The sequence below is a fragment of the Pseudomonas sp. FSL R10-1339 genome (assembly GCF_009600545.1).
Classification (GTDB): Bacteria; Pseudomonadota; Gammaproteobacteria; order Pseudomonadales; family Pseudomonadaceae; genus Aquipseudomonas; species Aquipseudomonas bubulae.
The window spans coordinates 1-57,671 of record NZ_WIVQ01000020.1 but is presented as its reverse complement, the minus strand read 5'-3'; the positions used below and the strand labels follow the sequence as shown (position 1 = coordinate 57,671).

47 protein-coding genes and 1 pseudogene are annotated in these 57,671 nt (G+C 58.9%); 12 read left to right on the top strand and 36 right to left on the bottom strand.

Going from position 1 to position 57,671, the window contains the following annotated elements; translation table 11 throughout:
* Positions 1 to 176 precede the first annotated feature (176 nt).
* The 5 genes from GHO03_RS09035 to GHO03_RS09015 all read right to left on the bottom strand — a co-directional run bounded on the left by GHO03_RS09035 (position 177) and on the right by GHO03_RS09015 (position 5,480).
* Positions 177 to 473 carry a hypothetical protein gene (locus tag GHO03_RS09035; RefSeq protein ID WP_095003040.1) on the bottom strand — a complete coding sequence of 99 codons (297 nt, stop codon included), beginning with the start codon at positions 471 to 473 and terminating at the stop codon, positions 177 to 179.
* A gap of 629 nt (positions 474 to 1,102) precedes the next feature.
* Positions 1,103 to 2,425, bottom strand: coding sequence for an MFS transporter (locus GHO03_RS09030; RefSeq protein WP_095019406.1), 1,323 nt, complete (start codon positions 2,423 to 2,425; stop codon positions 1,103 to 1,105).
* A 259-nt stretch (positions 2,426 to 2,684) separates the two neighbouring features.
* Complete coding sequence (locus GHO03_RS09025) at positions 2,685 to 3,506, bottom strand: ATPase (RefSeq protein ID WP_153399659.1); 822 nt, start codon at positions 3,504 to 3,506, stop codon at positions 2,685 to 2,687.
* A 29-nt stretch (positions 3,507 to 3,535) separates the two neighbouring features.
* Positions 3,536 to 4,534, bottom strand: coding sequence for an NAD(P)-dependent oxidoreductase (locus tag GHO03_RS09020; RefSeq protein WP_095003037.1), 999 nt, complete (start codon positions 4,532 to 4,534; stop codon positions 3,536 to 3,538).
* Positions 4,535 to 4,586: 52 nt separating this feature from the next.
* Positions 4,587 to 5,480 carry a LysR family transcriptional regulator ArgP gene (locus GHO03_RS09015; RefSeq protein ID WP_095019404.1) on the bottom strand — a complete coding sequence of 298 codons (894 nt, stop codon included), beginning with the start codon at positions 5,478 to 5,480 and terminating at the stop codon, positions 4,587 to 4,589.
* Positions 5,481 to 5,583: 103 nt separating this feature from the next.
* Here GHO03_RS09015 and GHO03_RS09010 point away from each other — a divergent pair, with 103 nt between their 5' ends.
* The 4 genes from GHO03_RS09010 to GHO03_RS08995 all read left to right on the top strand — a co-directional run bounded on the left by GHO03_RS09010 (position 5,584) and on the right by GHO03_RS08995 (position 10,791).
* Positions 5,584 to 6,186, top strand: coding sequence for a LysE/ArgO family amino acid transporter (locus GHO03_RS09010; protein WP_095003035.1), 603 nt, complete (start codon positions 5,584 to 5,586; stop codon positions 6,184 to 6,186).
* Positions 6,187 to 6,391: 205 nt separating this feature from the next.
* Positions 6,392 to 6,988, top strand: a complete 597-nt coding sequence (locus GHO03_RS09005) for a superoxide dismutase (RefSeq protein WP_095003034.1) — start codon at positions 6,392 to 6,394, stop codon at positions 6,986 to 6,988.
* A gap of 219 nt (positions 6,989 to 7,207) precedes the next feature.
* Entirely contained in the window at positions 7,208 to 9,283 is a 2,076-nt protein-coding gene (locus GHO03_RS09000) for a putative bifunctional diguanylate cyclase/phosphodiesterase (RefSeq protein ID WP_372239747.1), read from the top strand.
* A 161-nt stretch (positions 9,284 to 9,444) separates the two neighbouring features.
* Positions 9,445 to 10,791, top strand: a complete 1,347-nt coding sequence (locus tag GHO03_RS08995; protein WP_153399658.1) for an imelysin family protein — start codon at positions 9,445 to 9,447, stop codon at positions 10,789 to 10,791.
* Between the two features lie 630 nt (positions 10,792 to 11,421).
* On the opposite strand, the gene nuoN is transcribed toward GHO03_RS08995, so the two are convergent.
* From nuoN to GHO03_RS08880, 23 genes are all read right to left on the bottom strand, one after another.
* Entirely contained in the window at positions 11,422 to 12,891 is a 1,470-nt protein-coding gene (gene nuoN, locus GHO03_RS08990; protein WP_095003304.1) for an NADH-quinone oxidoreductase subunit NuoN, read from the bottom strand.
* A gap of 7 nt (positions 12,892 to 12,898) precedes the next feature.
* On the bottom strand, positions 12,899 to 14,431 hold the full coding sequence (gene nuoM, locus GHO03_RS08985; RefSeq protein ID WP_095003303.1) for an NADH-quinone oxidoreductase subunit M: 1,533 nt from the start codon (positions 14,429 to 14,431) through the stop codon (positions 12,899 to 12,901).
* Between the two features lie 38 nt (positions 14,432 to 14,469).
* A complete protein-coding gene (nuoL, locus tag GHO03_RS08980) occupies positions 14,470 to 16,323 on the bottom strand; it encodes an NADH-quinone oxidoreductase subunit L (protein WP_095003302.1) in 1,854 nt (617 codons plus the stop codon).
* Positions 16,320 to 16,628, bottom strand: coding sequence for an NADH-quinone oxidoreductase subunit NuoK (gene nuoK, locus GHO03_RS08975; protein WP_019412103.1), 309 nt, complete (start codon positions 16,626 to 16,628; stop codon positions 16,320 to 16,322). The genes nuoL and nuoK overlap by 4 nt, the downstream gene beginning before the upstream one ends.
* Position 16,629: 1 nt before the next feature.
* Positions 16,630 to 17,133 (bottom strand): NADH-quinone oxidoreductase subunit J, encoded by a 504-nt coding sequence (nuoJ, locus tag GHO03_RS08970; protein WP_019412102.1) that lies wholly within the window; start codon positions 17,131 to 17,133, stop codon positions 16,630 to 16,632.
* 9 nt (positions 17,134 to 17,142) lie between these two features.
* Positions 17,143 to 17,691 (bottom strand): NADH-quinone oxidoreductase subunit NuoI, encoded by a 549-nt coding sequence (gene nuoI, locus GHO03_RS08965; RefSeq protein ID WP_016780194.1) that lies wholly within the window; start codon positions 17,689 to 17,691, stop codon positions 17,143 to 17,145.
* 12 nt (positions 17,692 to 17,703) lie between these two features.
* On the bottom strand, positions 17,704 to 18,711 hold the full coding sequence (gene nuoH / locus GHO03_RS08960; protein WP_016780195.1) for an NADH-quinone oxidoreductase subunit NuoH: 1,008 nt from the start codon (positions 18,709 to 18,711) through the stop codon (positions 17,704 to 17,706).
* The gene (gene nuoG / locus GHO03_RS08955) at positions 18,708 to 21,422 is read right to left on the bottom strand and encodes an NADH-quinone oxidoreductase subunit NuoG (RefSeq protein ID WP_153399657.1); all 2,715 of its coding nucleotides are present in this window, start codon (positions 21,420 to 21,422) and stop codon (positions 18,708 to 18,710) included. Before nuoG ends, nuoH begins: the two co-directional genes overlap by 4 nt.
* 132 nt (positions 21,423 to 21,554) lie before the next feature.
* The gene (gene nuoF / locus GHO03_RS08950; protein WP_086796175.1) at positions 21,555 to 22,910 is read right to left on the bottom strand and encodes an NADH-quinone oxidoreductase subunit NuoF; all 1,356 of its coding nucleotides are present in this window, start codon (positions 22,908 to 22,910) and stop codon (positions 21,555 to 21,557) included.
* Positions 22,907 to 23,404, bottom strand: a complete 498-nt coding sequence (gene nuoE / locus GHO03_RS08945) for an NADH-quinone oxidoreductase subunit NuoE (protein ID WP_088379405.1) — start codon at positions 23,402 to 23,404, stop codon at positions 22,907 to 22,909. The genes nuoF and nuoE overlap by 4 nt, the downstream gene beginning before the upstream one ends.
* Positions 23,405 to 23,406: 2 nt before the next feature.
* Positions 23,407 to 25,191 (bottom strand): NADH-quinone oxidoreductase subunit C/D, encoded by a 1,785-nt coding sequence (gene nuoC, locus GHO03_RS08940; RefSeq protein ID WP_095003300.1) that lies wholly within the window; start codon positions 25,189 to 25,191, stop codon positions 23,407 to 23,409.
* A 74-nt stretch (positions 25,192 to 25,265) separates the two neighbouring features.
* Entirely contained in the window at positions 25,266 to 25,940 is a 675-nt protein-coding gene (locus GHO03_RS08935) for an NADH-quinone oxidoreductase subunit B family protein (RefSeq protein WP_016780200.1), read from the bottom strand.
* A 10-nt stretch (positions 25,941 to 25,950) separates the two neighbouring features.
* Positions 25,951 to 26,364 (bottom strand): NADH-quinone oxidoreductase subunit A, encoded by a 414-nt coding sequence (locus GHO03_RS08930; protein WP_003446990.1) that lies wholly within the window; start codon positions 26,362 to 26,364, stop codon positions 25,951 to 25,953.
* Between the two features lie 636 nt (positions 26,365 to 27,000).
* Positions 27,001 to 28,326, bottom strand: a complete 1,326-nt coding sequence (gene aceA, locus GHO03_RS08925) for an isocitrate lyase (protein ID WP_048365296.1) — start codon at positions 28,324 to 28,326, stop codon at positions 27,001 to 27,003.
* 241 nt (positions 28,327 to 28,567) lie between these two features.
* Complete coding sequence (locus GHO03_RS08920; RefSeq protein WP_153399655.1) at positions 28,568 to 29,311, bottom strand: secretin N-terminal domain-containing protein; 744 nt, start codon at positions 29,309 to 29,311, stop codon at positions 28,568 to 28,570.
* Between the two features lie 190 nt (positions 29,312 to 29,501).
* The gene (locus tag GHO03_RS08915; RefSeq protein ID WP_095003299.1) at positions 29,502 to 29,924 is read right to left on the bottom strand and encodes a GNAT family N-acetyltransferase; all 423 of its coding nucleotides are present in this window, start codon (positions 29,922 to 29,924) and stop codon (positions 29,502 to 29,504) included.
* A complete protein-coding gene (locus GHO03_RS08910) occupies positions 29,917 to 31,083 on the bottom strand; it encodes a cupin domain-containing protein (protein ID WP_095003298.1) in 1,167 nt (388 codons plus the stop codon). The genes GHO03_RS08915 and GHO03_RS08910 overlap by 8 nt, the downstream gene beginning before the upstream one ends.
* An 83-nt stretch (positions 31,084 to 31,166) precedes the next feature.
* Entirely contained in the window at positions 31,167 to 32,537 is a 1,371-nt protein-coding gene (gene purB / locus GHO03_RS08905) for an adenylosuccinate lyase (protein WP_016780205.1), read from the bottom strand.
* Between the two features lie 127 nt (positions 32,538 to 32,664).
* Complete coding sequence (gene hflD / locus GHO03_RS08900) at positions 32,665 to 33,288, bottom strand: high frequency lysogenization protein HflD (RefSeq protein ID WP_095003297.1); 624 nt, start codon at positions 33,286 to 33,288, stop codon at positions 32,665 to 32,667.
* Positions 33,285 to 34,418, bottom strand: a complete 1,134-nt coding sequence (mnmA, locus tag GHO03_RS08895) for a tRNA 2-thiouridine(34) synthase MnmA (RefSeq protein WP_095003296.1) — start codon at positions 34,416 to 34,418, stop codon at positions 33,285 to 33,287. Before mnmA ends, hflD begins: the two co-directional genes overlap by 4 nt.
* A gap of 59 nt (positions 34,419 to 34,477) precedes the next feature.
* Positions 34,478 to 34,924 carry an NUDIX hydrolase gene (locus tag GHO03_RS08890; RefSeq protein WP_095003295.1) on the bottom strand — a complete coding sequence of 149 codons (447 nt, stop codon included), beginning with the start codon at positions 34,922 to 34,924 and terminating at the stop codon, positions 34,478 to 34,480.
* A gap of 194 nt (positions 34,925 to 35,118) precedes the next feature.
* Positions 35,119 to 37,341: an NADP-dependent isocitrate dehydrogenase gene (locus GHO03_RS08885; RefSeq protein WP_095003294.1), complete on the bottom strand. Its 2,223-nt coding sequence runs from the start codon at positions 37,339 to 37,341 to the stop codon at positions 35,119 to 35,121.
* Positions 37,342 to 37,781: 440 nt separating this feature from the next.
* Complete coding sequence (locus tag GHO03_RS08880; protein ID WP_095003305.1) at positions 37,782 to 38,060, bottom strand: cold shock domain-containing protein; 279 nt, start codon at positions 38,058 to 38,060, stop codon at positions 37,782 to 37,784.
* A 230-nt stretch (positions 38,061 to 38,290) separates the two neighbouring features.
* Between GHO03_RS08880 and clpS the strand changes: the two genes are divergently transcribed.
* A complete protein-coding gene (gene clpS, locus GHO03_RS08875) occupies positions 38,291 to 38,653 on the top strand; it encodes an ATP-dependent Clp protease adapter ClpS (RefSeq protein ID WP_016780211.1) in 363 nt (120 codons plus the stop codon).
* A 29-nt stretch (positions 38,654 to 38,682) separates the two neighbouring features.
* On the top strand, positions 38,683 to 40,953 hold the full coding sequence (gene clpA / locus GHO03_RS08870) for an ATP-dependent Clp protease ATP-binding subunit ClpA (RefSeq protein ID WP_095003293.1): 2,271 nt from the start codon (positions 38,683 to 38,685) through the stop codon (positions 40,951 to 40,953).
* A gap of 207 nt (positions 40,954 to 41,160) precedes the next feature.
* Here the strand turns inward: clpA and GHO03_RS08865 are convergent, their stop codons facing one another.
* The 6 genes from GHO03_RS08865 to aat all read right to left on the bottom strand — a co-directional run bounded on the left by GHO03_RS08865 (position 41,161) and on the right by aat (position 48,325).
* Positions 41,161 to 42,789, bottom strand: a complete 1,629-nt coding sequence (locus GHO03_RS08865) for a Na/Pi cotransporter family protein (RefSeq protein ID WP_153399654.1) — start codon at positions 42,787 to 42,789, stop codon at positions 41,161 to 41,163.
* A gap of 78 nt (positions 42,790 to 42,867) precedes the next feature.
* Positions 42,868 to 45,582 (bottom strand): magnesium-translocating P-type ATPase, encoded by a 2,715-nt coding sequence (mgtA, locus tag GHO03_RS08860; protein ID WP_133144936.1) that lies wholly within the window; start codon positions 45,580 to 45,582, stop codon positions 42,868 to 42,870.
* Positions 45,583 to 45,809: 227 nt separating this feature from the next.
* A complete protein-coding gene (locus GHO03_RS08855; protein ID WP_095003290.1) occupies positions 45,810 to 46,049 on the bottom strand; it encodes a hypothetical protein in 240 nt (79 codons plus the stop codon).
* 516 nt (positions 46,050 to 46,565) lie between these two features.
* On the bottom strand, positions 46,566 to 46,784 hold the full coding sequence (infA, locus tag GHO03_RS08850; protein WP_002553999.1) for a translation initiation factor IF-1: 219 nt from the start codon (positions 46,782 to 46,784) through the stop codon (positions 46,566 to 46,568).
* A gap of 98 nt (positions 46,785 to 46,882) precedes the next feature.
* Positions 46,883 to 47,590, bottom strand: a complete 708-nt coding sequence (locus tag GHO03_RS08845) for an arginyltransferase (protein ID WP_095003289.1) — start codon at positions 47,588 to 47,590, stop codon at positions 46,883 to 46,885.
* 57 nt (positions 47,591 to 47,647) lie between these two features.
* Positions 47,648 to 48,325 carry a leucyl/phenylalanyl-tRNA--protein transferase gene (gene aat / locus GHO03_RS08840; RefSeq protein WP_095003288.1) on the bottom strand — a complete coding sequence of 226 codons (678 nt, stop codon included), beginning with the start codon at positions 48,323 to 48,325 and terminating at the stop codon, positions 47,648 to 47,650.
* Positions 48,326 to 48,693: 368 nt separating this feature from the next.
* Here aat and ftsK point away from each other — a divergent pair, with 368 nt between their 5' ends.
* Genes ftsK through cysG form a run of 6 tightly spaced genes read left to right on the top strand, consistent with a single transcriptional unit; the run spans position 48,694 to position 56,172 of the window.
* Positions 48,694 to 51,096 carry a DNA translocase FtsK gene (gene ftsK / locus GHO03_RS08835; protein ID WP_095003287.1) on the top strand — a complete coding sequence of 801 codons (2,403 nt, stop codon included), beginning with the start codon at positions 48,694 to 48,696 and terminating at the stop codon, positions 51,094 to 51,096.
* Positions 51,097 to 51,134: 38 nt separating this feature from the next.
* Complete coding sequence (lolA, locus tag GHO03_RS08830; RefSeq protein ID WP_046809214.1) at positions 51,135 to 51,755, top strand: outer membrane lipoprotein chaperone LolA; 621 nt, start codon at positions 51,135 to 51,137, stop codon at positions 51,753 to 51,755.
* Positions 51,756 to 51,783: 28 nt separating this feature from the next.
* The gene (locus GHO03_RS08825) at positions 51,784 to 53,109 is read left to right on the top strand and encodes a replication-associated recombination protein A (RefSeq protein WP_095019126.1); all 1,326 of its coding nucleotides are present in this window, start codon (positions 51,784 to 51,786) and stop codon (positions 53,107 to 53,109) included.
* On the top strand, positions 53,106 to 53,480 hold the full coding sequence (gene crcB, locus GHO03_RS08820) for a fluoride efflux transporter CrcB (protein ID WP_095003285.1): 375 nt from the start codon (positions 53,106 to 53,108) through the stop codon (positions 53,478 to 53,480). The genes GHO03_RS08825 and crcB overlap by 4 nt, the downstream gene beginning before the upstream one ends.
* A 16-nt stretch (positions 53,481 to 53,496) precedes the next feature.
* Positions 53,497 to 54,777, top strand: coding sequence for a serine--tRNA ligase (gene serS / locus GHO03_RS08815; protein ID WP_095025109.1), 1,281 nt, complete (start codon positions 53,497 to 53,499; stop codon positions 54,775 to 54,777).
* Positions 54,778 to 56,172: a siroheme synthase CysG gene (gene cysG, locus GHO03_RS08810; protein WP_133144938.1), complete on the top strand. Its 1,395-nt coding sequence runs from the start codon at positions 54,778 to 54,780 to the stop codon at positions 56,170 to 56,172.
* Between the two features lie 52 nt (positions 56,173 to 56,224).
* Here the strand turns inward: cysG and GHO03_RS08805 are convergent, their stop codons facing one another.
* Entirely contained in the window at positions 56,225 to 57,412 is a 1,188-nt protein-coding gene (locus tag GHO03_RS08805; RefSeq protein WP_095003282.1) for an osmoprotectant NAGGN system M42 family peptidase, read from the bottom strand.
* A gap of 23 nt (positions 57,413 to 57,435) precedes the next feature.
* Positions 57,436 to 57,671: pseudogene (locus GHO03_RS08800) on the bottom strand (N-acetylglutaminylglutamine synthetase); the annotation flags it as partial.

Here is a 57,671-nt window from a genome sequence, read left to right as displayed (position 1 = left end):
CAAACGGCTGAGATAGAGGGCCTATAGTGCAAGGCATTTGCCGGGATTACAAAAGCTTGCGAGGTTTTGTAGCAACTGCCGTAGGAACGAGGCTGCTAAGGATTGGATCTCCACTGTCTTACCCCCAAAAACGACTAAGCCCGGCCAAGGCCGGGCTGGAGTGCCTGATTCAGGTGTTAGCTGAAGTGGGCGCCGTGAGTGCGATCGTAGCCATCAGCAGCGAAGGTGTCCGATTTGGTACGGCTGAAACCGTCTTCTGCAAAGGTGGCCGAGCCGGTTTTGTCGTAGCCGTCCTCTGCAAACGTAGCCGAACCTGTGCGGTCATAACCGTCAGCAGCAACTGCAGCAGAACCTGTACGGCTGTAGCCATCTTCAGCAAAGCTCGACGAATGGGTTTTATCGAAACCATCGGCGGCAAAAGCGTTGAAGGCCAGGGCAGAAAAAGCAGCAGCGAGGATAAGTTTGGTTTTCATGATAAAGCTCCTTGTTTCGTGTTTGGGGTGTTCAGTGGGTATGGGCTTAAGACTACGCCGATTAATTTGATTAAAAAGCGCAAAAAATAGCGCTAAGGAATCGATTAATTCGATATGTAGGCCCGCGCCGAACCAGGCTCTTGACGACGTCCAGCTCCCGGTGGGGCGGCACACATGTTCTGCCGGCCATAGAGGTGTTGCTGAGATTGATAGTGGGCTAACAGAATTAACTGACTATTAATTCAAATAAATCGCACTCACAGACAGGCTTTCATCAGTCCATTACCCATTTTTTGCTGCGCGAGCACCCGTCTTCGCCGGCAAAAAAGCCGGTACCCAAACGGCTTTGTACCCCTCGAGAACTGGAGCCTGGAATGAACGAACTTCCTCAGTTCACCTTGGCGTTTTGGGTGATAAAAGTTTGCGCCACGGCTTGGGAACTGCCTTGGGTGACTACCTGGCGGATGATTCGGAGCTGGATTTCGGCACCATCGGCCCTTGGCGGGTACTGGCGGGGATATTGGTGGCCATGATCGCCGGGAGGCGGATCTGAAAAGCAAACAGGCCGGCCAATTGGCCAGCCTGTCAAATAGCAGTATCGGCTAACCCCTGTGGGAGCGGGTGGGCTGTCAGTCAGTCTCGATGCGCGAGTGCTTGCGGGTGTCTTTCATGGTGGCGTACACCGCCAGCGAGCAGGCAATACAAGCTGTCACGTACCAGTAGTAACCGGTTTCCATACCTGCACTCTTGAACCACAGAGCGATATATTCAGCTGTACCGCCGAAGATCGACACGGTCAGTGCGTAAGGCAAACCAACACCCAGTGCGCGAATTTCCGTGGGAAACAGTTCCGCTTTCACCACGGCGTTGATCGAGGTGTAGCCACTGACAATAATCAGCGCGGCCATGATCAGGAAGAACGCACCCCACCAGGTGGTAATGGTGTGCAGAGTGGTCAGGATCGGTACGGTAAACAGGGTACCCAGTACACCGAAGGCGATCAGGATCGGACGACGGCCGATCTTGTCGGAAAGCGCGCCCACCAGCGGCTGAATGCACATGAACAGAAACAGCGTGGCGGCCGAGATGGTGGTGGAATCCGAGATGCTCATGCCCACCGTGTTCACCAGGTACTTCTGCATATAGGTGGTGTAGGTGTAGAACGCCAGCGTGCCGCCCATGGTCAGGCCAACTACGGTCATCAGCTCTTTGGGGTGGCGCAGCAGGGTGCGCATGGCGCTTTCTTTAGGCTTGACCCTGGTTTTTTTGAACGACTCGGTTTCTTCCATGCCTCGACGTAGATACAGCGCGACCACGGCACACAGGGCGCCGATCACGAACGGTACGCGCCAGCCCCAGCTGTACAGTTGCTCTTCGGTGAGGGTCTGTTGCAGCACGATCAGCACGCCCAAAGCGATAAGCTGCCCCGAGATCAGGGTTACATACTGGAAGCTCGAGAAGAAACCGCGACGTTCCTTGGTCGCCATTTCACTCAGGTAAGTGGCCGAGGTGCCGTATTCGCCACCCACCGACAGGCCCTGCAGCAAGCGGGCGAAGACCAGCAGGATAGGCGCCCACACGCCGATGGTTTCGTAACCCGGCGACAGGGCAATTACCAGCGAACCGAAGCACATCAACAGGACCGAAGCCATCAGCGCGGCCTTGCGGCCTTTGCGATCCGCGTACAGGCCCATTAGCCAGCCGCCGATCGGGCGCATCAAAAAGCCCACGGCGAAGATCGCGGCGGTGTTGAGCAGTTGTGCGGTGGTGTCGCCCTTGGGGAAGAAGGCCTTGGCGAAGTACAGCGAAAACGCGGCGTAAACGTACCAGTCGTACCACTCGACCATATTGCCGACGGAACCGCTGAAAATCGATTTGATACGGCTGGAGGTGGTCTTTTCTTTAGGCGCCGCAGACACGGCCCCGGCAGGCAGGGTGCTGGAGTTATCCATTGAATGGATCCTTCTTTCATTGTTTTTTTATAGCGCGTCAAAACGCGAGCTTGCTGGGCTATAGCAGAACTTGTGCCAACGCTTGAGACCACGGTTTACATGGCTTGCGGGAGATGGGTAGGCGGGAATCCGCTGATTTTCAGCGTTGCAATAAGCGGAAATCCGCCGACAGGCACATGCAGGTATGACTGACGCCACACATCAGCCCCCTCTCCCTGCGGGAGAGGGCCGGGGTGAGGGGCAAACCCTCAGCACAGGCTCAAGGTCGAGCGCTGATCTGCTTCTGCAGGTTCTGCATCTGGCTTTGCAGGGTGTTGATGTTGCGCGTCATCTGGGCACGGAACACATCGAACTCGGCAGCATTGGCACCTTGAGCTGGTGCGGGGCGGTTCTCAAGTTCGCTTTTGAGCACGATCATATCCTGCTCCAGGCGCTCCACCGCCGCGCCCGGGTTGCCCTGTTTCTTCAAGGCCGCCACATCCGTGGCCTGTTGGGCGACACCTGCCTTGAGCGTGGCCAGTTCAGTACCCAGACTCTTGATATCGGCTTCGAGCCTGGCCTGGCTTTCTTTCTGGGCAGTCACTTGCATCAACATCGCGGCATTGATTTGCTCAAAGCGCTGATCCAGATCCCCCTGCTGCCCCGCCACCAGCCCTTGCTGACGCTTGCTCTGCTCAAGCAGCTGTTCTTCTAGCTGCTTGATCTGCAACTTCAAGACTTCGCTGCCATTGTTGATTGTCGATTCACTGGCAACCACCTTGCCGGATATGGCCTGCAGGCGCCCGGCTGCCTCTTCGCTGATACGGGCAAAGCTCTCCTGGGTGGCCACCAACTGCTGCTCCATCAGCGAAATCTGCTGGAAGCTCCACCAGCCCAGCCCGCCAACGGCCACCAGCAAGGCGCAGATCATGGCCCACAAAGGCCCGGTACTCGGACCCTTGACCTTGATCACCGGGGTATTGCGCGAATACACCGTAGTGCGCTCACGGGCACCAAAGCTGGACGCCGGTTCGTCATGGTCATCGGTATCGGCGCGAAGGGTCGGCACATTGTCAAAGTCGTCGCGGGCATCGTTACGCATCGTAAACCTTTAAAAATGGCGGCAAGCGGTCAGCGGTAAGGGGATTCCTGAGCTTTCCACCAACCACAGAATTCATCAAGCGCGGACCACAGACTCACCTTGGGATCGTAGTCGAGGTAGTGCCGGGCGCGGCTGATGTCGAGGGTAAAGTCTTTATCCATGATCTGCACCCCCAAACGCGAGAGTGACGGTTCGGGCTGCCCCGGCCATAACTTGCAGGCAGCTTCGTTAAGCGCGCCACGGCTGTAGGCCGTGGCGTAACCACGATAACGGGTCACTTGCGGCACGTTCATCTGGCGCATCACATAATTGACCACATCCCAATACGGTATCGGCGTGCCATTACTGATGTTGTAGGCCCTGCCCAACGCCGCTGCACTGCTCAACAGGCTGCTCATCAGCGCTTCGTTGAGGTTTTGCATACTGGTGAAATCGACCTTGTTCAAACCGTTGCCAACAATGGCCAGACGACCTTTGCGCTGCTGTTTGATCAATCGCGGGAAGAGGCTCATGTCCCCTGCCCCCGTCACAAAACGCGGGCGCAGGGCAATCACTTCAAGGCCAAACTCCTGGGCACCGAACACCTTCTGCTCCGCCAGGTTTTTAGTGGCGGCAAAAGGGTGCCTGAAGCGCTTGGGCAACTGTTCTTCGGTCAGGTCGGTGTGGTTGCGACCATCGAAGTACAACGCTGCCGATGACAAATGCACCAGACGCCGCACCCGCTGTTTCAGACAGGCTTCAACTACGTTTTCAGTCACCAGCACGTTGTCGCGGTGGAAGTCCTGGTAGCGCCCCCAGGCACCCACATGCCCCGCACAATGCACCACCGCATCGACATCCACGCACAAGTCGCGCACCAGCAGGCCATCGGTCAAATCACCCGGGATAAATTCAGCGCCGCGTCGTACCAGGTGTTCGACACCTTCGGCCCGACGCCCGCTGACCCGTACGTCAAAGCCCTGCTCCAGGGCAAAACGCGCAAAGCGTCCGCCAATGAAGCCGCTTGCGCCGGTGACCAGAATCTTCATCAATCACTCCAAATGCTGTAATTCGTGCTGCTTGCTCTTTAAACGCCGGTTATCAGGCCAAAGGCACTAACCAACGGGCTGCCGAACGAGATAAATGTTCGGTCAGTTGCCCCAGCAGTTGTCCGCCATTGCGCCAATGATGCCAGTACAATGGCACGTCGATGGGTTTATCTGGCAAAAGCTCCACCAGGCGGCCATTTTCCAGTTGTTCGCGCACTTGCAGCTCAGGCACCAGCCCCCACCCCAGGCCGGCCTCAGCCAAACGGATAAAGCCTTCGGAAGATGGGCATAAATGGTGCTCAAAACCGCCATCCACACCCAGCGAAGCCAGGTAGCGATGTTGCAGAAAATCATCCGGGCCGAACACCAGCGCAGGGGTCTTGGGCAACTGCGCAGCGCTGACGCCATCCGGAAAATGCCGTGCAATAAACTCTGGGCTGGCCAGCGCCCGGTAACGCATGGCGCCCAGCAGCACACTGCGGGCCCCGGCGACCGGCCGTTCACTGGCACACAGGCAGGCAGCCACTTCACCGGCGCGCATGCGTTTGAGGCCAACGGTCTGATCCTCAACCACAAGGTCTAGCAACAGGTGCTGCTCGGCGCAAAAATCCCCCACGGCCGGCGCCCACCAGGTGGCCAGGCTGTCGGCATTCAAGGCGATGCGCAGGCGCTCGGGCAAACCTTCATCGTCCAGCGCCGGCACCGCACTTTGCAAGTCACGCTCCAGCAAACGCACTTGCTGTACATGGTTGAGCAGGCGCCGGCCGATTTCGGTCGGGCTTGGCGGCGTCGCGCGTACCAGCACCGGCTGGCCGATACGGGCTTCAAGCAATTTGATGCGCTGGGAGATGGCCGATTGGGACAGCCCAAGCACCTGCGCCGCCCGTTCAAAACCGGCCTGTTCCACAACGGCGGCCAGGGCCGAGAGCAACTTATAGTCGAACATCAGTTTTCCTAATGAGCGATCAGCAATATTGGTTTTTCTTATACATCCAAGGGCAGGAGAATAGCCAGCAGCAACCCCGCCTGCAGTACAACGAGTAATCCTTATGTGGCAAAGCTACCTTAATGGCCTGTTGGTCGCGTTCGGCCTGATTATGGCCATCGGCACCCAGAATGCCTTTGTGCTGGCGCAAAGCCTGCGCCGTGAACACCACCTGCCCGTGGCGGCATTTTGCGTAGTGTGCGATGCCCTGCTGGTGGCGGCCGGGGTGTTTGGCCTGGCGACCCTTCTGGCGCAAAACCCGCTATTACTCAGTGTTGCGCGCTGGGGCGGGGCGGTGTTCTTACTCTGGTACGGCACCCAGGCACTGCGCCGGGCGTTTTCCACATCGAGCCTTGAGCATTCTGCCAGCCAGACTGCTCGCTCGCTCAAGGCAGTGATGCTCAGCGCACTGGCCGTCACCCTGCTCAACCCCCACGTTTACCTTGATACAGTGTTGCTGATCGGTTCCCTTGGCGCCCAGCAAAGCGTGCCCGGCGCTTATGTGGTGGGCGCGGCCAGTGCTTCGCTGATGTGGTTTTTCACCCTGGCGCTGGGTGCGGCCTGGCTTGCACCGTGGCTGGCACGGCCAAACACCTGGCGTATCCTGGACTTGCTGGTAGCGGTGATGATGTATGCAGTGGCGCTGCAGTTAATTGTTTCAGGCTGAGCATAACCCTGTTCCCACAGGCAAAAAAAAATAGTCCCACATGTGCTGAAACGTCTATCCCACACAGTTGTCGCGTGGTTATGCCGTCACCCCGGTGCTATGATCCTGACCCTGCGCCGCAAAGAGTAAAAACTCATCGGCGCGTGTTTGGCCGCCCGTGATCGGCCTTGCGCTCATCGCAACTGACCTGATTAGGAGAATCATCATGGCTTTCGAATTGCCGCCGCTGCCGTACGCACACGATGCCCTGCAGCCGCACATCTCCAAAGAAACCCTGGAGTTTCACCACGACAAGCACCACAACACCTACGTCGTGAACCTGAACAACCTGGTGCCAGGCACCGAGTTCGAAGGCAAAACCCTGGAAGAGATCGTCAAAACCTCTTCGGGCGGTATCTTCAACAACGCCGCTCAGGTCTGGAACCACACCTTCTACTGGAACTGCCTGGCGCCAAACGCCGGCGGCCAACCGACTGGCGCGCTGGCTGATGCCATCAACGCTGCCTTCGGTTCGTTCGACAAGTTCAAAGAAGAATTCAGCAAGACTTCCATCGGCACCTTCGGCTCCGGCTGGGGCTGGCTGGTGAAGAAAGCTGACGGTTCCCTGGCCCTGGCCAGCACCATCGGCGCCGGCAACCCGCTGACCAGCGGCGACACCCCGCTGCTGACCTGCGACGTTTGGGAACACGCCTACTACATCGACTACCGCAACGTGCGTCCGAAGTATGTAGAAGCGTTCTGGAACCTCGTTAACTGGAAGTTCGTTGCTGAGCAGTTCGAAGGCAAACCCTTCACTGCCTAAGTCTCGCTCCAGATAAAAAAACCCGGCATTGCCGGGTTTTTTTTGGCTTGCTAAAAAGCCCATCCAATCCGGGCCAGCTAGTATGAAAGCGGCGGGAATTTTTCAGGCTGCGCCTCAAGTTCAAGGTGAAGATACCGACACAGTAGCCGTTACAAGCGCTGCACATTGGTCACTTGCACTCTGGCAAAAAATCGTTCACATACAAGGCCACAGGCATTAATGGCAGGAACAGGGAATAGCGCTTTGAAGCGGCAATTCAAAAACAGCTTGTCACTCAAGTTGCTCCGCATCGTGCTGCTTTCAGCAGTGGTCGTTGGAGGCGTGCTGAGCTGCGCACAGATCGTGTTCGACGCCTACAAAGTCCGACAAGCCGTTACGGCAGATGCCGAACGAATCCTCGACATGTTTCGCGACCCCTCAACCCAGGCGCTTTACAGCCTGGATCGCGATATGGCCATGCAGGTTATCGAAGGTCTGTTCCAGGACCCAGCGGTGCGCAAGGCTTCCATCGGCCATCCCAATGAAGCGCCGCTGGCCGAAAAAAACCGCGAGTTGCAAAGCTCATCGAGCCGCTGGGTGACCGACCTGATACTGGGTCAGGAGCACAGGTTCCGCATTCCGTTAGTTGGCCAAGGCCCATACAGCGAGTACTACGGCGACCTGAGCATCACCCTCGACACCGCAACTTACGGTCAGGGCCTGTTGACCGATTCGGCGGTGATGCTGTTTTCCGGCCTGTTGCGCGCTCTGCTCATGGGGCTGGTGTTGTATCTGGTCTATCACTGGCTGCTGACCAAGCCGCTGTCAAAAATCATCGGGCACCTGACCAGCATCAATCCCGATCGCCCCAGCGAACATGTGATCCCTCTGCTCAAGGGCCACGAGCACAACGAGCTAGGGGTGTGGGTCAATACATCCAACCAGTTGCTGGCCTCGATCGAGCGCAACAACCGTTTGCGTCACGAAGCCGAAAGTTCGTTGCTGCGCATGGCCCAGTACGACTTTTTGACCGGCCTGCCCAACCGCCAGCAATTGCAGGGGCAACTGGGCAAGATCCTCACCGATGCCGGCCGCCTGCAACGCCGTGTCGCCGTGCTGTGCGTGGGCCTGGACGACTTCAAGGGCATCAACGAACAGTTTGGTTATCAAACCGGCGACCAGTTGCTCCAGGCCCTGGCCGACCGTTTGCGCGCCCACAGCGGCAGCCTCGGTGCGCTTGGCCGTCTGGGCGGCGATCAATTTGCCCTGGTGCAGGCCCATATCGAACAGCCCTATGAGGCTGCCGAACTGGCCCAGAGCATTCTCGACGACCTCGAATCGCCGTTCAGCCTTGACCAGCAAAATATCCGCCTGCGCGCCACCATCGGCATCACCCTGTTCCCTGAAGACGGCGATACCACCGAGCAGTTGCTGCAAAAAGCCGAACAGACCATGACCCTGGCCAAAAGCTATTCGCGCAGCCGTTATCAGTTTTATATCGCCAGCGTCGACCGCGAGATGCGACGCATGCGCGAACTGGAAAAAGACCTGCGCGAAGCCCTGCTGTGCAACCAGCTTTACCTGGTCTATCAACCGCAGATCCGCTACAGCGATCACCGCGTGGTCGGCGTAGAAGCCCTGCTGCGCTGGCAGCATCCGGAGCACGGCATGGTGCCGCCCGACCTGTTTATTCCGCTGGCCGAGAAAAACGGCAGCATCATTGCCATTGGCGAATGGGCGCTGGACCAGGCCTGCGGCCAGCTGCGCGAATGGCACGACCTGGGTTTCAGTGAATTGCGCATGGCCGTCAACCTGTCCACCGTGCAGTTGCACCACATAGACCTGCCCCGGGTGGTCAACAACCTGCTGCAACGCCACCGCCTGGCCCCGCGCAGCCTTGAGCTGGAAGTGACTGAAACCAGCCTGATGAAAGACATCAGCACCGCTGCCCAGCACCTGCTGAGCCTGCGACGCTCCGGTGCATTGATTGCGATTGATGATTTCGGTACCGGTTATTCATCCCTGAGTTACCTCAAAAGCCTGCCGCTGGACAAAATCAAGATTGATAAAAGCTTTGTGCAGGACCTCATCGATGACGGTGACGATGCCACCATCGTGCGCGCCATCATCCAGCTCGGTAAAAGCCTTGGCATGCAGGTCATCGCCGAAGGTGTCGAAACGGTCGAACAGGAAGCCTATGTGATCGCCGAGGGCTGCCATGAAGGCCAGGGTTACCTGTACAGCAAACCCCTTGGGGCACGGGAGCTGGTGGCTTATCTCAAGCAGGCCCGACGTAACAAGGCCGTCATTATGTAAGTCCTTATTTCGAGATTCACGAAAGACCCGGGGCAGAGCTGAAGTAAATAAGAAATATTTCCAACAGTAGCCCTTTACAGAAAATGCATATCTTTCGCATCATGTGGCAGTTTCGCGTGCAGCCGCACGCTTGTCCCACCTCTCGAAGCAGGATTTTCGCCATGATTCGTATGCCTCTGGCTACCGCCAGTCTGCTGGCCATTGCTATCTCACTCGCCGGCTGTGGCGACAAGGACAAGGAAAAAACCGCAGCAACCCCTACGCCAGCAGCCGCCACCATTACCGCGACGCCTGCCACTGACATCACGGCGGCAAAAGTCGACGAAGCTGCCGCCAAGGCCGTCGTTGCCCATTACGCCGACATGGTTCACGCCGTGTACAGCGACGCCGAAAGCACTGCCAAGAAACTGCAAACCGCCATCGATGCATTCCTGGCCAAGCCCAACGACGAGACCCTCAAAGCTGCCCGTGCCGCCTGGGTTGAAGCTCGCGTGCCTTACCTGCAGAGCGAAGTGTTCCGCTTCGGTAACACCATCATCGATGACTGGGAAGGCCAGGTGAATGCCTGGCCCCTGGACGAAGGCCTGATCGACTACGTTGACGCCAACTACGCCGGCGCACTGGGCAACCCGGGTGCCAACGCCAACATCATCGCCAACCCCCAGATCCAGATTGGTGAAGACAAGGTCGACGTAACCGAAATCACCCCTGAAACCCTGGCCAGCCTCAACGAGCTGGGTGGCTCCGAAGCCAACGTAGCCACCGGCTACCACGCCATCGAATTCCTGCTGTGGGGCCAGGACCTCAATGGTACGGGCCCGGGTGCAGGCAACCGTCCTGCTTCGGACTATCTGGAAGGCGAAGGCGCCACCGGTGGTCATAACGATCGTCGTCGCGCCTATCTGAAAGCCGTGACCCAACTGCTGGTCAACGACCTCAACGAAATGGTCGGCAACTGGGCACCAAACGTGGCTGACAACTACCGCGCCACGCTGGAAGCCGAGCCGGTACAAAACGGCCTGCGCAAAATGCTGTTCGGCATGGGCAGCCTGTCGCTGGGCGAACTGGCCGGCGAGCGGATGAAAGTGTCCCTGGAAGCCAACTCCCCTGAAGACGAGCAGGACTGCTTCAGCGACAACACCCACAACTCGCACTTCTACGATGCCAAGGGCATTCGCAACGTGTATCTGGGTGAGTACGTGCGTGCTGACGGCACAAAAATGACCGGCCCAAGCCTGTCGTCGCTGGTGGTGGTCATTGACCCGGCTACCGACGCCACGCTCAAATCCGATCTGGCCGACACCGAAGCCAAGATCCAGGTCATGGTTGACCGCGCCAACAAGGGCGAGCACTACGACCAGTTGATCGCAGCTGACAACGCTGCGGGCAACCAGGTTGTGCGTGATGCCATCGCTGCCCTGGTCAAGCAGACCGGAGCCATCGAGCAAGCCGCTGGCAAGCTGGGCATCAGCGACCTGAACCCGGACAACGCCGATCACGATTTCTGATCTGCAACGTTTGAGTGAATGAACAATAAGGCGACCTTCGGGTCGCCTTTTTTGTAGGCCGCTTCGGCGCGAGCAAGAGAACTTCAACATCGAGCCTGCTCGCTACGACAAGGTTTTGCCTTTGCCTTTGCCTTTGCCTTTGCTTTTGCTGTGGCCACTCGATTAGCCAAGCGACGTGAATGCCCCTCACAGAAGGCCGAACGCAGGTGCTGTTATGGGGGTGGCGCGGCAGGACGCCGCGCCAACCGCGATGGGCCATGGATGGCCCGTCGCGGCGTGCCCCCATAACAGTGCCGGAGTGAGGGCACCGGCGAGCCTGGGCGAGGCGGCCGTATGGTAGGGCGAGGACTTTTTGGTTCCTTTTTGGTCCTTCAAAAAGGGACTCGCCGTAAGGGCGAAACCACTATTTCAGTTGGACGCGGATGCTGGATATGTACGCTGTGGGTCAGTTGTTTTGCAACGTTTACTTACCGTAACACCGCGCCGTCTGCATCGCAGGCAAGCCAGCTCCCACAGGTTTAGCGTCGCATAGAAATCCTGAGTATTTACAACTTCCACATGATTTGTGGTGCAACAAAAAACCCCGTGAAGGCCAGGCCTCCACGGGGTTTTGGGTACAGCCGCTAACGCTTAGCCAACCAGGCCCAGGGTTGCCTGTTGCACCAGCTGCAGCATCGGCTGCGGGTAGACACCCAGGAAGAACACCAGTACCGAGACCGCCAGCAGCATCACGCCGCCCGCTTTCTGTTCCCAGTTCAGCGGTGCATCGTGGCGATGCAGTTTCGGCTCGACCAGGTACAGGGTCACCATCACACGCAGGTAGTAGAACACGCCAATGGCGCTACCCAGGATCAGGGAACCCACCAGCCACCATTGGTGAGCTTCAACACCGGTGGCAATGATGTAGAACTTGCCGATAAAGCCGGCGGTCAGCGGGATACCCGCCAGCGACAGCATCATCACGGTCATCACCGCAGTCAGGTACGGACGACGCCAGAACAGGCCGCGGTACTCGTACAGGGCGTCGGCGTCACGGCCTTTGTACGGCGAGGACATCAACGTGATCACACCGAATGCACCCAGGCTGGTCAGCACATAGGTGATCAGGTACACGCCGATGGCTTCCATGGCCATGCCCTTGCTCGCCACCAGGGCGATCAGCAGGTAGCCAAAGTGAGCGATGGACGAGTAACCCAGCAGACGCTTGAGGTTGTTCTGGGTCAGTGCCAGCAAGTTACCGAACAGGATCGAGGCAATCGCGATCACGGTCAGGACATCGCTCATCACACCGGTGGTTGCCGATGGGGTGATCTGGAACAGACGCACCATCACGGCAAACACGGCAACTTTCGACGCGGTAGCCAGGAACGCGGCGACCGGCGCCGGAGCACCTTCGTATACGTCCGGCGTCCACAGGTGGAAAGGCACCAGCGACAGTTTGAAGGCCAGGCCCACCAGCATCATGCCCAGGCCCAGTTGGGCAATGGCGCTAGGAGCGCCAGTGGCCGCCAGGGCGTGACCGATACCGCTGAAACTCAAGCTGCCGGCTTCGGCGTACAGCAAGGCCATGCCGAACAACAGGAACGCGGAACCGGCTGCCGACAGCACCATGTACTTGATGCCGGCTTCCAGGGAGCGCTTGTTGAAGAAGGCATAGGCCACGAGGCCGTAAACCGGTACCGAGAGCAGTTCCAGACCGATAAACAAACCGGCCAGGTGTTGCGCGCTGACCAGCACAATACCGCCGGTCGCTGCCAGCAGCATCAGCAGGTACAGCTCTTCGCGGTTGCCCGGATAGCCCGTGCCGCCTTCACCCAGGTAGGCGTGCGCCAGGGTGACGCAGGCCAGGGTCGCGACCAGGATCAGGCCGATATACAGATAGGCGAAGTTGTCCATCATCAACAGCGGGGTGACAGCCAGTGGTACAACTTTCAACGCCGGGAAGATCGACAACAGGGCCAGGTTAAGACCCGCCACCGAAAGCAGGAAGGTCTGTGAATGGTTGCGGCGCCACGCGATTGCCAGCATCACCACAACAACGGTGAGGCTGGTAATCAGCAGTGGAGCAAGCGCGATAAAGTGTTGGATCGTGAATTCCATAGCGCTCTTACCGGGCCGAAGCGAGTTGAGTGAAGGCGGTGCCGAGCCATTGCTGCACGCCATGCATGGTCGCAGCGGAGGTATCGAGGAACGGTTGTGGGTACACGCCGATAAACACCAGCAGTACCGCCAGACCGAGCACCATGATCAGTTCACGTGCATCCATACCGGCCAGTACATCGTCCGATTTGGATGGGCCGAAGTAGGCACGGTGAATCATGATCAGCGAGTAGACCGAACCAAACACCAGGCCGGTTGTGGCGATCGCGGTGACCCAAGGGAAGCTGGCAAACGAGCCAATCAGGATCAGGAACTCGCCGACAAAGTTGCCGGTGCCCGGCAAGCCCAGGGACGCCGCCGCGAAGAACAGGCTAATGGCCGGCAGGTAAGCGATCTTGGACCACAAACCACCCATTTCACGCATGTCACGGGTATGCAGACGCTCATACAACTGGCCGCTGAGGATAAACAGCGCAGCTGCCGAAACACCGTGGGCCAACATCTGGATCACGGCGCCTTGCAGGGCCAGCTGGCTGCCGGAGTAGATACCGATCAGCACGAAACCCATATGGGAAACGCTGGAGAACGCGATCAGACGCTTGATATCGGTTTGTGCGAACGCCAGGAAAGCACCGTAGAAAATCCCGATCAGACCCAGGGTCATGGCGATCGGCGCAAACTCGGCCGAGGCATTCGGGAACAGCGGCAAGGCGAAACGCAGCAAACCATACGCAGCGGTCTTCAACAGGATACCGGCCAGGTCCACAGAACCTGCGGTAGGTGCCTGTGCGTGAGCATCCGGCAGCCAGGAGTGGAACGGTACGACCGGCAGCTTCACGGCGAAAGCAATGAAGAAGCCCAGCATCAGGATGTACTCGGTGGTGAGCGACATCTTGGTTTTCAGCAACTCGGCGTAGCTGAAGGTAATCACGCCGGTGTTGTTGAAGTTGACCAGCACCAGACCCAGGATCGCCACCAGCATGATCAGGCCGGAAGCCTGAGTGAAGATGAAGAACTTGGTGGCGGCGTAGATACGGGTTTTCTTGCCGTCCGACGAGCTATGACCCCAGAGCGCGATGAGGAAATACATCGGCACCAGCATCATTTCCCAGAAGAAGAAGAACATGAACAGGTCGATGGCGAGGAACACGCCAACCACACCGCCCAGGATCCACATCAGGTTCAGGTGGAAGAAGCCCACGTGACGCTGAATTTCTTTCCACGAACACAGCACCGACAGCACACCGAGCAAGCCGGTGAGCAGGATCATCAGCAGCGACAGGCCGTCCAGCGCCAGGTGCACGCTGATACCGAAGCGGGCAATCCAGGTGTGCTGGAACTCAAGGGCCCAGGTCGGGTCGGCGCCAGGCGCCGGTGCAAATGAGTAGTTCCCCTGGGACCACAGCCAAAGGCCGAGGGCAAGCTCAAGGGACATGGTCAGCAACGCAATCCAGCGTGGCAGGGTAGAGCCGAAGCGCTCACCCAGCCAGCACAGCAGGCCGCCGATAAAGGGGATCAGGATTAGCCAAGGCAGAATCATGACGGGCTCAATTCCTTTCGCAAAGTCGAAGGTTCATATCAGACCGCTACCAGCACGATGGCGCCCATGACCAGTACAGCACCGGCGGCCATGGATGCAGCGTACCAACGCAGTTGACCGGTTTCGCTGCGGCTCAGGGCGTTATGCCCGGCCTTGGCCATCTTCGGGATCAAACCAATGGTCTGGTCCAGAGGATCTTTGGCCAGCAAGCGGCAGATCAACAGGTACGGTTTGACGAACAGTTTGTCGTACAGCCAGTCGAAGCCCCAGGCAGCGAACCACCAGGCTGACAGGAAGCGACCGATGCCGCTGTTGGCGACGGCGCTTACAAAGCGACGCTTGCCCAGGTACAGCAGGGCAGCCAGCAGGATACCGGCCAGGGCGATGGCACCCGAGGCGATTTCCAGGCTGTGCTTGGCTTCACCGCCAGCATGGCCAACGCTTTGTGGCAGTACACCGGCCAGTGGCGGGGTGATCATGGCGCCGATAAAAGTCGACAGTACGATCAGCACGCTCAGTGGCAGCCAGTAGGTCACGCCGTGGCCTGCATGGGCTTCAGTCTTGGCTTCACCGTGGAACGTGACGAAGATCAGGCGGAAGGTGTACAGCGAGGTCATGAACGCACCGACCAGACCGGCATACAACAGTTCGTTGTTACCGCTGGCGAAGGCTTCCCAGAGGATTTCGTCCTTGGAGTAGAAACCGGCCGTCAGCAATGGCAAGGCAGACAGCGCCGCGCCACCGACGATAAAGCTGGCGTAGGCCAATGGCAGTTTTTTCCACAGGCCGCCCATCTTGAAGATGTTCTGCTCGTGATGGCAGGCAACGATGACCGCACCGGAGGCAAGGAACAGCAGCGCCTTGAAGAAGGCGTGGGTCATCAGGTGGAAGATCGCGCCGTCCCAGGCACCCACGCCCAATGCCAGGAACATGTAGCCGATCTGGCTCATGGTCGAGTAGGCAAGGATACGTTTGATGTCGGTTTGTACCAGTGCGGCGAAACCGGCCAGTACCAGGGTCACACCGCCGACGATGCCCACCAGGTGCAGCACTTCAGGTGCCAGGGTGAACAGGCCGTGGGTACGGGCAATCAGGTACACACCGGCGGTTACCATGGTTGCGGCGTGGATCAGTGCCGAAACCGGGGTAGGGCCGGCCATCGCGTCTGCCAGCCAGGTTTGCAGCGGCAGTTGCGCGGATTTACCGACAGCACCACCCAGCAGCATCAGGGTTGCCAGCACGATCCAGAAATCACCGGCCTGGAACTTCTGCGGTGCCAGCACCAGCAGTTCCTTGATGTTCAGCGTGCCCAGTTGCTGGAACAGGATAAACAGGCCGATGGCCAGGAACACGTCGCCGACACGGGTCACGATAAAGGCTTTGAGTGCCGCGTTGCCGTTGTTGCGGTTGCTGTAGTAGAAACCGATCAACAGGTACGAGCACAGGCCCACGCCTTCCCAGCCGAAGTACACGAACAGCAGGTTATCGGCCAGGATCAGGAACAGCATGCTGGCGATAAACAGGTTGGTGTAGGCAAAGAAACGCGAGTAGCCGTCTTCACCGCGCATGTACCACGAGGCGAAGACATGGATCAGAAAGCCCACGCCGACCACGACACCGAGCATGGTGACCGACAGGCCGTCCAGGTGCAGGGCGAAGTTGGGCTTGAAGCCTTCTACCGAGATCCACTGCCACAGTACCTGGGTGTACTCGCCGCCCGGTGGTGGTGCGACATTGAATTGCCAGATCACAAACGCGGCCACGATGGCCGACAGGCCAATGGAGCCGACGCCGATCAGCGCCGAGAGGTTTTCGCTGAAGCGTCCACGGGAGAACGACAGCAGCAAAAAGCCGATCAGGGGGAATACGAAAGTCAGAAAGAGAAGGTTCATCCGCGCATCTCACTGGCAGCATCGATATCAAGCGTATGGAAGCGGCGATACAGCTGCAGCAGGATCGCCAGGCCGATACTGGCCTCGGCGGCTGCCAGGGTGATCACCAGGATGAACATGACCTGTCCATCCGGCTGCGCCCAGCGTGCACCGGCAACGATGAAGGCCAGAGCAGCGGCGTTCATCATGATTTCCAGACTCATCAATACGAAGAGAATGTTGCGACGTACCATCAGGCCAACCAGACCGAGGCAGAACAGGATGCCGGCAACGGCCAAACCATGTTCGAGAGGTATTCCTGGCATGTTATTGCTCCTTCGCCTCAGTGCGGCCCAAGTGGAACGCCGTCACAGCTGCAGCAAGCAGCAGCATCGAGGCGAGTTCGACCACCAGCAGATACGGACCGAACAGGCTGATGCCCACGGCTTTTGCATCGATGGTGGTTTGACCGATTGCCGCACCGCTCGGGTGAGCGAACAGCACGTACAGCAATTCGGCCAGCAGGATGGCGGACAGAATGCTCGGCCCGATCCAGATGCCCGGCTTGAGCCAGTGGCGTTCTTGCGTCACCGAGGCGGGGCCCTGGTTGAGCATCATCACCACGAACACAAACAGCACCATGATGGCACCGGCGTAGGCGATCACTTCGAGCACACCGGCAAAGGGTGCGCCCAGGCTAAAGAACGTCATCGCCACGGCAATCAGCGAAATAATCAGGTAGAGCAGGGCGTGCACAGGGTTGGTGTTGGTGATCACGCGTAGCGTGGACACGACAGCGACACCCGATGCGAAATAGAAAGCGAATTCCATCGTTCTTCCTTAAGGCAGCAAGCTCTTCACGTTGATCGGCTCGGCTTCGTTCTGGGCAGCGCCTTTCGGCTTGCCTTCCACGGCCATACCCGCAACACGATAGAAGTTGTAATCAGGGTTCTTACCGGGACCGGAGATCAGCAGATCTTCTTTCTCGTACACCAGATCCTGACGTTTGAACTCGGCCATCTCGAAATCCGGTGTCAGCTGGATCGCGGTGGTCGGGCAGGCTTCCTCACACAGGCCGCAAAAAATGCAGCGTGAGAAGTTGATGCGGAAGAACTCCGGGTACCAACGGCCATCTTCGGTTTCGGCTTTTTGCAGCGAGATGCAGCCGACCGGGCACGCCACGGCGCACAGGTTGCAGGCTACACAGCGCTCTTCGCCGTCCGGGTCGCGGGTCAGGACAATCCGGCCACGGTAGCGCGGCGGCAAGTACACCGGTTCTTCCGGATACTGCAGCGTGTCACGCTTGCGGAAGGCATGGCCAAACACCATCACCAAGCTGCGAAGCTGGGTGTAGGTGCCATGCACGATGTCAAACAGATACTTGAACATGGGTCTCTATCCTCACTGAACCGCGCCGGCAGGCGTGTTCAACAACACGACTGCGGCGGTCACCAGCAGATTGATCAGGGTCAGCGGCAGGCAGAACTTCCAGCTGAAGTCCATCACTTGGTCATACCGTGGGCGCGGAATGGAAGCGCGCAGCAGGATGAAGATCATGATGAAAAACGCGGTCTTCAGAGCGAACCAGATAAACGGAATCTGGGGCAGCAGACCGAAAGGTCCGTGCCAGCCACCGAAGAACAAAGTCACCAGCAACGCCGAGATCAACACGATCCCGATGTACTCACCCACGAAGAACATGCCCCATTTCATGCCGGCGTATTCAATGTGGTAACCATCGGCCAGTTCCTGTTCCGCTTCCGGCTGGTCGAAGGGGTGACGGTGAGTCACGGCCACGCCAGCGATAAAGAAGGTCAGGAAACCGAAGATCTGCGGGATGATGAACCACAGGTTCTGCGCTTGATATTCAACGATGTCGCGCATGTTGAACGAGCCAACCTGCACCACGATGCCCATCAGCGCCAGGCCCATGAACACTTCGTAGGACACGGTTTGCGCCGAGGCACGCAAGGCACCCAGAAGGGCGAACTTGTTGTTGCTCGACCAGCCGGCGAACAGCACCGCATAGACCGACAGACCGGCCATGGCGAAGAAGAACAGGATACCGACGTTCAGATCCGCCACGCCCCAGGTCGGGGTGATCGGGATAATCGCAAAGGCGATCAGCAAGGCACTCATGGCCACAACCGGCGCCAGGGTGAAAATCGCCTTGTCGGCAAACGGTGGGGTCCAGTCTTCCTTGAAGAACATCTTGATCATGTCGGCTGCGATCTGGAACGCACCGAACGGGCCCACGCGGTTCGGACCGTAACGGTCCTGCCACAGGGCCAGCAGGCGACGTTCAACCCAGCTCAGCAGCGCGCCGCACACCACTACGGCGAGCAGGATTACCACGGCTTTGACCACCGAGATAATCACGTCGATCACTTCAGGCGTAAACCAGGTCATTGGGCTGCCTCCTGCAAACCGTCAACGGTAAGGCCAAAGATCGCTGGCGGGATACCGGCCAGGCCTGCTGGCAGTGCTACCAGGCCTGCACCCAGCTCTTCATTGATACGCAGTGGCAGACGTAGGGTCACACCGGCAACGTTGAGGCTGAGCAGGGCGCCATCGTTGACACCCAGGCGGTCGGCTTCGGATTTGGCCAGTGCGATATAAGCGGCTGGAATGCGTTCTTGCACCGGTGCGGCTTTCGAAGAGTTCTCTTCGCTGCCCAGCAGATGGTAGAACGGCACGACTTGCCAGGTGCCGCGAGCCGGGTTGAACGCGCCCGGAATGCTGGCGAACCAATTCAGCGAGTCGCCCTTGCTTTCGATCAGGCGGATGCCCGGGTCGCCCGCACGGATATGACCACCCACTTCGTCCTGGAACTTGTTCCAGGCTTGTGGCGAGTTCCAGCCCGGCGACCAGGCGAACGGCACTTGTTGGCGCGGTTCGACGGAGCCCGAGTAACCTTCCATGGAGAAGGCGAATGCGGTGTCCGGGTCTTGCGGGGTGCGCGGTTCGTGCACGCTGATATTGGCGCGCATGGCAGTACGGCCGCTGTAGCGCAAAGGTTCGCGCGCCAGCTTCATGCCTTTGATACGGAATGCTGCCGACGGTGCCGCATCAACGATGCCGGCCAGTTCTGGCGTGCTTGCCGCTGTTTGCTGTGTCACGTGATCGAGCAGGGTCCAGTCAACCGCCTTGTTCAGCAGGGTGCTGCGCAGGGCGTGCAACCAGCGCCAGCCTTCGTGGATCAAGTTGCTCGAATCGAGGTAGCGCGGCTCGAACACCTGGAAGAAGCGTTGGGCACGACCTTCCTGACTCACCAACGTACCGTCGCCTTCAGCAAAGCTTGCCGCTGGCAGAACCAGATCGGCACGGTCGGTGGTTGCGGTCTTCTGATGATCGGCAACGATCACCACTTTGGCCGCGTCCAGTGCTGCGTTGACCTTGACCGCATCGACACGGGTAAACAGATCGTTTTCCAGTACCACGATGGCGTCTGCTTTACCGTCGATCACTGCTTGCAATGCAGCGTCTACCGATTCGCCGCCGAGCATGGCCAGACCGAGGCTGTTGGCTTCCGGCACGACCAGGCTGATGGAGCCGGCTTTCTCACGCAGGTGCAGCGCCTTGGCGATGTTACCTGCGGCTTCGATCAGGGCCTTGGAGCCCAGCGAGGTACCGGCAATGATCAATGGGCGTTTGGCTGCAAGCAGGGCGTCGGCGATGCGTTTGGCCAGCTCCAGGGCTTCAGCGTCCAGGCCGGCAACGGCAGGGGCGCTGGCGTCGATGGCGTGAGCCACGGCGAAACCGATACGGGCCAGGTCATCCGGCGCAGCGTGTACGCATTCTTCAGCCACGTCGTCGAGCTTGGTTTCAGCCAGGCTGGCAATAAACAGCGGGTTCAGCGCGTGCTGACCGATGTTTTTCACCGCAGCGTCGAGCCACGGCTGAACGTGCATGGCGTCGGCCATTTCTTCAGCTTTGCCCTTGACCGACTGACGCAGCGACAGCGCCATACGGGCGGCGGTCTGGGTCAGGTCTTCACCCAGTACGAAGATGGCGTCGTGATCTTCGATCTCGCGCATGTTCGGGACGGGCAGCGGGCTGTCTTTCAAGACTTGCAGCACCAGGCGGATGCGCTCCAGCTCACCGGCTTCGATACCCGAGTAGAAGTGCTCGGCACCGACCAGCTCGCGCAACGCGTAGTTGCTTTCGAGGCTGGCGCGCGGCGATCCGATACCGACGATGTTACGACCGCGCAACAGATCGGCGGCTTTATCCAGTGCAGCGTCAACGCTCAGTTTGCTGCCGTCGGCCAACAATGGCTGACGTGGGCGGTCGGTGCGGTTGACGTAGCCATAGCCAAAACGGCCACGGTCACACAGGAAGTACTGGTTAACCGAACCGTTGAAACGGTTTTCGATGCGACGCAGTTCACCGTAACGCTCGCCCGGGCTGATGTTGCAGCCGCTGGAACAACCGTGGCAGATGCTTGGTGCAAACTGCATGTCCCATTTGCGGTTGTAACGCTCGGAGTGAGTTTTGTCGGTGAACACACCGGTCGGGCAGACTTCTGTGAGGTTGCCCGAGAACTCGCTTTCGAGCACGCCGTCTTCAACGCGACCGAAGTACACGTTGTCGTGGGCGCCGAATACACCGAGGTCAGTGCCGCCCGCGTAGTCTTTATAGAAACGCACACAGCGATAGCAGGCGATGCAGCGGTTCATTTCGTGGGAAATGAACGGGCCGAGTTCCTGGTTCTGGTGAGTACGCTTGGTGAAGCGATAACGGCGCTCGTTGTGGCCGGTCATCACGGTCATGTCTTGCAGATGGCAGTGGCCGCCCTCTTCGCACACAGGACAGTCGTGCGGGTGGTTGGTCATCAGCCATTCAACAACGCTGGCGCGAAACACTTTCGCTTCTTCGTCGTCGATGGAAATCCAGCTACCGTCGGTGGCCGGAGTCATGCATGACATGACGATACGACCACGCTTGTCGTTCTCGTCGGTGTACTGCTTGACGGCGCATTGGCGGCAGGCGCCAACACTGCCCAGGGCAGGGTGCCAGCAGAAATACGGGATATCGAGGCCCAGCGACAGACATGCCTGTAACAGGTTGTCTGCCCCATCGACTTCGAGATCTTTGCCGTCTACGTGGATAGTGGCCATGGTTCAAAGGTCTTCGTTGGCCCGGTGTCAGCGGGCGTGGCTAATGGAATCTTGTTATGCGTTCGAAGCAACCCAGCCTTACGGCGTTATCGAACGATCAGAAGGGGGCACGGACCCCCTTCATTCAGAGCGTTACGCGCCGATAACAATCGGGCGTGCCAGAGGTGGAACACCGGGTTTTGCTTGCGCAATACCGGCTTCGAACTCTGGACGGAAGTACTTGATCGCGCTGCCCAACGGTTCCACGGCGCCCGGTGCGTGAGCACAGAACGTCTTGCCAGGGCCGAGGAAACCGACCAGACCCAGCAGGGTCTCGATATCGCCAGGCTGACCTTCGCCGTGTTCGATCGCCATCAGCAGCTTGACGCTCCACGGCAGACCATCACGGCAAGGGGTGCAGAAGCCGCACGACTCACGGGCAAAGAACTGTTCCATGTTGCGCAGCAAGGAGACCATGTTGACGCTGTCGTCCACGGCCATGGCCAGGCCAGTACCCATACGGGTGCCAACCTTGGCGATGCCGCCGGCATACATTTGTGCGTCCAGGTGCTCGGGCAACAGGAAGCCGGTACCGGCGCCGCCTGGCTGCCAGCACTTGAGCTTGAAGCCGTCGCGCATGCCGCCGGCGTAGTCTTCGAACAGCTCGCGAGCGGTCACGCCGAATGGCAGTTCCCACAGGCCAGGGTTCTTCACTTTGCCGGAGAAGCCCATCAGCTTGGTGCCGTGGTCTTCGCTGCCTTCGCGGGCGAGGGATTTGTACCAGTCAACGCCGTTGCCGATGATGGCCGGTACGTTGCACAGGGTTTCCACGTTGTTCACGCAGGTCGGCTTGCCCCATACGCCCACAGCGGCCGGGAACGGCGGCTTGGAGCGCGGGTTGGCGCGACGGCCTTCGAGGGAGTTGATCAGTGCGGTTTCTTCACCGCAGATGTAACGCCCGGCGCCGGTGTGCACGAACAGTTCGAAGTCGAAACCCGAACCGAGGATATTCTTGCCCAGCAGGCCGGCTGCCTTGGCTTCTTCGACGGCACGGCGCAGATGCACCGCTGCAGTGGTGTATTCGCCACGCAGGAAGATATAGCCGCGGTAGGTTTTCAGTGCGCGGGCACTGATCAGCATGCCTTCGATCAGCAGATGGGGCAGTTGCTCCATCAGCATGCGGTCTTTCCAGGTGTTGGGTTCCATTTCATCGGCGTTACACAACAGGTAACGGATGTTCATGGATTCGTCTTTGGGCATCAGCCCCCACTTCACACCCGTCGGGAAGCCGGCACCGCCGCGACCCTTGAGGCCGGCGTCTTTCACGGTCTGGACGATATCGTCCTGGGCCATGTCGGCGAAGGCCTTGCGCGCAGCGGCGTAGCCGTCCTTGGCCTGGTACTCGTCAAGCCATACCGGCTCGCCGTCGTCACGCAGACGCCAGGTCAGGGGGTGGGTTTCTGCCGAACGCTTGATCAGGTTGGCAGGGCCGAAAGAAGTCAGGCTCATGGGTAGGCCTCCAACAACGTGGCGACGCCAGCAGGCTGCACGTCACCGAATGTGTCGTCGTCGATCATCAACGCCGGCGCCTTGTCGCAGTTGCCCAGGCAGCACACCGGCAGCAGCGTAAAGCGGCCGTCCGGGGTGGTCTGACCGAGGCCGATGCCCAGCTTGTTCTGGATTTCGCCGACCACGGATTCGTGGCCACCGATGTAGCAGACCATGCTGTCGCACACGCGGATGATGTGGCGGCCGACCGGCTGACGGAAGATCTGGCTGTAGAACGTAGCCACGCCTTCAACGTCGCTGGCAGGGATGCCCAGCAGTTCGCCGATGGCGTAAATCGCGCCGTCCGGCACCCAGCCGCGTTCCTTCTGAACGATCTTCAGGGCTTCGATCGACGCCGCGCGCGGGTCTTCGTAGTGATGCATCTCATGCTCGATGGCCGAGCGCTCGGTTTCGCTCAGGGCGAAACGGTCTGTCTGGATAAGCGTGCTGTTCATGCTTAGCGGTCCACGTCGGCCATAACGAAATCGATACTACCCAGGTACGCAATCAAGTCCGCGACCATTTCACCTTTGATCACCGAAGGGATCTGTTGCAGGTGCGGGAAGCTTGGGGTGCGAATCCGGGTGCGGTAGCTCATGGTGCCGCCATCGCTCGTCAGGTAATAACTGTTGATGCCCTTGGTCGCTTCGATCATCTGGAAGGATTCGTTGGCCGGCATCACCGGGCCCCACGAAACTTGCAGGAAGTGCGTGATCAAGGTCTCGATATGCTGCAGCGTGCGTTCTTTAGGCGGCGGTGTGGTCAGCGGGTGATCCGCCTTGTACGGGCCGGCCGGCATGTTGCGCATGCACTGCTCGATGATTTTCAGGCTCTGGCGCATTTCTTCGACGCGCACGATGCAACGATCGTAGGCATCGCCGTTGGCTGCCAGCGGGACTTCGAATTCGAAGTTCTCGTAGCCGGAATACGGGCGCGCCTTGCGGATATCGAAGTCACAACCGGTGGAGCGCAGGCCGGCACCGGTGACGCCCCATTCCAGGGCCTCTTTGGTGTTGTAGGCGGCAACGCCGATGGTACGACCACGCAGGATGCTGTTGTCCAGAGCAGCTTTCTGGTACTCGTCCAGACGCTTGGGCATCCAGTCGATGAACTCCTTGACCAGGCGATCCCAGCCGTTCGGCAGGTCGTGGGCAACGCCGCCGATGCGGTACCAGGCCGGGTGCAGACGGAAACCGGTGATGGCCTCGATCACCTTGTAAGCGCGCTGACGGTCGGTGAACGTGAAGAACACCGGGGTCATGGCGCCCACGTCCTGGATATAGGTACCCAGGAACAGCAGGTGGCTGGTGATACGGAAGAATTCGGCCATCATGATGCGGATGGTGTCGACCCGGTCAGGCACTTTGATACCGGCCAGCTTCTCGACCGAGAGCACGTACGGCAGGTTGTTCATCACGCCGCCGAGGTAGTCGATACGGTCGGTGTACGGGATGAAGCTGTGCCAGGACTGGCGTTCGGCCATTTTCTCGGCGCCACGGTGGTGGTAACCGACGTCAGGCACGCAGTCGACGATCTCTTCACCGTCCAGCTGCAGGATGATGCGGAAGGCACCGTGAGCCGAAGGGTGGTTCGGCCCCAGGTTGAGGAACATGTAGTCCTCGTTTTCACCGGAGCGTTTCATGCCCCAGTCTTCCGGGCGGAAGCGCGCGGCTTCCTCTTCCAGCTGCACCTTGGCCAGGGTCAGGCTGTACGGATCGAACTCGGTAGCACGGGCCGGGAAGTCCTTGCGCAGCGGGTGACCTTCCCAGGTTGGCGGCATCATGATGCGCGACAGGTGCGGGTGGCCTTTGAAATCGATGCCGAACATGTCCCAGACTTCACGCTCGTACCAGTTGGCGTTCGGCCAGATACCGGTCACGGTAGGGACACTCAGGTCTTTTTCAGACAGGGCCACCTTGATCATGACGTCGCTGTTACGTTCCAGCGACATCAGGTGGTAGAAGACGGTGAAGTCTGCACCCGATGGCAGGCCCTGACGCTTGGTACGCAGACGTTCGTCCACACCGTGCAGGTCATAGAGCATGACGTAGGGTTTTGGCAGGTTGCGCAGGAAGGTCAGTACTTCGACCAGTTTTGCGCGGCTAACCCAAAGCACCGGCATGCCGGTGCGCGTGGCCTGGGCGGTGAACGCCTCAGGGCCAAAACGGGTGTTGAGTTCGACAACCACATCTTGGTCGTCAGCCTTGTAAGGCGGGATGTACAGAGCGGAGCCTGCAGTCATGGTTTTTTATCGCTTTCGGTCAACGTAAAGAATGAAGCCAGTGATTCGTTCTATTGAGTAGAAACGGCGCTGGATCAGACTTCGTCGGGGCTGCGCAGGTTGGTTACCTGAATACGCTGTTCGCGGCGCTGTTCCTTTTGCGATGGCATCTCGGCGCGGTACACGCCTTGTTCGCCAACGACCCAGGAAAGTGGGCGACGCTCCTGGCCAATCGACTCTTGCAAGAGCATCAAGCCTTGCAGAAAAGCCTCAGGGCGGGGCGGGCAGCCGGGTACGTAAACGTCCACAGGCAAGAACTTGTCGACCCCTTGAACCACGGAGTAGATGTCGTACATGCCACCGGAGTTGGCGCACGAACCCATGGAAATGACCCATTTAGGTTCAAGCATTTGCTCGTAAAGACGCTGGATGATCGGCGCCATCTTGATAAAGCAGGTCCCGGCAATAACCATGAAATCCGCCTGACGCGGCGAAGCCCGGATAACCTCGGCGCCAAAGCGCGCGATGTCGTGGGGCGCCGTGAAGGCGGTGGTCATTTCCACATAGCAGCACGACAGGCCGAAGTTGTACGGCCACAGGGAATTTTTACGTCCCCAGTTGACCGTGCCGTTCAGCACGTCTTCGAGCTTGCCCATGAAAATGTTTTTGTGGACTTGATCTTCTAACGGATCGGCAACGGTTTCCCGTGTGCCGATCGGGTATTGCTCGTTAGGAGCATCCGGGTCGATCCTGGTGAGTTCGTATTGCATCGCCAAAGCCTCATTGTTTCAGCTTGGCCTGCCGCTTACGACGAGCTTCCGGTGCCCAATCAAGAGCACCCACCCGAAATAGGTAGACAAGGCCTGCCAACAGAATTGCTATGAAAACGAGAGCTTCGACGAATCCGGTCCAGCCGCTTTCGCGAACAGACACAGACCAGGCAAAGAGAAAGAGGGCTTCGATATCGAAGATCACGAACAGCATCGCGACCAGATAGAATTTGGCTGAGAGCCGCAAGCGGGCGCCACCGGTAGGTAGCATGCCGGACTCGAACGGTTCATTTTTGCTGCGACCCCAGGCTTTTGACCCAAGGAGGCTGGAGACGCCAAGCATGAAGGCACAGAGGCCGACAACGCCGAGAAGGAAAATGGCAAAGCCCCAGTTGTGGGCTATGAGTCCTGTCGCTTCGGGCATGCTGGAAATCCTTAACAGAGAGCAAAGGTCTCTGAGCTAGAAAAGGTGATAAAGCAGTGACGTTATGTCGCAGTGCTATTGATTGCCGGGATTTTATGGCTAAACACCCAGCAAGTAAATTTTCTAAGATGAATTAATTCAGTCCTTTAGTTGTAGAACCTCCATCAATGTCTATGCAGGCCTTGAACTGTGGGCGTTACAGCGTTTTTCAGTGTTTGTTTTTCAGTGTTCATGTATTCAACAAAAGCAACTCGTAATGATAATTAATATCGTTTGAGTGGTTATTTGTTGTGTCGCTATGTCGCAGGCTTGTAGAACTTGGCTTATATAAGCGCTGTTAGCAAGTTTGGAACTTGGCTTTTTAACCCGGTCTGGCGATCGAAGCATGGATCTGGGTCAGTGTTTTGTCGGATGGGCAGGGCAGCGGGATGTCTTTCTGTGGGAGCGGGCTTGCTCGCGATGCTGATAACTCGGTCCTCCAGGCAGGCGCGGTGATGCCATCGCGAGCAAGCCCGCTCCCACAGGGGAGGGGTGAACAAGTCGCCGGGCAAAAAAACGCCCCGAACCAGTCGGGGCGTCATGGGCATGGCATTGCGTTTGTTCTTTACAGGCTGGGCAATGGCCGTGGTTCCATTATCAGTGGAACTGTTCTTCTTCTGTAGAGCCGGTCAGGGCGGTAACCGAAGACGAACCACCCTGGATCACGGTGGTCATGTCGTCGAAGTAGCCAGTGCCCACTTCCTGCTGGTGCGCCACAAAGGTGTAGCCTTTGGCTGCGTCAGCAAATTCCTGCTCTTGCAGTTTCACGTAGGCGGTCATGTCGTTGCGGGCGTAGTCGTGCGCCAGGTTGAACATGCTGTGCCACATGTTGTGGATACCCGCCAGGGTGATGAACTGGTGTTTGTAGCCCATTGCCGACAGCTCGCGCTGGAATTTGGCGATGGTCGCGTCGTCCAGGTTTTTCTTCCAGTTGAAGGAAGGCGAGCAGTTGTACGACAGCAACTGGTCCGGGTATTCCTTTTTGATTGCTTCGGCAAAGCGACGCGCTTCTTCCAGATCCGGCTTGGCGGTTTCGCACCAGATCAGGTCGGCATACGGCGCGTAAGCCAGGCCACGGGCAATGGCTTGATCAAGGCCGGCACGTACTTTATAGAAGCCTTCCTTGGTGCGCTCGCCAGTCACGAATGGCTGGTCGTACGGGTCGCAATCGGAAGTCAGCAGGTCAGCCGCGTTGGCGTCGGTACGAGCCAGAATGATGGTCGGCGTACCGGCAACGTCAGCTGCCAGACGTGCTGCTGTCAGTTTTTGCACAGCTTCCTGGGTCGGAACCAGTACCTTGCCGCCCATGTGACCGCATTTTTTCACCGAGGCCAGCTGGTCTTCGAAGTGAACGCCTGCAGCGCCCGCTTCGATCATGCTTTTCATCAGCTCGTAAGCGTTGAGTACGCCGCCGAAACCGGCTTCAGCGTCAGCCACGATCGGTGCGAAGTAGTCGATATAACCCTGGTCGCCCGGGTTTTTACCGGCTTTCCACTGAATCTGGTCGGCACGACGGAATGAGTTGTTGATGCGCTTGACCACGGTTGGAACGGAGTCCACCGGGTACAGCGACTGATCCGGGTACATGGATTCGGCAGAGTTGTTGTCTGCCGCCACTTGCCAACCCGACAGGTAGATAGCCTGGATACCGGCTTTAACCTGTTGTACCGCTTGGCCCCCGGTCAGGGCGCCCATGCAGTTGACGAAATCTTTCTCAGGACGGAAGGACGGGTGTGCGCCCTGTGTCACCAGTTTCCACAGCTTGTCGGCACCCATTTTTGCAAAGGTGTGCTCGGGTTGAACCGAGCCGCGCAGGCGGACCACGTCAGCAGCGGAGTAATCGCGAGTCACGCCTTTCCAGCGTGGGTTTTCGGCCCAGTCTTTCTCAAGGGCTGCAATTTGCTGTTCGCGTGTCAGTGCCATGGTGATAAACCTCGTCGCATAGGTCTGGGTTGAAAAATGGTTGCTCCACCAGGCACACAACACTGTTGTTTGTATAAGTGCGTGAATGGCGGCTCGCTACGGGCAGTACAGGCCCCAGGGCCTTTGCGGGGCCTCTGATCAGCGGGAGCGGGGCCATCATGCCTTTGCATTTTTGAGGCGTCAAATGTTTTGTAGTGCTTTTTTTATAACACTACATAATTTGCGAAAAACGACTCGTCGGTCAGTTTTGGCCCTTTTGGTCGAGTACATCGACTTTGACCCGAATGGTCATGTCATCCCGGCTTTGCGTAGAGTAGCTGCGGGTTTGCGGCGGATTGTCAGTCTGGTTAAGAGCGTTGTTGCCCGCCACGGTTATCCATTGCCCCAGAGGGCCGCTGACTTGTGTGTCGGTACTTTGCGTGCTCACTACATCGGGTTGCTCCTGGCTCATGCGATCGCGAGTCGTACTGATCGCCAGGTGTACCGTTTCACCTGTGACGCTGGCGGTGACGTAAAAACCCCGGGTGACGTTGCGGTAGTCGGTCTGGGTGAGCAAGCGGCCGTAGGCGTCGGTCTGGGTGCTGGTCAGCGGTACGCTCTGGCCGGTCTGGATAAATGCCGGGGTGCCTTCGCTGGTCTGGATTTGCTGGGTGCCGCCGTCGCGGCTGGCGGTGCTGATCACCCGGGTGTCCGGATCATTAGTGGCCAGGTTGTTGTCACTGGTATCGACCGTGATCAGCAGGCGCCGGGCGGGTGTGTCGAGTTGCGCAAGCAGGTCTTCGAGGTTCTGGATTTTCGAGGCGCCTGCCTCGACGATCAGTTGGTTGCCATAGGCGCTGACTTTGCCGTTTTTGCCGATAAAGTTCTGCGCGATGGGCAGCAAATCGGCGCTGGTGCGGTTTTGCAGGGTGATGACGCGGGTGTCGGCGATCGCGCTGAAGCTAGCGATCAGCAGCAGGCCAGCGATGAAGGGGCGTAGGGACATGTCCATTATCTCCGCAATGCTTGAAAGGGCTGGGTCTGAGTGTGCCAGATAGCAAAACGCCCTGCGATCCGGGGATGGCAGGGCGTTTTGCAAAACTGCTGTGGGAGCGAGCCTGCTCGCGAAATTCTCAAGAGTGCCGCGCTAGCAGCCTTCGCGAGCAGGCTCGCTCCCACAGAGATCGGCGTGGCAGTTAGCTCACCCGCACCATATCAACGTGGGGAATCCCTGCTTCGAGGAATTCATCGCTGACGATCTTGAAGCCAAGGCGCTCGTAGAAGGGTGTGGCATGCACTTGGGCACTGAGCATTTGTTGCTTGAGGCCACGTTTTTCGGCTTCAAGAATCGTGGCCTGCATCAGTGCGTCGCCAACCTTCAGGCCGCGCCAGTCCTTGAGAACCGATACGCGGCCGATATGGCCGTCCGGCAGGAGCCGGGCGGTACCAATCGGGAAGTCGCCTTCATAGGCCAGAAAATGCACGGCATCGGCATCGTCTGCATCCCACTCCAGTTCTGGAGGTACAGATTGTTCGGCAATAAATACCGCCTCACGAATGCGTCGAAGTTCGGCGTTGTCCTTTTGCCAGTCGGCGACACGTACGTGAATGCTATTCATCAGCGAACCCCAGGCTTCCTTGTTTAACCAGCTCGCAGAGCAGGTTGCGTCCATCTTCATCGGCCAGCCATGTGCCGAGGTTGTCACTGTGCAGCGCGTCGGCGGCACAGATCATTTTCAGCAGTTCGCGCAGCTTGCCCGGCAGCAGGCGGCTTTGGCCGCTGGCGAACAACAACAGGTCGTCATCGACCTCGGACCATGCCAGGCGTGCGCTCGGGTTGCGGATCAGGATTGCGCCCTGTTCCAGGCTACCCAGCAGGTCTTCTTCTTCGAGTTCAGGGCCGACCACGAGTTCCGGATAACGTGGCTCGGTCATGAACTGGCCGAACCAGGTCAGCAGCATGCGCTCGTCGCTCATGTGCTCGGTCAGCAGGCTCTTGAGGCGATCAAGGGCGTCGTGCTGGATCTGGTGCGGGTCGCTGACCGGTTGCGCGTCAGCGTCGGTGTAGCGATCTTCGTCCGGCAGGTACTGGCTGAGGAAGTCGGTAAAGTGGGTCAGTACTTCAGCGGCGCTCGGTGCACGGAAGCCCACCGAGTAGGTCAGGCAGTCGTCTACGGCTACGCCACAGTGGGCCAGGCGCGGTGGCAGGTAGAGCATGTCGCCGGGCTCAAGGGTCCACTCGTCGGTGGCCTGGAAATCAGCGAGGATACGCAGGTCCGCGTGCTCCAGCAGCTTGCTGTCGGAGTCGCACATCTGGCCGATCTGCCAGTGACGCTTGCCATGACCCTGCAGCAGGAACACGTCGTAGTTGTCGAAGTGCGGACCAACACTGCCACCTGGGGCGGCGTAGCTGATCATCACGTCGTCGATACGCCAGCTCGGCAGGAAGCGGAAGTTTTCCAGCAGTTCATTGACTTCAGGCACGAACTGATCAACGGCCTGCACCAGCAGAGTCCACTCGCGCTCTGGCAGTTTGCCGAATTCGTCTTCGGCGAACGGACCGCGGCGCAGTTCCCATGGGCGCTCGCCGTGTTCGATGATCAGGCGCGATTCGACTTCTTCTTCAAGGGCCAGACCGGCCAGTTCGTCGGCGTCGATCGGGCTTTCGAAGTCAGGAATTGCCTGGCGCACCAGCAGCGGTTTTTTCTGCCAGTAGTCGCGCATGAACTCGCGCGCAGTGATGCCGCCCAGAAGTTGAAGAGGAATGTCAGGATTCATGTGTAACCTATTGAAAAATTGCACTTTGTAATCGGGAATAAAAACGCCCGGCACGGCCGGGCGTTAATAGGTCGTTGCAGCGATCAGATGCGCTTGGCTTGCTCGACGGCGTTGCCAATGTAGTTGGCCGGAGTCAGCAGCTTCAGCTCGGCTTTGGCCGCTTCCGGCATTTCAAGGCCGTCGATGAAAGTTTGCAGTGCTTCAGGGCTGATGCCCTTGCCGCGGGTCAGCTCTTTGAGCTTTTCGTACGGGTTTTCGATGTTGTAACGACGCATCACGGTCTGGATCGGCTCGGCCAGGACTTCCCAGCAGGCGTCCAGGTCAGCAGCGATTTTCTGTGCATTCAGTTCAAGCTTGCTGATGCCCTTGAGGCTGGCTTCGTACGCGATCACGCTGTGAGCAAAGCCCACGCCGAGGTTGCGCAGTACGGTGGAGTCGGTCAGGTCGCGCTGCCAGCGGGAGATTGGCAATTTGCTGGCCAGGTGCTGGAACAGGGCGTTGGCGATACCCAGGTTGCCTTCGGAGTTTTCGAAGTCGATCGGGTTGACCTTGTGCGGCATGGTCGAAGAACCGATTTCGCCGGCAATGGTGCGCTGCTTGAAGTAGCCCAGGGAGATGTAGCCCCAGATATCGCGATCGAAGTCGATCAGGATGGTGTTGAAGCGGGCGATGGCGTCGAACAGCTCGGCAATGTAGTCGTGCGGCTCGATCTGGGTGGTGTACGGGTTGAAACCCAGGCCCAGCTCGTCTTCGATAAAGGCGCGGGCGTTTTCTTCCCAGTCGATCTGCGGGTAGGCCGACAGGTGGGCGTTGTAGTTGCCCACGGCGCCGTTGATCTTGCCCAGCAACGGTACAGCAGCGACTTGAGCGATTTGACGCTCCAGACGGTAGACCACGTTGGCCAGCTCTTTGCCCAGGGTGGTCGGCGAAGCCGGTTGACCGTGGGTGCGGGACAGCATGGGTACGTCGGCGAACTTGATCGCCAGTTCGCGGATGGCTTCTGCGGTTTGACGCATCAGCGGCAGCATCACGTCATCACGACCTTCACGCAGCATCAGGGCGTGGGACAGGTTGTTGATGTCCTCGCTGGTGCAGGCAAAGTGGATGAACTCACTGACGTTGGCCAGTTCAGGCAGCTTGGCGGCCTGTTCTTTGAGCAGGTACTCAATGGCTTTGACGTCGTGGTTGGTGGTGCGCTCGATCTCTTTGACGCGTTCGGCGTGCTCAAGAGAGAAGTTCTCGGCCAGTTCATTCAGAACGGCGTTGGCTTCGGCAGAGAAGGCCGGGACTTCAGGGATGGCAGCGTGGGCGGCCAGGCGCTGGAGCCAGCGAACTTCAACCAGAACGCGAGCACGGATCAAGCCGTATTCGCTGAAAATTGGGCGCAGGGCCTGGGTTTTGCCGGCGTAGCGGCCGTCAACAGGGGAAACCGCAGTGAGCGAAGAGAGCTTCATGGGGTGTTCTCGGACAGTCGGGCAACGAAATGGGGCGCGTATCATACATGAAAAAACGGCCGGTCCGTTGCCAAGTGACCGGCGTCATACGCGTATCGATTTTAAATTCTGTGCCTGCCGGCGTGTTTCAGTTGCCGCGCAGCATCGGGTAAAGCTCTTTGAGCAGCTTGCGTCGGCTGATGACCAGCTGCCAGCGGTGGCCGCCCAATTGGCGCCACAGCCTTGCGCAGCGGATACCGGCCAGCAGCAGGGCGCGAATTTTTGCCGCGTTGTTCGGTTGTTGCAGGTTGCGCATGTCGCCGTGCACCTGGATACGCTGGCGCAGGGTGCTCAGGGTGTCCTGGTACAACGCGCCACAGGCGGCCACCACGTTTTCATGGGCCGGGCCGAAATGCTCGACCTGGGACTGGATCTGCGGCAGGCGCTTGCCGATCAGCTCCAGCATGTCGTCCCGCTTGGCCAGTTGGCGCTCAAGGCCGAGCATCGACAGTGCGTAACGCAGGGGCTCGCGCTGCAGGGTGTTGGGATCGCGCTCAAGAGCACCGATCAGGGCACGATAGCCTTCGCGCAGGTTGATGTCGTCGCCGCCAAAGACTTCCAGGGTGTCCTTGGGGTCACGCACCAGCAGGCTGCCGAGCATGCAGCTCAGGTCGGCTTCGCTGACCTGGCCGGTCTTGGCAATTTTATCCACCAGCACCGCGGCCAGAAATACGCCGCCGAGGGCTACCAGTTGCTCCTGAGTGGCGTTCATGGGCGTTTGCCCTTGCTCGACCAGGGCTCGGCCACTTCTATCACGCCGCCGCCCAGGCAGACTTCGCCGTCGTAGAACACCACGGACTGGCCGGGGGTGACCGCGCGTTGCGGGTCGTCGAAGGTGGCGCGGTAGCCGTTGGCGGTTTTTTCCAGGGTGCAGGGCTGATCGCTCTGACGATAGCGAACCTTGGCCGTCAGGCGCAGCGGGGTGCTCAGGTCGATCGGATTGACCCAGTAGATCTCGGAGGCGAGCAGGGCGCCGGAGAACAGCCACGGGTGGTCGTTGCCCTGGCCGACGATCAGCTCGTTGTGCTCCAGATCCTTGACCAGCACGTACCACGGCTCGTCGCTGGCGTCCTTGAGGCCGCCAATGCCCAGGCCCTGGCGCTGACCGATGGTGTGGTACATCAGGCCATGATGGCGGCCGATCACTTCACCTTCTGTGGTCTTGATCTCGCCCGGCTGTGCCGGCAGGTATTGCTTGAGGAAGTCGCTGAAGCGGCGTTCGCCGATAAAGCAGATCCCGGTGGAGTCTTTTTTCTTCGCGGTGGCCAGATCGTGTTTTTCCGCAATGCGGCGCACTTCCGGTTTTTCCAGCTCGCCTACCGGGAACAGGGTGCGGGCGATCTGTTCGCCGCCGACGGCGTGCAGGAAGTAGCTCTGGTCTTTGTTCGGGTCCAGGCCCTTGAGCAGCTCGGTACGGCCGTCAATGTCGCGACGGCGCACATAGTGGCCGGTAGCAATCAGGTCGGCGCCCAGCATCAGGGCGTAGTCCAGGAAAGCCTTGAACTTGATTTCGCGGTTGCACAGGATGTCCGGGTTCGGCGTGCGACCGGCCTTGTATTCGGCCAGGAAGTGCTCGAACACGTTGTCCCAGTACTCGGCGGCAAAGTTGGCGGTGTGCAGCTTGATGCCGATTTTGTCGCACACGGCCTGGGCGTCTGCCAGATCATCCATGGCGGTGCAGTAATCCGTTCCGTCGTCTTCCTCCCAGTTCTTCATGAACAGGCCTTCCACCTGGTAGCCCTGCTCCATAAGCAGAACGGCGGAAACGGAAGAGTCGACACCGCCGGACATGCCGACGATGACGCGCTGTTTTTCGGGGGCGACTAGGGCTGGATCACGCATAAGGATTCAATGAGTGTCTTGAAAAAGGACGCGATTCTAGCAGGCCCGAGCGCTCAAGGCTAAACCGAAGGGCGGATTAACGTCAGGTCGAACAGTTTGCCGCCCAGATAATCATCGATGCACTGCAGGGTCAGCTCGCTGCGCCAGCGTTCGCGCTGTGCAAGCAGTTCGTCGCGAGTCAGCCACAGCGGGCCAATGATGCCGGTGTCCAGCTGGTAGTCGGGGTGGTGCTTGAGCGCCTTGCCGGCAAAGCAGATGCGCTGGTAGGTCACGCCGTTGCTGGGAGCGGTGTAGAGGTAAATGCCGATCACACCGGTCAGTTCGACGTCATAGCCGGTTTCTTCGAGGGTTTCGCGGATGGCGGCCTCGATCAGGCTTTCGTCGGGGTCCAGATGACCGGCCGGTTGATTGAGCACGGCGCGGTCGCGCTTGAGTTCTTCGACCATCAGGAAGCGGCCATTGTCTTCGACGACAGTGGCGACGGTGATGTGGGGTTTCCATTCCATGGGGTGGGTCTCGGTTTATAGGTGGATGCATATCCCCTGTGGGAGCGGGCTTGCTCGCGATGCAGGCGCTTCGGTCTGTGCTTTTTACGCGGTGATGCTATCGCGGGCAAGCCCGCTCCCACCGGGTTTGTGTAGGCCGTAAAAACACAAACCCCGGCGTCGTGGGCCGGGGTCTGTGGTGTTGCCTGTTGCCCTTACACCGAAGCGATGATCGCGTTCAGTGTGGCGCTAGGGCGCATTACTTTGCTTACCTTGTCGGCATCGGCGTGGTAGTAACCACCGATATCGACCGGCTTGCCCTGCACGGCGTTGAGTTCGGCAACGATTTTTGCCTCGTTCTCGGCCATGGCTTTTGCTACTGGAGCAAATTGGGCTTGCAGCTCTTTGTCTTCAGTCTGGGCAGCCAGGGCTTGTGCCCAGTACAGCGCCAGGTAGAAGTGGCTACCGCGGTTGTCGATGTTGCCGACTTTGCGCGATGGCGATTTGTTGTTGTCGAGGAACTGACCGGTAGCCTGGTCCAGGGTCTTGGCCAACACCAACGCTTTCGGGTTGTTGTAGGTTGTGCCCAGGTGCTCCAGGGAAGCCGCCAGTGCCAGGAACTCACCCAGCGAGTCCCAGCGCAGGAAGTTTTCTTCCAGCAACTGTTGAACGTGCTTCGGGGCCGAGCCGCCGGCGCCGGTTTCGAACAGGCCGCCGCCATTCATCAGCGGTACGATCGACAGCATTTTGGCGCTGGTGCCCAGTTCCATGATCGGGAACAGGTCGGTCAGGTAGTCACGCAGCACGTTGCCGGTTACCGAGATGGTATCCAGGCCAGCGCGGGTGCGCTCCAGGGTGAACTTCATGGCCTCTACCGGCGCCATGATGCGAATGTCCAGGCCGCTGGTGTCGTGATCTTTCAGGTAGGTTTCAACCTTTTTGATCATTTCGGCGTCGTGGCTACGCTTTGGATCGAGCCAGAACACGGCCGGAGTGTTGCTGGCGCGGGCACGGTTGACGGCCAGCTTGACCCAGTCGCGGATCGGCGCGTCTTTGGCCTGGCACATGCGCCAGATATCGCCTTCCTCGACGTTCTGTTCCATCAGCACGTTGCCGTTGCTGTCAGTTACCCGCACAACGCCCGGGGTCTTGATCTGGAAAGTCTTGTCGTGGGAACCGTACTCTTCGGCTTTTTGCGCCATCAGGCCAACGTTTGGCACGCTGCCCATGGTGGTCGGATCGAAGGCGCCGTGTTTCTTGCAGTCTTCGATGGTGGCCTGGTAGATGGTGGCGTAGCAGCGATCCGGGATCACGGCCTTGGTGTCTTGCAGCTGGCCTTCGGTGTTCCACATCTTGCCGGAATCACGAATCATGGCCGGCATCGAGGCGTCGACGATTACGTCGCTCGGCACGTGCAGGTTGGTGATGCCTTTGTCGGAGTTGACCATGGCCAGCGCAGGGCGGTTGGCGTACACGGCTTCGATGTCGGCTTCGATTTCAGCCTGCTTCTCGGCTGGCAGCGCCTTGATGCGGGCGTACAGGTCGCCGATACCGTTGTTCAGGTTGAAACCGATTTCTTTGAGGACGTCAGCATGTTTTTCCAGCGCATCCTTGTAGAACTCGGCCACGATCTGGCCAAACATGATCGGGTCGGAAACCTTCATCATGGTGGCTTTCAGGTGAACCGAGAACAGTACGCCCTGCTTTTTGGCGTCTTCGATTTCGGCCGCTACGAACTCGCGCAGGGCTTTTTTGCTCATGACCGAGCAATCGATGATCTCACCAGCCTGGACGGCGGTTTTTTCTTTCAGGACGGTGGTGGTGCCGTCTTGAGCGATCAGTTCGATTTTAACGCTGCCCGGTGCTTCGATCAGGGCGGCTTTTTCGCTGCCGTAGAAGTCGCCTTCGCTCATGTGAGCAACGTGGGACTTGGAGTCTGCAGCCCAGGCGCCCATTTTGTGCGGGTGCTTGCGCGCGTAGTTCTTGACCGACAGCGGTGCGCGGCGGTCGGAGTTGCCTTCGCGCAGTACCGGGTTTACGGCACTGCCCATCACTTTGCTGTAACGCGCCTTGATTTCTTTTTCAGCGTCAGTGGTGACGGTTTCCGGGTAGTCCGGGATGTTGAAGCCCTGCGCTTGCAGTTCTTTGATCGCGGCCTGCAACTGCGGGACCGAGGCGCTGATATTGGGCAGCTTGATGATGTTGGCTTCAGGGGTAACGGCCAGGGCGCCCAGTTCGGCGAGGTGGTCTGCTACAGCCTTGTCACCCAATTGCTCGGGGAAGCTTGAGAGGATGCGGCCAGCCAGAGAGATGTCGCGCGTTTCAACGGCGATATCGGCGCTGGCGGTAAACGCCTCGATGATAGGCAGCAGTGAATAGGTGGCGAGCGCCGGAGCTTCGTCGGTGAAGGTATAGATGATCTTCGAACGGTTGGGCATTTCGGATTAACTCTCTTCTTTGCTGAGCGTGCTCAGATACTCGAGATGCGCAGGGTAGGCGCTTTCGTTCACAGTGAACAATGAGCCGAAAGTCGAGGTTCTTCGCGGTGATGTGAATGCATCAGTAGAGCGTCAAGCGGTCGGGCCGGGGTAACGGCCCAGCCTTTCTAGGCCTGAAAGACTCATTCCAGCATGTGTTTGCAGGTGACTCCATGGTCACCGGCGCAGTATACATAGGTCACCAAGGTTGCTGCGAGGGGGGCGGCCTAACACGAATCATCCATTGGTCTAAGTCCCTGCGGCAAAATGCCCTGATTTTTCGCGGTTTGCCCCGTGATTACGGGGTTTTTCGGCAACCTCAATTTTTCCTCGTGATGGCACGGGCATAAAAAAACCGGCCGATTCGCATGATCGAATCGGCCGGTTTCTTGGGCAGCGGGTCAGACCGGGAGGCTGGTCACCTCTTGCGCGGTCGCTGAAGCGCTGGCTGGAACTTGAGCGTTGGTGATTGCAACAGCATGCAGGCCCTTGGGGCCCTGGATTATTTCGAAGCTCACGGGTTGGCCTGCCTTGAGCGTCTTGTAACCGTCCATCTGGATTGCCGAAAAATGCGCAAAAAAGTCGATCGGGTTTCCGTGTTCATCGATGCCTTCCTTGGCCTGCGTATTAATGAAGCCGAAGCCTTTGGCGTTGTTGAACCACTTGACCTTGCCTTGCATACTCATATCCCTCTGCTGCAAACAACTCCATCACTGGAGTATCATCCAGTCAACTCGCACAGAAACCAGTAAAAGTGGTTGACTGCGCGGACCATTTTTCCCCACTGTGGGTACTATATGGTTGTAACACCGTTTTACCGATAGTCAAGGTCACGCGGCGGCGGTGTTGAAATTTGACATCTTTGCCTCCATCACTGTAGTTGCACAACCAACGACGAACCTTTCTTTCCATGCATGCAATTAGCCAGACTCGACTAACATTTAATCAGGATCACCCCGATTTTGATGACGAAGACTCCGCTGGCTTGGCTGTGCAAGAGGCTAAGCCTGCGCTTCAGGCGCCGCCGATGTACAAGGTGGTTTTGTTTAATGATGACTACACGCCAATGGATTTCGTTGTAGAGATCCTTGAGGTGTTTTTTAACTTGAATCGCGAATTGGCGACCAAGGTCATGCTGGCCGTCCATACAGAAGGACGGGCTGTGTGCGGCATCTATACCCGCGACATTGCCGAGACCAAGGCAGCGCAGGTAAATCAGTACGCACGTGAAAGCCAGCATCCGCTACTCTGTGAAATCGAGAAGGACGGTTAACGCCGACCACTTGGGTATGAGGTGAAGCCATGTTAAATCGCGAGCTCGAAGTCACCCTCAATCTTGCCTTCAAGGAAGCCCGCTCCAAACGTCATGAATTCATGACGGTTGAGCACCTCCTTTTAGCGCTTCTGGATAATGAGGCGGCCGCAACCGTTCTACGCGCCTGTGGCGCAAACCTCGAAAAACTCAAGCATGACCTGCAAGAGTTTATTGATTCCACAACCCCCCTGATCCCCGTCCATGACGAAGACCGCGAAACGCAGCCAACCCTGGGTTTTCAGCGGGTCTTGCAGCGTGCCGTGTTCCACGTGCAGAGCTCCGGCAAGCGTGAAGTCACCGGCGCCAATGTGCTGGTAGCCATCTTCAGCGAACAGGAAAGCCAGGCCGTATTCCTGCTCAAGCAACAGAGCGTGGCGCGCATCGATGTGGTCAACTTTATTGCCCACGGCATCTCCAAGGTGCCCGGGCATGGCGAGCACAGCGACAGCGATCATGAGATGCAGGATGAAGAGGGCGGCGAATCGTCGTCTTCCAGCAATCCTCTGGACGCTTATGCCAGTAACCTGAATGAACTGGCCCGCCAGGGCCGGATCGATCCGCTGGTGGGTCGGGAAATGGAAGTTGAGCGTGTCGCCCAGATCCTGGCGCGTCGGCGCAAAAACAACCCGTTGCTGGTGGGTGAGGCAGGCGTGGGTAAAACCGCGATTGCCGAGGGTCTGGCCAAGCGCATCGTCGATAACCAGGTGCCTGACCTGCTGGCTAACAGCATCGTCTACTCCCTGGATCTCGGCGCCTTGCTGGCAGGTACCAAGTACCGTGGCGATTTCGAGAAGCGCTTCAAGGCGCTGCTGGGCGAGCTGAAGAAACGCCCGCAAGCGATCCTGTTTATCGACGAAATCCATACGATCATCGGTGCCGGTGCGGCTTCGGGCGGGGTGATGGATGCGTCCAACCTGCTCAAGCCGCTGCTGTCTTCGGGTGACATTCGCTGCATCGGTTCTACCACGTTCCAGGAATTTCGCGGGATCTTCGAAAAAGACCGCGCCCTGGCGCGCCGTTTCCAGAAAGTCGACGTATCCGAACCTTCGGTTGAAGATACCATCAGCATTCTGCGCGGGCTTAAAGGTCGTTTCGAGCAGCACCATGGCATCGAGTACAGCGATGAAGCCCTGCGCGCAGCGGCGGAGCTGGCCTCGCGCTATATCAATGACCGGCACATGCCCGACAAGGCCATTGACGTGATCGACGAGGCGGGTGCCTTCCAGCGTCTGCAACCGGTTGAAAGCCGGGTTAAACGCATTGAGGTCGCGCAGGTTGAAGATATCGTGGCGAAAATCGCCCGTATTCCGCCTAAACACGTCTCGGTCTCGGACAAGGAGCTGTTGCGCAACCTTGAACGCGACCTGCGCCTGACCGTGTTCGGCCAGGATGCGGCGATCGATTCGTTGTCCACGGCAATCAAGTTGTCCCGTGCGGGGCTCAAGTCGCCGGACAAACCGGTCGGTTCGTTCCTGTTCGCAGGGCCCACCGGTGTCGGTAAAACCGAGGCAGCACGCCAGTTGGCCAAAGCTTTGGGTATCGAGCTGATTCGCTTCGACATGTCCGAGTACATGGAGCGCCACACCGTATCGCGTCTGATCGGTGCGCCTCCGGGCTATGTCGGTTTCGATCAGGGCGGTTTGCTGACCGAGGCCATCACCAAGCAACCTCACTGCGTACTGCTGCTCGATGAAATCGAGAAGGCGCACCCTGAAGTCTTCAACCTGCTGCTGCAGGTCATGGACCACGGCACGCTGACCGACAACAACGGGCGCAAGGCGGACTTCCGCAACGTGATCGTCATCATGACCACCAACGCCGGTGCCGAAACCGCCTCTCGGGCTTCGATGGGCTTTGCCCATCAGGATCATGCTTCCGATGCCATGGAAGCGATCAAGAAGAGCTTCACCCCCGAGTTCCGTAACCGTCTGGACACCATTATCCAGTTTGGTCGCCTCAGCCATGAGGTTATCAAGCATGTGGTGGACAAGTTCCTTACCGAACTGCAGGCGCAGCTGGAAGACAAGCACGTGCAGCTCGAGGTGTCGGATGCGGCGCGTGGCTGGCTTGCAGCGGGTGGTTATGACGCGCTGATGGGGGCACGGCCGATGGCCCGTTTGATCCAGGACAAGATCAAGCGTCCGTTGGCTGAGGAGATTCTCTTTGGTGAACTGGCCGATCATGGCGGTGTGGTACACATCGACCTGGAAAACGGCGAGTTGACCTTCGAGTTTGAAACCGCAGTCGAAATGGCTTGATGTAACACCGTAGTGATAAAAGGCGCCTTCGGGCCAGTGACGATCAGTTGGGCGGGATGCAAAATCCCTGTGGGAGCGGGCTTGCTCGCGATTGGAACAGCGCGGTTTGATAGTTGAAACGCGTCGTCTGTATCGCGGGAAAACCCGCTCCCACAATGCCCATGACTGGTTTGCATTGGTGCTTGGGCGCATTTTTGCTGTCTGCGATCAAGCGGCCTGGGCCGACGCGGTATTGCGCTCCAGTACCGTATAGCCGAGTGCGGCAATATGATGATGGACGCGTCGGTAGTCGCGCAGCACCCGCTGGAAGATATCCCCGGATTCGGCCCAGGCCGTCTTGTCGTTCTGCAGCTTGCGAAAGTGCTCGCGGCTGGCGCTGGCTTCCAGCTTGCGCACGGTCTCCTTGTGGCCGATCAGAGCCTTGGCAGCGCTCACGTCCTCACGCAAAAACGCGGTAATGGCCAGGTTCAGGCTGTCCAGCAGGGCCAGGTGCATGGCCTGGATCTGGATCAGTTCGAATGAGGAAAAGCGTTCGCCACGGCGTGTGCGGCGAACAGCCAGTTGCGCGAGGTTGCCGAGGATGTCGCCGGCGTGCTCAAGGTTGATCACGAACATCAGCACTTCCTGGGCGCGATCGGCATCGTCATCGCTCAGGCCATCCTGGCCAATGTCTGCAAGATAGGCGCGGATCGCGGCACTTAGCAGGTCGATGGAGTGATCCAGTTGGCGCACCTTGTCCGCTGTGTCCGGATCGGGTTTCTCGAACAGCTGCAACACCTGGTTGAGCATCAGCGAGGTCATGTCCGCCAGGCGCAGGGCTTCGCGTACGGCATTGGACAGGCCGATATTGGCCACTTCAAGCCCGGCCTCGTCCAGGTATTGCGGCATGCCGGGGTCTGCCGGTGGCTCCTGCTGGGGAAACAGGTAAGTCAGCAGGCGTGCGCAAGGTTCGGTCAGGCCGATGAACACCACGGCCAGCAGCAGATTGAACGCGGTATGCAGGTAAACCACCCAATGTGCCAGGCCGATATCGCTGCGAGCCAGCAAGTTGGCTATCAGCGGCAGGCAGGGCAGCAGCGCCAGGGAGCCCAGCAGGCGCGCCAGCAAGTTGCCCATAGGCAGGCGTCGCGCCACTGGCGAACTGGCGCTCATCACGGAGGGCAAGGCGCCGCCGATATTGGCGCCTAGCATCAAGGCGATGGCGGTGGCGGGCGTCATCAGGCCAGCACCTGCCAGCGAGGCGATCAACAGCACCACCGCGACGCTGGAGTGGCAGATCCAGGTCAGCAGCACGGCAGCGACCACCGCAATGATCGCGTCGCCCTCCAGGCTCTGCATCACGGCGCGAAATACCGAGGTGGCTTCCATATGGCCCAGGGTGGCACTGAGCAGGCCCAAAGCCAGCAGCATCAGGCCCAGGCCAATCAGTGCGCAGCCCACGCTTTCATGGCGCGAATCATCGCGCAGGCGAAAGACGATATAACCTGTCAGCAAAATCACCGGCATTGCCAGCGATGTATCAAAACTCAGCAGTTGTACCACCAGGGTCGAGCCGATATTGGCCCCCAGCATCACGGCCAGGGCGGGCGCCAGGCCCAGGGTGCCGGCTGCGGTAAAGGACGTGGCCATGAGGCTGACCGCCGTACTGCTTTGCAGTACGCCGGTAATGCCGATGCCGCTCATCAGTGCCATCCAGCGGTTATTCAGATTGCGCCCCATCCAGTTGCGCAGCTGGGTGCCAAACCCGCGCAGCAGGGCCGTGGAAATCATATGGGTGCCCCACAGCAAAAGTGCGATGGCGCCCGCGAGGTTGAGTAACAGAGTGGTTCCCGACATGAGGAATCTCCACAGAACACGCATTCATTTTTTGCGCGCGGGCTGGCGCGGTGTGGCGCCGGCCCGCGTTGTTTCAACTCAGTACCACTGCTTGAAACGGCGGATGTAGATCGTTTTCATCAGTTGCGCGACACAGCAATAGCTGAACAGGGTGGCCACCAGCCAAGGGAAATACGACAACGGCAGTGGTTCCAGGCCCACCATGGTGCCCAGGGGCGAGAACGGTACGTAGATACCCAGCACGATCACGATGAGGGTCATCATGATCACCGGCCATGCTGCAGTGCTCTGGAAGAACGGAATCTTGCGCGTGCGCAGCATGTGCACCACCAGGGTTTGTGACAGCAGTCCCTCAATAAACCAGCCGGACTGGAACAGGGTCTGCATTTCCACGCTGTTGGCCGAGAACACGTACCACATCAGGGCGAAGGTAGTGATGTCGAAGATCGACGACGTTGGCCCGATCCAGATCATGAAGCGGCCGATGTTCTTGGCGTCCCACTTGCGCGGTTTTTGCAGGTATTCCCTGTCCATCTTGTCCCACGGCAAGGCCAGCTGGGAGATGTCGTACATCAGGTTTTGCAGTAGCAGGTGGATCGACAGCATTGGCAGAAAAGGGATGAAGGCGCTGGCTACCAATACCGAGAACACGTTGCCGAAGTTGGAGCTGGCGGTCATGTTCAGGTACTTCATGATATTGCCGAAGGTCTCGCGCCCCTTGAGTACGCCTTCTTCGAGCACCATCAGGCTCTTTTCCAGGAGGATGATGTCAGCCGACTCCTTGGCGATATCCGTGCCGCTGTCTACCGAAATGCCTACGTCGGCATCGCGCAGGGCTGGCGCGTCATTGATACCGTCACCGAGAAAACCGACGGTATGGCCATTGGCTTGCAGCGCTTTCAGCACCCGGGACTTCTGCAGCGGGGTGAGCTTGGCAAACACCGTGCGCTGCTCAACCTCCAGTTGCAGTGCGGCGTCGTCCATTGTTTCGATTTGTGGCCCAAGCAGTGGCGTGCCTGGCTCCAGGCCCACCTGCCGGCAGATTTTGCCGGTGACTACAGCGTTGTCGCCGGTCAGCACCTTGATCGCTACGCCGATTTCTTGCAGGGCTGCAATCGCCGGCCCGGCAGTTTCCTTTGGTGGATCGAGGAAGGTGAGCATGCCGCGGATGACCAGGTCGCGCTCGTCTGCGGTGTTGTACTGCTTGTGCGCCTGTGCCTTGGGGATTTCGCGGGTGGCGACCAGCAGTACGCGGAAGCCGTCCTTGTTGTACTCGTTGGCCAGGGCCAGCAGTTGCTCGCGGCGTGTGGGGTCCAGAACCACGCGGGTGTCGCCTTCCATGACATGGGTGGCGATGCCGAGCATTTCTTCGACTGCGCCCTTGCACACCAGCAGGTGGTCGCCACGGTTGTCCTTGACGATGATCGACAGGCGCCGCCGTACGAAGTCAAAGGGCAGTTCATCGACCTTGCTGTAGTTGTGCGGCGCGTTGAATTTTGGGTCCTGCAGGGCAAACTGCACCACGGCCTGATCCATCAGGTTGCGGATGCCGCTTTGGTGATGGCTGTTGAGCCAGGCCAGGGCCAGTACCGACTCATCGCGCTGGCCACTGGCGTCGATGTGATGCTCGAGGATGATGTGATCCTGGGTCAGGGTGCCGGTCTTGTCGGTACACAGCACGTCCATCGAGCCCAGGTTCTGGATGGCATTGAGGCGTTTGACCACCACCTTGCGTTTGGCCATGGCCGTTGCGCCCTTGGCCAGGTTGGCGCTGACAATCATTGGCAGCATTTCCGGGGTCAGGCCCACGGCCACTGCCAGGGCAAACAGGAAGGCATCGCCCCAGTCGCCCTTGGAGAAACCATTGAGGAAAAACACAATGGGCACCATAACCAGCATAAAGCGGATCAACAGCCAGCTGACGCTGTTGACTCCGCGATCGAACGCGGTTTGCGTGCGCGAGCCGACGATGGCCTTGGCCAGCGAGCCAAAGTAGGTGCGCGGGCCGGTGGCCACGACTACGGCGCGAGCAGTGCCACTGACCACGTTGGTGCCCATAAAGCAGATATTGGGCAGATCCAGCAGGTTGCTCTGGTCGGCGGCGGTGCTGGAGGCGGACTTTTGTGTCACATCGCCCAGGGTGTCGTACTTCTCCACCGGCAAGGCTTCGCCGGTGAGCACGGCCTGGCTGATAAACAGATCGCGGGACTCGATCAGGCGAATATCCGCCGGGATCATATCGCCGGCCGACAGCTGCACGATATCGCCGGCCACCAGTTCGCGCATCGGTACTTCGTGCACCGAGGTGCGGGTACCGCTGTTGTCGCGCCGCACCACGGTCGCGGTGGTGCGGACCATGGCCTTGAGGGCTTCGGCGGACTTGGCCGAGCGGTGCTCCTGCCAGAACCGCAGCAGGCTGCTGAGGCCAACCATCAGGCCAATGATGATGACTTTGGTCAGGTCGCCTTCTTCGCCATCGCGTTCTGGCAGCCAGTAGTCAGTGACAAAGCTGATCACGCCCAGGGTCAGCAGCACATAGATAAAAGGGTTGTGCAGGGCCAGCAGAAACTGCACCAGTGCGTGAGGCGGCTTGTCGTGAGCCACTTCGTTGTAGCCATCGCTTTGCAGGCGTTCAGTGGCTTCCTGCTCGGTCAGGCCTGCGGTAGTGGCGCGTACATTGGCCAGGGTGGCTGAAAGGCCGTTTTGTGCTTCCCTAGCGGCACGCATGGACAGTTTATTGCTGTCGCTGGCGCTGTTCTTGTCCCGAACTTTAGTATTTTTTACGGCGCTCATGATGAGTACTCCTGTCGCCAACTCTTGACCGGGCATATATTGAATGGCCTTTTAACAGGCGTGCCAATGTATGCCGAGTCGCAAACTTCGCAATCGGTTTAATTGAAGTGTTAAGTGCGCTTTAAAGTCCCGCTGCTGCGAAGTAATTAATACGCGGGCAGCGGGTGACTACTGGCTTCTTCCATAAGGAACTCCAGTGGGTTGGCAGGGTTTTAATTAATTATGAATCAGCGCAAGAACCGACTCTGCGGGTCCTGGGTGTCGGCCATGCTCCAGCGCTGCTCCAGTTGGCCTGTGGCAGGGCTGACGCGCCAATGCACCTGGCGGTGCGCAGGTTTTGCGTCGGCAACGGATGTGGAAAAGGGTGAGCGGGTCGAGCGGGCCAGGGTGGGCTCGCGTGAAAGTTTCACGCGCATGCTTGAGGCAAAGGCTTGAACGCCGGGTAGTACATGGGTTTTAAAGGTCATAACACACCTCGTGACCGGACTGTCGCCGGTGAGGTCGTTACGATGGAGCGTCAGGCTCTAGCGCAGTTGACCCCGCCGTGCAGGCGAGTCCTGTCAATGTCTGGATTTAGCGCCCGGATCGCCGTAGTGACGGTGACCGGACAGCGACTAGATACTGTGTCCATTGGCTTCTTTTGTGAAGTTTATAGGCGGCCTGAATGACCGGCCTGTGCAATCTACTCAGGCCGCGGGTGCAAGTCAATGTTTAAACCCGGCAAGTGTGGCTGGTACAGCCAGGGTTCAGGAAGTTTGGAAGTTAGGTTTGGGTATATAGCTAATAAGACAAAACAGTTACAGGAGTTCAAACTTTATATGTTGAGCCCTGATTGTGGGAGCGAGCCTGCTCGCGAAGGGATCACTGCGGTTTGCCCGAAAAATTGCGTCGTTTGCTTCGCGAGCAGGCTTGCTCCCACGGCAGGCTCAAATCGCAGACAAACAAAAACGCCCGGCAGAGCCGGGCGTTTTGTATTGACTTGCTTAGCGAGCGCGGTAAGTGATGCGCCCTTTGCTCAAGTCATAGGGCGTCAGCTCGACGCGCACTTTGTCACCGGTAAGAATACGAATGTAGTTCTTGCGCATCTTGCCGGAGATATGCGCGGTTACGACGTGCCCATTTTCCAACTCCACACGAAACATGGTGTTGGGCAGGGTGTCGACGACAGTGCCTTCCATTTCGAAGCTGTCTTCTTTCGACATGCAGTAAAGCCCTCGGTGTCCAATGAATGGCCCGGTGCAACTGCGCCAGGCAAAAGCGGCGTGCATTGTGCCCGAAAAATGGGGGTTAAGCCAAGGGTTCAATCAAGAGAGCTCCATCTCTGATTGATTAAGAGCTCAATGGGCCGATATTCGGTCTTGTAATTCATCTTCTTGCAGTTCTTGATCCAGTACCCCAGATACAGCGCATCCAGCTCCAGGCGGCGCGCTTCGGCGATTTGCCAGAGGATTGCATAGCGCCCCAGGCTGCGCCGCTCTTCGTCGGGATCGTAGAAGGTGTAGACCGCCGACAGGCCATTGGGCAGCACGTCCGTGACGGCGACCGCCAATAAACGGCCATCAAGGCGGAATTCGTAAAACCTGGAAAACGCCAGGTCGCGCACCAGGAAGGTCGAAAATTGATCGCGACTGGGCGGGTACATATCGCCATCGGCATGGCGCTGCTCGATATAGCGCTGGTAAAGATCAAAGTTCTCTTCACTGAACGCCGGTTTTACCGCCTCTACCTGCAAGTCGGCATTGCGCTTGAAAATGCGTTTTTGCTGGCGGTTGGGCAGGAAGCGGGCAACAGGGATGCGCGCCGGGGTGCAGGCATCGCACTTCAGGCAATGCGGGCGATAAAGATGGTCGCCACTGCGCCGGAAACCCATCTCGGACAAATCGGCATAAACCTGCACATCCATCGGCTGGCTGGGGTCGAGGAACAGCGTGGTGGCCTGTTCGCCAGGCAAGTAGCTGCATGCGTGAGGTTGAGTGGCATAAAACTTCAAGCGCGCCAACTCGGTCATGATGAACCCTCGGAAAATCTTTAAATTAAGTGTAAGCCAGCGCGCAAAAGTCGCCTACTAAACCCACTGCGCAGTTGTGGGAAGATCCAGATGTTTTTGCAAATACTCAGCAAATATCTGGCGCGGGATTGAACGCGCTCCTAGGCTTTGCAGGTGATCTGTGGGCATCTGGCAGTCAATCAGCACAAACCCCCAGGCCTGCAGCTGTCTGACCAGCGTGGCGAAGCCGAACTTTGAGGCGTTGTCGGCACGGCTGAACATGGACTCGCCAAAAAACAACTGGCCCATGGCCAGGCCATACAATCCGCCCACCAGCTCACCGTTGTCCCAGACTTCCACCGAATGGGCATGGCCGCGGGCATGCAGTTCGATATAGGCGTTTTGCATGTCGTCGGTAATCCAGGTGCCATCCGCATAGTCTCGTGGAGCGGCACAGGCCTGGATCACGGCTGCGAAGTCGCGGTCAAAACTCACCTGGTAGCGTTGCTTGCGCAGCAGTTTGCCCAAACTGCGGGAGATATGCAGCTCTTCGGGAAACAGCACCGTGCGCGGATCAGGCGACCACCACAGGATTGGCTGGCCCTCGCTGAACCACGGAAAACAGCCATGGCGATAGGCCTGGATCAGCCGGTCGGCGGACAGGTCACCGCCAGCGGCCAGCAGGCCATTGGGTTCGCGCATGGCGTTGGCCAGTGGCGGAAATGTCAGGGTGTCGCGTTTTAACCAGGTCAGCATGGCATTGAGTCTTGCACAAGAAGGGGAGGGCGGCTGCAACTCTGTCACGCAAGTGCGGTCTCAGTCGATCTGCCAGTTAATTACAAGCTGTGTTTTGGTGGTGGTATAAGTCTTTGTCACAAAAGGTAATACATGCTCAAATTGGCGCTTCCCGGCGAGTTATGGCCAGCATGGCATCAGCGGCTCAAACCCGTACAATGGCCTGCCTGTATGAGCTGATCTAAACTGCTCCACGTTGCAGCACGCAATAATAAGGGCAGGGCTCATTTCAAGTCCGAACTTGTCGTCTGCTCGCTATGAGCAGTATTTTGCAGTCACATTAGTCAATTAATAGTTGGGCGCGCCACAGGCGCAGGAAAAGACCCGTTTTGAAGAAATCCACAGCAGCACCCAAAGCAGTTCCTCTCTGGCGTCAGCAATTGCACTACCGGCTCAAGGAAGGTGCATTGATCGCTATCGGCGCCCTGTGCCTGTTCCTGATGATGGCCCTGCTGACCTATGGCAAGGATGACCCCGGCTGGAGCCATAACAGCCGGGTTGTCGATGTACAGAACTTCGGCGGGCCAGCCGGCTCCTACAGTGCCGACATCCTGTTTATGGTGCTGGGTTACTTTGCCTATATTTTTCCGCTGCTGCTGGCGGTCAAGGCCTACCAGATCTTCCGCGAGCGGCATCAGCCCTGGCAGTGGAGCGGCTGGCTGTTTTCGTGGCGGCTGGTCGGCCTGATTTTTCTGGTGCTCTCCGGTGCGGCGCTGGCCCATATCCATTTTCACTCTGCCTCGGGTCTGCCTGCGGGGGCGGGCGGTGCGCTGGGCGAAAGCCTGGGCGACCTGGCCAGGAATGCACTGAATATCCAGGGCAGTACCCTGCTATTGATTGCCTTGTTCCTGTTTGGCCTGACGGTGTTTACCGACCTGTCATGGTTCAAGGTCATGGACGTGACGGGCAAGATCACCCTCGACCTGTTCGAGCTGATCCAGGGCGCAGCCAACCGTTGGTGGGCCGAACGTAACGAGCGTAAGCAACTGCAGGCCAAGCTGCGCGAAGTGGATGCCCGGGTCAATGAAGTGGTCGCGCCAAGCGTTTCCGACAAGCGTGAGCAGGCCAAGGCCAAAGAGCGTCTGATCGAGCGCGAGCAGGCGTTGAGCAAGCACATGTCCGAGCGTGAAAAACACGTGCCGGCAGTGATTGCCCCGGCACCGCCCAAGGCGCCCGAGCCGAGCAAGCGCGTGCAAAAAGAGAAACAGGCGCCGTTGTTTGTGGACAGCGCGGTTGAAGGTACCTTGCCGCCGATCTCGATTCTGGATCCGGCCGAGAAAAAACAGCTCAATTATTCCCCCGAATCCCTGGCGGCCGTTGGCCACTTGCTGGAAATCAAGCTCAAGGAATTCGGCGTCGAAGTGACGGTGGATTCCATCCACCCGGGCCCGGTGATTACCCGTTACGAAATTCAACCTGCTGCTGGCGTAAAGGTCAGCCGCATTGCCAACCTGGCCAAGGACCTCGCGCGCTCGCTGGCCGTGACCAGTGTGCGGGTGGTTGAGGTCATTCCTGGCAAAACCACCGTCGGTATCGAGATTCCCAACGAAGACCGCCAGATCGTGCGCTTCTCCGAAGTGTTGTCGACCCCTGAGTACGATAACGCCAAGTCGCCGGTAGCTCTGGCCCTGGGCCATGACATTGGTGGGCGGCCAGTGATCACCGACCTGGCGAAAATGCCGCACTTGCTGGTAGCCGGTACTACCGGTTCTGGTAAGTCTGTAGGCGTTAACGCCATGATCCTGTCGATCCTGTTCAAGTCTGGCCCGGAAGACGCCAAGCTGATCATGATCGACCCGAAAATGCTTGAATTGTCGATCTACGAAGGCATCCCGCACCTGCTGTGCCCGGTTGTAACGGACATGAAGGACGCCGCCAACGCCCTGCGCTGGAGCGTTGCCGAGATGGAGCGCCGCTATAAGCTGATGGCCAAAATGGGCGTGCGTAACCTCGCCGGCTTCAACCAGAAGGTCAAGGACGCCCAGGATGCCGGCGAGCCACTTGTCGATCCGCTGTACAAGCGCGAAAGCATTCACGACGAAGCGCCGCTGCTGGTGAAGTTGCCGACCATCGTGGTAGTGGTCGACGAATTTGCCGACATGATGATGATCGTCGGCAAGAAAGTTGAAGAATTGATCGCCCGTATTGCCCAGAAGGCTCGGGCTGCGGGCATCCACTTGATCCTCGCGACCCAGCGCCCGTCGGTGGACGTGATTACCGGCCTGATCAAGGCCAACATCCCGACCCGCATGGCGTTCCAGGTATCGAGCAAGATCGACTCGCGTACCATCATCGATCAGGGTGGCGCCGAGCAACTGCTGGGTCACGGTGACATGCTCTATATGCCGCCAGGTACCAGCTTGCCGATCCGGGTTCATGGCGCGTTTGTGTCCGACGATGAAGTTCACCGCGTGGTTGAAGCCTGGAAGCTGCGCGGCGCTCCGGACTACAACGAAGATATCCTCAACGGTGTTGAAGAGGCGGGCAGCGGCTTTGAAGGCGGTGGCAGCGAAGGTGGGGACGACCCTGAAACGGATGCCTTGTATGACGAAGCCGTACAGTTTGTACTGGAAAGCCGTCGTGCCTCCATTTCTGCTGTACAACGCAAATTGAAGATCGGTTACAACCGCGCTGCGCGAATGATTGAATCCATGGAAATGGCCGGGGTCGTAACCTCTATGAACACTAATGGCTCGCGCGAAGTACTGGCGCCGGCCCCGATGCGCGATTGATCAGCCCCAGGGCTTCTAACTAATCAATGAGGATGTCCATGCGTTTTGTCAGCATGCTGTTGCTACCGGTACTGGCCTTTTCCTCGCTGTCGGCCCATGCCGACGCCGAGAGTGTGAAGCGTCTTGGCCAACTGTTGGGCTCTGATACCATCACGGCCCGTTTTTCCCAGCTGACTCTCGACGGCAGTGGCACCCAGTTGCAGGAAACTGCCGGCGAAATGTCGGTAAAGCGTCCTGGGCTGTTCTACTGGCACACCGATGCTCCTCAGGAGCAACTGATGGTCTCCGATGGCCAGAAAGTCTCGCTGTGGGACCCGGACCTGGAGCAGGTCACGATCAAGAAGCTCGATCAGCGCCTGACCCAGACCCCGGCCTTGTTGCTGTCCGGTGATGTATCAAAAATCAGTGAAAGTTTTGACATCACCTCCAAACAGGCCGGTGATGTAATGGACTTCACCCTCAAGCCCAAGACCAAGGACACCTTGTTCGACTCCCTGCGCCTGTCGTTTCGCGGTGGCAAGATCAACGACATGCAGTTGATCGACAGCGTGGGTCAGCGCACCAACATCCTGTTCACCGGGGTAAAGGTCAACGAGCCGATCCCGGCTTCCAAGTTCAAGTTCGATATCCCGAAAGGGGCTGATGTTATCCAGGAATAAGCCCTGGAAGAGGTTTCAAACGCTGCCCATGGATCTGTTTCGAAGTGCCCCGATAGCCCAGCCACTGGCTGCCCGTTTGCGTGCGGCCAACCTGGACGAGTATGTCGGCCAGCAGCACCTGCTCGCCCGCGGCAAGCCCTTGCGTGAGGCACTGGAGCAGGGTGCACTGCATTCGATGATCTTCTGGGGCCCGCCGGGCGTGGGCAAGACCACCCTGGCGCGGCTGCTGGCGGAAGTCTCGGATGCCCACTTTGAAACGGTCTCGGCGGTCCTGGCCGGGGTCAAGGAGATTCGCCAGGCCGTCGAAATCGCCAAGCAGCAGGCGGGCCAGTACGGCCGGCGCACCATCCTGTTTGTCGACGAAGTGCATCGCTTCAACAAGTCGCAGCAAGATGCCTTTTTGCCCTACGTCGAAGATGGCACCCTGATCTTTATCGGTGCCACCACGGAAAACCCCTCGTTCGAACTGAACAACGCCTTGCTCTCGCGGGCGCGGGTCTATGTGCTCAAAAGCCTGGACGAAGCGGCGCTACGCAAGCTGGTGCAGCGTGCGCTGACCGAGGACAAGGGCCTGGGCAAGCGCGGTCTGACCCTTGGCGAAGAAAGCTTTCAGATTTTGCTGCGGGCGACTGACGGCGATGGCCGGCGCATGCTCAATCTGCTGGAAAACGCTTCGGACCTCGCCGAAGACCACAGCGAAATCGGCACCGAGCTGCTGCACAACCTGCTGGGCGATACCCAGCGTCGTTTCGACAAAGGCGGCGAAGCCTTTTATGACCAGATCTCTGCCTTGCACAAGTCGGTGCGCGGCTCGAATCCTGACGGTGCCCTGTACTGGTTTGCACGCATGATCGACGGCGGCTGCGATCCGCTTTACATCGCCCGGCGCGTGGTACGCATGGCCAGTGAGGATATCGGCAACGCCGACCCGCGAGCTCTGAGCCTGTGCCTGTCGGCCTGGGATGTGCAAGAGCGGCTCGGCAGCCCGGAAGGCGAACTGGCAGTGGCCCAGGCCATCACTTACCTGGCCTGCGCACCGAAAAGCAACGCGGTGTACATGGGTTTCAAGGCCGCACTGCGCAGCGCGGCAGAACACGGCTCGCTGGAAGTGCCGCTGCATTTACGCAATGCGCCGACCAAGCTGATGAAGCAACTGGGTTATGGCGACGAGTATCGCTATGCCCATGACGAGCCTGACGCGTACGCGGCCGGGGAAGACTATTACCCGGACGAACTTGAACCCTTGAACCTGTATCAGCCGGTGCCACGGGGCCTTGAGCTCAAAATCGGCGAAAAGTTGAAATACCTCGCCGCACTGGACCGGGCCAGCCCCAAACAGCGGAGAAAACCGTGATTCCATTGATTGCAGCGGTCTCGGTGGGTGGCATTGCAGGTACATTGTTGCGCTTCGCTACGGGTAACTGGATCAACGCCAATTGGCCGCGGCACTTTTATACCGCGACATTGGCCGTTAATATCGTGGGCTGCCTGCTGATTGGCGTCCTGTACGGACTTTTTCTGATACGCCCGGAAGTACCGATTGAAGTCCGCGCCGGGCTGATGGTCGGTTTCCTGGGTGGCTTGACCACTTTTTCATCCTTTTCACTGGATACGGTGCGCCTGCTGGAAAGCGGGCAGGTGCCACTGGCATTGGGCTATGCGGCCCTCAGCGTATTCGGCGGGCTGCTCGCAACCTGGGCTGGCCTGTCCTTGACCAAACTTTGATAAACGAGAAACCGACATGCTTGATTCCAAACTGTTACGTAGCAACCTGCAGGACGTAGCGGATCGCCTGGCATCCCGTGGCTTCAAGCTGGACGTGGCGCGCATTGACGCGCTGGAAGCCAAGCGTAAAGAAGTCCAGACCCTGACCGAGAAGCTGCAGGCCGAGCGCAATGCCATCTCCAAAAGCATTGGCCAGGCCAAGGCTCGCGGCGAAGACATCGCGCCACTGATGGCCAGCGTCGAGACCATGGGCAGCGACCTGGCCAATGGCAAGGTTGAACTGGAAGCCATCCAGACTGAACTGGACGCGATCCTGCTGGGCCTGCCCAACCTGCCGGATGCGTCCGTGCCGGTAGGCGCTGACGAAGACGACAATGTCGAAATCCGTCGCTGGGGCACCCCGACTGTTTTTGATTTCGAAATCAAGGACCACGTCGCCCTGGGCGAGCAGCACGGCTGGCTGGACTTTGAAACCGCCGCCAAACTGTCCGGTGCCCGTTTTGCCTTGCTGCGCGGCCCGATTGCCCGTCTGCATCGTGCTCTGGCACAGTTCATGATCAACCTGCACACCGGTGAGCATGGCTACGAAGAGGCCTACACGCCTTATCTGGTACAGGCCCCGGCGCTGCAAGGCACTGGCCAGTTGCCAAAGTTCGAAGAAGAACTGTTCAAGATCAGCCGTGAAGGCGAAGCCGATTTCTACCTGATCCCGACCGCTGAGGTCACCCTGACCAATATCGTTGCCGGCGAAATCGTTGAACACAAGGCCCTGCCGATCAAGCTGGTGGCGCACACGCCGTGCTTCCGCAGCGAGGCCGGTGCATCGGGGCGCGATACCCGCGGTATGATACGTCAGCACCAGTTCGACAAGGTCGAGATGGTCCAGATCGTTGAGCCGTCCACCTCGATGGACGCCCTTGAAGGCCTGGTCGGCAATGCCGAGAAGGTTCTGCAACTGCTGCAACTGCCTTACCGCACCCTGGCGCTGTGCACCGGTGACATGGGTTTCAGCGCAGTTAAAACCTACGATCTGGAAGTGTGGGTCCCGAGCCAGGACAAGTACCGCGAAATTTCGTCGTGCTCCAACTGCGGTGATTTCCAGGCCCGTCGCATGCAAGCGCGTTTCCGTAACCCGGAAACCGGCAAGCCGGAACTGGTACACACCCTTAACGGTTCCGGTCTGGCGGTAGGCCGCACCCTGGTCGCCGTGCTGGAAAACTACCAGCAGGCTGACGGTTCGATCCGTGTGCCGGACGTGCTCAAGCCTTACATGGGCGGTATTGAGGTCATCGGCTAAATGGAGTTTCTGCCGCTGTTTCATAACCTGCGTGGCAGCCGTGTACTGGTGGTTGGCGGTGGGGAGATTGCCTTGCGCAAATCCCGCCTGCTGGCCGATGCCGGTGCCGTGCTGCGGGTGGTCGCACCCGCCATGGAGCCACAGTTGTGCGAGTTGATAAACAGCAGCGGTGGCGAACAGGTGCTGCGCGGATATGCCGAGGCCGACCTTGAAGGGTGCGTCCTAATCATCGCCGCCACCGACGATGAGCCACTTAACGCTCAGGTTTCCGCCGACGCCCATCGCCGTTGCGTACCGGTCAACGTGGTCGACGCGCCCGCCTTGTGCAGCGTGATCTTCCCGGCGATTGTCGACCGTTCGCCGCTGGTAATTGCCATTTCAAGTGGTGGTGATGCGCCCGTGCTGGCGCGGTTGATCCGGGCCAAGATCGAAACCTGGATTCCGTCGACCTACGGCCAGTTGGCGGGCCTTGCGGCGCGCTTCCGTAGCCGGGTCAAAGGCTTGTTTCCGGATGTGCAGCAGCGTCGCGGGTTTTGGGAAGATGTGTTCCAGGGCCCGATTGCCGATCGTTTGCTGGCCGGGCAGGGCGCTGAAGCCGAGCGCTTGCTGCTGGCCAAGATTGAAGGTCAGGCCGCCGAAACCACCGGTGAGGTGTATCTGGTGGGTGCCGGGCCGGGTGATCCCGATCTGCTGACCTTCCGTGCATTGCGCCTGATGCAACAGGCAGACGTGGTGCTCTACGACCGTCTGGTGGCTCCGGCGATTCTTGAACTGTGCCGTCGCGACGCCGAACGTATTTATGTGGGCAAGCGTCGCGCTGACCATGCGGTGCCACAAGACCAGATCAACCAGCAACTGGTCGACCTGGCCAAGCAGGGCAAGCGCGTGGTGCGGCTCAAAGGTGGCGATCCGTTCATCTTTGGCCGTGGCGGTGAAGAAATCGAAGAGCTGGCCGCCCACGGGATTCCGTTCCAGGTGGTGCCGGGTATTACCGCCGCCAGTGGTTGCGCGGCGTATGCCGGTATTCCGTTGACCCATCGCGACTACGCGCAGTCTGTGCGCTTTGTTACCGGCCACCTGAAAGACGGCACCAGCAACCTGCCCTGGAGCGACCTGGTTGCTCCGGCGCAAACCCTGGTGTTCTACATGGGCCTGGTGGGCTTGCCGATCATCTGTGAGCAGTTGATCAAGCATGGTCGTTCGGCAGATACCCCGGCTGCGTTGATTCAGCAGGGCACTACGTCCAACCAGCGCGTGTTTACCGGTACCCTGGCCGACTTGCCGACATTGGTGGCGGAGCATGAAGTGCATGCGCCTACGCTGGTGATCGTGGGCGAAGTGGTTTTGCTGCGTGAGAAACTGGCATGGTTTGAAGGGGCTCAGGCTCAGGTCTGACGTCTGCCCTCACCCCAACCCTCTCCCTCTGGGAGAGGGTTGGGGCTTTGCTTCAGCTCCGATTTTCCCCCACCAGACTCTCTACCGACGGCACTCGCGTATCGCTTTCCATCTGCGCATCATGTTCGATCTGATGGCTGAAGCGGTCCAGTGAGCCCTGCGCCGGCTGGGCATCGCTGGCAAACACCGGCGGGCTGAGGATGTAGGCACCCAGCAAACGACTCAACGCCGCCAGGCTATCAATATGGGTGCGCTCATACCCGTGGGTGGCATCACAGCCAAACGCCAGTAACGCACAGCGAATATCATGCCCCGCCGTCACGGCCGAATGAGCATCGCTGAAGTAATAACGGAACATGTCCCGGCGCACCGGCAACTCATTGTCACTGGCCAGCCCCAGCAAATGCCGCGACAGGTGATAGTCATAGGGGCCGCCCGAATCCTGCATCGCCACACTGACCGCATGCTCGCTGGAATGTTGGCCCGGAGCCACCGGAGCAATATCAATCCCGACAAACTCGCTCACATCCCACGGCAAGGCCGCTGCCGCACCATTGCCGATTTCTTCGGTGATGGTAAACAGCGGATGACAGTCGATAAGGGGCTGTTCGCCACTGTCGACAATGGCTTTCAGGGCGGCGAGCAGGGCCGCCACACCCGCCTTGTCATCCAGATGCCGCGCACTGATATGGCCACTTTCGGTAAATTCCGGCAGTGGGTCGAACGCTACGAAGTCACCGATATTGACCCCCAGGGAATCGCAATCCGCGCGGGTGGCGCAGTAGGCATCCAGGCGCAACTCGATATGGTCCCAACTGATCGGCAGTTCATCCACGCCGGTATTGAAGGCGTGGCCAGAAGCCATTAATGGCAGGACGCTGCCACGGATCACGCCGTTGTCGGTAAACAGGCTGACGCGGCTGCCTTCGGCAAACCGGCTCGACCAGCAACCAACAGGTGCCAGCACCAGCCGGCCGTTGTCCTTGATCGCCCGCACGCTGGCGCCAATCGTATCCAGATGCGCGGACACGGCGCGGTCCGGGCTGTTTTTCTGGCCCTTGAGGGTGGCGCGCAAAGTGCCGCGGCGGGTCAGTTCAAAAGGGATCCCCAATTCGTCGAGGCGTTCGGCGACATAGCGCACGATGGTGTCGGTAAAACCGGTGGGGCTGGGAATGGCGAGCATTTCCAGCAATACCCGTTGCAGGTAGTCGAGGTCGGGTTCAGGGAGGCTGCGGTTCATAAAAACTCCTGAGGGCCGGTCAGCTATTGAGCAGGCTGACTGTGGGGAAACAACAGATCGATAAAGCGCTCGGCGGTGGGCTGTGGTTCATGGTTGGCCAGCCCGGCGCGTTCGTTGGCTTCAATAAATACATAGTCGGGTTGGTCGGCGGCGGGCACCATCAGGTCGAGCCCCACCACCGGAATATCCAGGGCCCGGGCTGCGCGAATGGCGGCGTCGGCCAGCACCGGGTGCAGCACGGCGGTGACGTCTTCCAGGC

What these genes read in the sequence shown, in the direction of transcription:
- GHO03_RS09035 (WP_095003040.1), bottom strand. Translation starts at nt 473, where the DNA reads ATGAAAACCAAACTTATCCTCGCTGCTGCTTTTTCTGCCCTGGCCTTC.
- GHO03_RS09030 (WP_095019406.1), bottom strand. Translation starts at nt 2,425, where the DNA reads ATGGATAACTCCAGCACCCTGCCTGCCGGGGCCGTGTCTGCGGCGCCT.
- GHO03_RS09025 (WP_153399659.1), bottom strand. Translation starts at nt 3,506, where the DNA reads ATGCGTAACGATGCCCGCGACGACTTTGACAATGTGCCGACCCTTCGC.
- GHO03_RS09020 (WP_095003037.1), bottom strand. Translation starts at nt 4,534, where the DNA reads ATGAAGATTCTGGTCACCGGCGCAAGCGGCTTCATTGGCGGACGCTTT.
- GHO03_RS09015 (WP_095019404.1), bottom strand. Translation starts at nt 5,480, where the DNA reads ATGTTCGACTATAAGTTGCTCTCGGCCCTGGCCGCCGTTGTGGAACAG.
- GHO03_RS09010 (WP_095003035.1), top strand. Translation starts at nt 5,584, where the DNA reads ATGTGGCAAAGCTACCTTAATGGCCTGTTGGTCGCGTTCGGCCTGATT.
- GHO03_RS09005 (WP_095003034.1), top strand. Translation starts at nt 6,392, where the DNA reads ATGGCTTTCGAATTGCCGCCGCTGCCGTACGCACACGATGCCCTGCAG.
- GHO03_RS09000 (WP_372239747.1), top strand. Translation starts at nt 7,208, where the DNA reads ATGGCAGGAACAGGGAATAGCGCTTTGAAGCGGCAATTCAAAAACAGC.
- GHO03_RS08995 (WP_153399658.1), top strand. Translation starts at nt 9,445, where the DNA reads ATGATTCGTATGCCTCTGGCTACCGCCAGTCTGCTGGCCATTGCTATC.
- nuoN (WP_095003304.1), bottom strand. Translation starts at nt 12,891, where the DNA reads ATGGAATTCACGATCCAACACTTTATCGCGCTTGCTCCACTGCTGATT.
- nuoM (WP_095003303.1), bottom strand. Translation starts at nt 14,431, where the DNA reads ATGATTCTGCCTTGGCTAATCCTGATCCCCTTTATCGGCGGCCTGCTG.
- nuoL (WP_095003302.1), bottom strand. Translation starts at nt 16,323, where the DNA reads ATGAACCTTCTCTTTCTGACTTTCGTATTCCCCCTGATCGGCTTTTTG.
- nuoK (WP_019412103.1), bottom strand. Translation starts at nt 16,628, where the DNA reads ATGCCAGGAATACCTCTCGAACATGGTTTGGCCGTTGCCGGCATCCTG.
- nuoJ (WP_019412102.1), bottom strand. Translation starts at nt 17,133, where the DNA reads ATGGAATTCGCTTTCTATTTCGCATCGGGTGTCGCTGTCGTGTCCACG.
- nuoI (WP_016780194.1), bottom strand. Translation starts at nt 17,691, where the DNA reads ATGTTCAAGTATCTGTTTGACATCGTGCATGGCACCTACACCCAGCTT.
- nuoH (WP_016780195.1), bottom strand. Translation starts at nt 18,711, where the DNA reads ATGACCTGGTTTACGCCTGAAGTGATCGACGTGATTATCTCGGTGGTC.
- nuoG (WP_153399657.1), bottom strand. Translation starts at nt 21,422, where the DNA reads ATGGCCACTATCCACGTAGACGGCAAAGATCTCGAAGTCGATGGGGCA.
- nuoF (WP_086796175.1), bottom strand. Translation starts at nt 22,910, where the DNA reads ATGAGCCTGACTTCTTTCGGCCCTGCCAACCTGATCAAGCGTTCGGCA.
- nuoE (WP_088379405.1), bottom strand. Translation starts at nt 23,404, where the DNA reads ATGAACAGCACGCTTATCCAGACAGACCGTTTCGCCCTGAGCGAAACC.
- nuoC (WP_095003300.1), bottom strand. Translation starts at nt 25,191, where the DNA reads ATGACTGCAGGCTCCGCTCTGTACATCCCGCCTTACAAGGCTGACGAC.
- GHO03_RS08935 (WP_016780200.1), bottom strand. Translation starts at nt 25,940, where the DNA reads ATGCAATACGAACTCACCAGGATCGACCCGGATGCTCCTAACGAGCAA.
- GHO03_RS08930 (WP_003446990.1), bottom strand. Translation starts at nt 26,364, where the DNA reads ATGCCCGAAGCGACAGGACTCATAGCCCACAACTGGGGCTTTGCCATT.
- aceA (WP_048365296.1), bottom strand. Translation starts at nt 28,326, where the DNA reads ATGGCACTGACACGCGAACAGCAAATTGCAGCCCTTGAGAAAGACTGG.
- GHO03_RS08920 (WP_153399655.1), bottom strand. Translation starts at nt 29,311, where the DNA reads ATGTCCCTACGCCCCTTCATCGCTGGCCTGCTGCTGATCGCTAGCTTC.
- GHO03_RS08915 (WP_095003299.1), bottom strand. Translation starts at nt 29,924, where the DNA reads ATGAATAGCATTCACGTACGTGTCGCCGACTGGCAAAAGGACAACGCC.
- GHO03_RS08910 (WP_095003298.1), bottom strand. Translation starts at nt 31,083, where the DNA reads ATGAATCCTGACATTCCTCTTCAACTTCTGGGCGGCATCACTGCGCGC.
- purB (WP_016780205.1), bottom strand. Translation starts at nt 32,537, where the DNA reads ATGAAGCTCTCTTCGCTCACTGCGGTTTCCCCTGTTGACGGCCGCTAC.
- hflD (WP_095003297.1), bottom strand. Translation starts at nt 33,288, where the DNA reads ATGAACGCCACTCAGGAGCAACTGGTAGCCCTCGGCGGCGTATTTCTG.
- mnmA (WP_095003296.1), bottom strand. Translation starts at nt 34,418, where the DNA reads ATGCGTGATCCAGCCCTAGTCGCCCCCGAAAAACAGCGCGTCATCGTC.
- GHO03_RS08890 (WP_095003295.1), bottom strand. Translation starts at nt 34,924, where the DNA reads ATGGAATGGAAACCCCACATCACCGTCGCCACTGTCGTCGAAGACAAT.
- GHO03_RS08885 (WP_095003294.1), bottom strand. Translation starts at nt 37,341, where the DNA reads ATGCCCAACCGTTCGAAGATCATCTATACCTTCACCGACGAAGCTCCG.
- GHO03_RS08880 (WP_095003305.1), bottom strand. Translation starts at nt 38,060, where the DNA reads ATGCAAGGCAAGGTCAAGTGGTTCAACAACGCCAAAGGCTTCGGCTTC.
- clpS (WP_016780211.1), top strand. Translation starts at nt 38,291, where the DNA reads ATGCATGCAATTAGCCAGACTCGACTAACATTTAATCAGGATCACCCC.
- clpA (WP_095003293.1), top strand. Translation starts at nt 38,683, where the DNA reads ATGTTAAATCGCGAGCTCGAAGTCACCCTCAATCTTGCCTTCAAGGAA.
- GHO03_RS08865 (WP_153399654.1), bottom strand. Translation starts at nt 42,789, where the DNA reads ATGTCGGGAACCACTCTGTTACTCAACCTCGCGGGCGCCATCGCACTT.
- mgtA (WP_133144936.1), bottom strand. Translation starts at nt 45,582, where the DNA reads ATGAGCGCCGTAAAAAATACTAAAGTTCGGGACAAGAACAGCGCCAGC.
- GHO03_RS08855 (WP_095003290.1), bottom strand. Translation starts at nt 46,049, where the DNA reads ATGACCTTTAAAACCCATGTACTACCCGGCGTTCAAGCCTTTGCCTCA.
- infA (WP_002553999.1), bottom strand. Translation starts at nt 46,784, where the DNA reads ATGTCGAAAGAAGACAGCTTCGAAATGGAAGGCACTGTCGTCGACACC.
- GHO03_RS08845 (WP_095003289.1), bottom strand. Translation starts at nt 47,590, where the DNA reads ATGACCGAGTTGGCGCGCTTGAAGTTTTATGCCACTCAACCTCACGCA.
- aat (WP_095003288.1), bottom strand. Translation starts at nt 48,325, where the DNA reads ATGCTGACCTGGTTAAAACGCGACACCCTGACATTTCCGCCACTGGCC.
- lolA (WP_046809214.1), top strand. Translation starts at nt 51,135, where the DNA reads ATGCGTTTTGTCAGCATGCTGTTGCTACCGGTACTGGCCTTTTCCTCG.
- GHO03_RS08825 (WP_095019126.1), top strand. Translation starts at nt 51,784, where the DNA reads ATGGATCTGTTTCGAAGTGCCCCGATAGCCCAGCCACTGGCTGCCCGT.
- serS (WP_095025109.1), top strand. Translation starts at nt 53,497, where the DNA reads ATGCTTGATTCCAAACTGTTACGTAGCAACCTGCAGGACGTAGCGGAT.
- cysG (WP_133144938.1), top strand. Translation starts at nt 54,778, where the DNA reads ATGGAGTTTCTGCCGCTGTTTCATAACCTGCGTGGCAGCCGTGTACTG.
- GHO03_RS08805 (WP_095003282.1), bottom strand. Translation starts at nt 57,412, where the DNA reads ATGAACCGCAGCCTCCCTGAACCCGACCTCGACTACCTGCAACGGGTA.